Genomic DNA, 54,111 nt, shown 5'->3' with positions numbered 1-54,111 from the left:
CGACTGGTCGGCGCGCGATATTCAGACATGGGAGTATCAGCCGCTCGGCCCGTTCCAGTCGAAAGCCGCCGCCACCACCGTCGGCCCGTGGATCGTCACGGCAGCGGCGCTTGCGCCGTTCCGCTTGGACACACCGGAACGCGAGGTGCCGCTGCTGCCCTATCTCAATGAGCCGGGGCCGATGCTTTATGATATCGACCTGACGGTTTCGCTCACTCCCGAAGGCGGGCCGTCTTGCGTGATTGCGCGGACCAACTACGGCCAGATGTATTACTCCGCCGCGCAACAGCTTGCGCATCACAGCTCTTCGGGCTGTCCGATGAACGTGGGCGATCTGCTTGGGTCGGGCACCGTTTCCGGCCCTGAGCCCGGCACCTTCGGCTCGCTTCTGGAGCTTTCGCAGGGCGGGCAGGCCCCGATCCGGCTCGATGGCGGCGACACCCGTGCGTTTCTCGAGGATGGCGATGGCGTCACCCTTGAAGGGCAGGCCAAGGGCGACGGATACGTGATCGGGTTCGGCACTTGCAGCGGCACGGTGCGGCCCGCCCTTGCCGATCCCTATGCCCGCTGATCGCGTTTCGCGCGGCGCACGGGCCAGACAAAGCGACGCGGCGTCCAAGCCCGGGGTTGGACTGGCCGCGTTGCGCGCCCATATTGGCGGCAACGGAATTTGAAGGAGCCGACCATGCTCGAATTGGGACAAACCAACGGTGCCGCCACGAACGCCGGCGCCCACGTCAAGGACATCTCGGAAGCCACGTTCATGGATGACGTGATCGAGGCCTCCAAGGAGGTGCCGGTCATCGTCGATTTCTGGGCGCCGTGGTGCGGGCCCTGCAAACAGCTTGGCCCGGCGCTGGAAGAGGCGGTGAACGCCCTCGGCGGCAAGGTCAAGATGGTCAAGGTCAACGTCGACGAAAACCAGCAGATTGCGGCGCAACTGCGCATCCAGTCGATCCCGACGGTCTATGCCTTCCACGATGGCCAACCCGCCGACGGTTTTCAGGGCGCGTTGCCGCCCAGCCAGGTCAAGGAGTTCGTCGAAAAGATCGCCGCCCTTGGCGGTGACGGCGGGCTGGCGGACGCCATCGCGGCGGCCGAGGAAATGCTGGAGGCCGGCGCGCTCGACGATGCGGCGCAGACCTTTGCCGCGATCCTCGAGGAAGACCCGAAATCCGCGGCGGCCTTTGCCGGGCTGGCCCGGGTCAAGCTGGCTCAGGACAAGGTCGATGACGCCGAGGCGGTGCTGAACGGCGCCCCGGCCGAGATTTCCCGCGCCGCCGAGATCGAGGCGGTTCACGCCCAGATCGCTCTGGCCCGGCAGGCCGCCGAAGCCGGACCGGTTGCCGACCTGCAGGCCGCGGTCGAGGCCAATCCCGACGACCATCAGGCGCGGTTCGACCTGGCCAAGGCGCTGCATGCCTCGGGCGATGTCCAGGGCGCGGTCGACGCCCTGTTGGAGTTGTTCCGCCGCGACCGCGAATGGAATGACGGCGCCGCCAAGACCCAGCTTTTCACCATCTTCGACGCGCTGCCGCAGAATGACCCGATCGTCACCAGCGGCCGGCGCAAACTGTCGTCGATGATTTTCGTCTGACCGGCACCGAGCCGGACCGGGGGGAACATGATCCCACGCGCCGACCTGCCCGAGACCCTGCCGATCTTCCCGCTTCCGGGCGCGCTGCTGTTGCCGCGCGGCCGGTTGCCGCTGCACGTGTTTGAACCGCGCTACCTCGCGATGATCGAGGACGTGCTGAAAACGCCCGGTCGCCTGATCGGCATGGTGCAGCCGATGGACGACAGCGGCGAACGACTGCACACCATCGGCTCGGCCGGGCGGGTGACCACGTTCACCGAAACCTCGGATCATCGCTACATGATCACCCTGACCGGTGTCAGCCGGTTTCGGATCACCGGCATGATCGAGGGCTTCACACCCTATTTGCGCGCCAATGTCTCATGGGACGGGTTCGAGCGCGACCTTGGCAATGCCGAGCATGACCGTGGCTTTCGGCGCGAGGAGTTTCTTGACCTGTTGGCGCGCTATTTCGACCTGACCGAGTTGCGCACCGACTGGGACAGCCTCAAGGATGCCGACGACGAGTTGCTGATCAACTCGCTCAGCATGCTCTGCCCGTTCTCGCCCGAGGACAAACAGGCCCTGCTGGAGGCGCCGTCACTGACCACGCGGCGTGAAACGCTGGTGACCTTGATGCAGTTCGAGCTGGCCTCGAAACGCGCCGGAACCGAGGACAAGCTGCAATGACCGAACCCACCGCATTCGACCGCAAGATGCTGGAAGCCCTGGTCTGCCCGATGACCCAGACCCGCCTGAGCTATGACGCGGCGCGTCAGGAACTGGTCTCGAAGGCCGCCAACCTGGCCTTCCCGATCCGCGACGGCATCCCGGTCATGCTGATCGACGAGGCGCGCAAGGTCGAAGACTAGCGATTGCGCTTTTCGACCTCGGCGACGATCGAGAACATCGCCGTGTTGAAGCGCACGTCTTCGGTGGTTTCGCCAAGGATCACCGTCGTTTCCGACCCGGTGTCGTCGGTGATGACCCACTGCCGAAGCTCGACCGGATCGGCGGTGAACATCAGACGGATGTTGCCGTATTCCGGGTGCTCCGGGTCTTGCGCGGTGATGATCGTGGCGGTGCCGTCGTAGTCGTGCCCGACCACCATGTTGGCGCGCGACAGATCGACGTTCCTGGCAAGGATCAGGTTCAGGGGCGTGCGGTCCAGCGGGTATTCCTCGGGCCCGGTGTTGGACTTGCCGTCGAACACCGCCAGCTTCTGCCCGCCCGCGATCACCAGCGCCTCGTTCGGCGGATCGTATTCGAACCGGGCCCGCCCGGGGCGGTGGATCATGATCCGGCCGGTCGAGATCGTCTGATCGGCATTGATCTGCGTGATCTCGGCCTGAAGCGTCGTCATGCCGTTCAGATAACGCGAGATATCGTTCAGCGACAGCTTGTCGGCCATCGCGGGCAGCGCGCTCAGCGCCAGCAGCGCGGACGCGAGAAGGGGGCGAAACATTTTCATGGCAACAACCTAGTAAGGGGCGCGGCGAAATCCATCCCGCTGCGCCCCATAACCGCACAAATCCCGGTGATAGGCGATATCACGCCCGCCTGTTGCGCCCGTCTATTGCTCTGGCACGAGGATTTCACGTTTGCCGACATGGTTGGCGGACGACACCAGGCTTTCGTCCTCCATCTGCTCGACCAGCCGCGCGGCCTTGTTGTAGCCGATGCCCAGCTTGCGCTGGATATAAGAGGTCGAGCACTTGCGGTCCTTGATGACGATCGCCACCGCCTGATCGTAAAGCGCATCCTCGCCGGTGGTGTTGCCGCCGGTGTTCAGGCCCAGAACCGCGTCGATGTTGTCGGCCTTGTCGTCATCCGGCCCCTCGACCACGCCGCCGATATAGTCGGGCGGGCCGTAGCTTTTCAGATGGGTGACGATTTCCTCGACTTCCTCGTCGGACACGAAGGGGCCATGCACACGGGTGATGCGCGCGCCGCCGGCCATGTAGAGCATGTCGCCCATGCCCAGAAGCTGCTCGGCCCCCTGCTCGCCCAGAATGGTGCGGCTGTCGATCTTCGACGTGACCTGAAAGCTGATCCGGGTCGGGAAGTTGGCCTTGATCGTGCCGGTGATGACATCGACCGAGGGGCGCTGCGTGGCCATGATCAGGTGAATGCCCGAGGCCCGCGCCATCTGCGCCAGGCGCTGGATGCACGCCTCGATCTCCTTGCCCGCGACCATCATCAGGTCGGCCATCTCGTCGACGATCACCACGATATAGGGCAGCTTGACCGGCTGGATTTCCTCGGTCTCGAAGATCGGATCGCCGGTTTCCTCGTCGAACCCTGTCTGCACGGTGCGCGAGAACATCTCGCCCTTGTCGAGCGCGTCCTTCACCCGGCCGTTATAGCCCTCGATGTTGCGCACGCCCATCTTGGACATCTTCCGGTAGCGTTCCTCCATCTCGCCCACCACCCACTTGAGCGCGACAACCGCCTTTTTCGGGTCGGTCACGACGGGCGAAAGCAGATGCGGAATGCCGTCATAGACGCTGAGTTCCAGCATCTTGGGGTCGATCATGATCAGCCGGCATTCCTCGGGGGTGAGGCGATAGAGCAGCGACAGGATCATCGTGTTGATCGCCACCGACTTGCCCGACCCGGTGGTGCCCGCGATCAGAAGGTGGGGCATCTTCGACAGGTTCGCGACAATCGGATCGCCGCCGATATCCTTGCCCAGCGCCAGCGGCAGTTTCATGTTCGAATCGCCGAAATCGCGGCTGGACAGGATCTCGCGCAGCACCACCTTTTCGCGGTGCGCGTTGGGCAGTTCGATTCCGATCACACTGCGCCCCGGCACGGTCGAAACCCGCGCCGAAAGGGCCGACATGGAACGCGCGATATCGTCGGCCAGCCCGATCACCCGGCTGGCCTTGAGGCCCGGCGCCGGTTCCAGTTCATACATCGTGACCACGGGGCCGGGGCGGACCGAAACGATCTCGCCCTTGACGCCGTAATCGTCCAGCACGCTTTCCAGCATCCGCGCGTTTTCCTCGAGCGCCTCGTCCGAAAGGTGGTGGCGTTCGATATGCACCGGGTTGGTCAGAAGGCTCAGGGGCGGAAGCTCGTAGTCCTCGGCATTGTCCTCGAAACGCAGCGACGGCTGCGCCTCGGCCTGGGCCTTGGTCGACGGCCGCACCGGCTTGACCGGCGGGTGCTGCACCACCTTTTTCGACTCGGGGACCGGCAGGGTGAACCTGGCCGGAAGCTCCGGTTCCGCCTGGCGCGGCGGCGGGGACGGCAGGGTGTAATGCGGCGCATCCGCGTCGACCAGATCGTCCTCGGCCTCGATGAACGGCGCTTCGGCGCGCGCGCTCGGTGCGGTGGCGCGCGGTGTGGTGTCAAGAATCATCGGTGTCGGCCCCTTGCCGCGCACCACCGGCGGCTCGGCGCGCAGCGTGGTGTCGGGTCCAGCGCCTTCGCGGGCGCGCACCCTGGCCTTGGCATTGGCGATCGCGGCGGCCATCGGCGACAAAGGCTCGGTTTCGGGCGCGTGCTGCGGCGCCGGGCCGGGCTGTCCGCTGCGTGAGCGCAGGGCGTTGGCGATCTTGGCGCTGATCCGGTCGGATGACCCCAGCCCATCCGGTATCTCGCCCTGGAACACGCCCGGATCGACCAGTTCAGGTTCCGGCACCGGCTCGGGCGGGCGGCGTTTCAGACCGGACATGCGCGACAAAAGCCCCTGGCGCGGCGCCTCGGCCGGCTGCGCCGGAGCGGCATGGGCGCGATCCATCGGCGGCTCGGCCCGCAGCACGCGGCGCGATTGCAGGGGGGGTGGCGGCGCGAAATCGGTGTCGGGGTCGTCGTCATAGTGCGCCTCGGCATAGGCCCGCGCCTCGCGCCGCTGTTCGCGGCGGCTGCGCAGCGCCTGTGCGCCGCGCGACGCACCGGCCACCGCACCCTGGGCGGCGCCTCGCGCGCCCAGCCCGACCAGCTTGAGCACACCGGCATAGACCATCACCACCGACCCGACCGCGCCGATGGCCAGGAACTTGCCCAGCCGCAGCACTTCGGAAAAGGTGACGCCGATCACGAAAGCCCCCAGCAGCAACAGGCCGAGGCCCGCCGCCGCCGACAGGAACTTGAGGCCGAAGCCGGTGTCGAACGGCAACACGCCCAGGACGGCGCCCAGAACGGTATCGCCAAACAGCCCGCCCAGCCCGAAAGTATGCGTCCAGGCCGGACCCGGCACCAGCGTCGAGGCATAGACCGAGGCCATCGCCATCACGATGGGGGCAAAGATCAGGCGGCTCAGAAGCTGCTCGGTCTGCATGTGCATCAGGAACCGCAGACCCCAGGCCATCAGGATCACCACCAGCGCCCATGTGCCCTTGCCGATGATGATCGCCAGCGGCGAGGCAATCGCCGCCCCGACCCCGCCGAGAAGGTTAGTGGCCGGCCCCTCGGTCACCGACATCCAGCCCGGATCATCCGGCGAATAGGAGCCGATGATCAGGACCACGAGGGTGGCCAGCGCCAGAAGCCCGAGGCCGGCGAGTTCCTTGCCGCGCCGCTCGATCATCTCGCGGGTGCTGGTGTCGAAAATCGGATCGCGGTCCCGTGTCTGATAAGCCATGCCTCACCTCGTCCTTAGTCGTACAGGCAGCGTTTCAGCGCCTTCAGCGCCTGCTGCATCTCGTTCTTGTCCGTCACCAGGGCAACCCTGATATGGCCCTTGCCCGGATTGACCCCGTCAACCTCGCGCGACAGGTAGGCGCCGGGCAGAACCCGCACGCCGGTTTCGGTCCACAGCTTCAGCGCCGCCGCCTCGCCGTCCTCGACCGGCAGCCAAAGGAAAAACCCGGCCTCCGGCCCCCGGTAGCCCGGGACATCGCCCAGGATCGCATCGGCGAGCGCATATTTCTCCTGGTAGAGCGCGCGCGAAGCCGCCACGTGCGCCTCGTCCGCCCAGACCTTTTCGGCCACCCGTTGCAGTGGCAGCGGCAGCGGCGCACCGGCAAAGGCGCGCAACTGCTTGATGCGCGCGATGCTGTCGGCCCCACCGGCGACAAAGCCCGACCGCAGGCCGGGCAGGTTCGACCGCTTGGACAGCGAATGAAAGATCACCACCCGGTCGGGATCGGCCCCGCCCTCATGCGCCACCTCGAGCGCGCCGGGCGGTGGCGTGTCGCGGTAGACCTCGGAATAGCATTCGTCCGCGAATATCTGGAAATCGTGCTTTTCGGCCAGCGCGATCAGCCCGGCCCAGTAATCGCGATCCGCCACCGCGCCCTGTGGGTTCGAGGGCGAGCACAGATAGGCTATCGCGGTGCGGTTCAGGATGTCCCTGGGCAGGGCGGAATAGTCCGGCAGATACCCGGTTTCCTCGGTCGCGGGCACGAACACCGGATCGGCCCCGACCGCAGCAGCGGCAACCGCATAGACCTGGTAGAACGGGTTGGGGATCAGGATCGCCGGGCGTTTTCCATTCACCGTTTCCGGGCACAGCGCGACGGCGGCGTTGAACAGCCCCTCGCGGGTGCCATTGAGCGCCATGACCTGCGTGCCAGGGTCGAGCGCCACGCCATAGCGGCGCATCACCCAATTCGAGATCGCCGCGCACAATTCGGGTGTGCCGTCGTTGGGCGGGTATTGCCCGAATCCGGCGATGTTCTCGGCCAGCACGTCGCCGACGAAATCGGGAAAGGCATGTTTCGGCTCACCGATGGTCATGTGCACGACGTCACCGCCCGGCGCGTGACCGTCGAGCAACCGCCTCAGGCGCGGGAACGCGTATTCTGGCAAGCCGGAAAACCGCTCGGGGAACGTCATGGTATACTGCTACTGCCTCGTGCGCGGGGTCATTTGCGCCCCGATTTTTTTCCAGAATAGCCGGTTCCACCGGCCCGGTCCAGAAAAACGCCGCGAATCCCGGAGTTTGCCGTTTGCGCCTGTGGCTTTTAGGCCAAGGCCCGCTCGGCGGCGGCACCGAGGCGCAACAGTCGCTCGTCGCTCATGGGCGCGCCGAGAAACATGATCCCGGTCGAGGGCATGCCGGTCGGAAGCGTCAGCGCCGCCGATCCCATCAGGTTGCCGATACGGGTGTTGGACAGCGTCAGCAGGTTCTCGGTGACGTAATATTCCTGGTCCGTCATCAGGCGTTCGAGGTTGGGCGGCATGTTGGCGGCGGTCGGCAGCACCACCGCATCGACCCCGGCGGTCAGACGGTGAAACTCTGCCCGGACCACATCCAGACGCTTCCATGCGGCCACGTAGTCGGCCCCGCTGAACTGGCCGCCGGTGCGGAAACGGTCGCGGATCTGCGGATACATCGCGTCCGGGTCGGCCTCGATGGCGTCGCGCCAAATGGCATAGGCTTCGGTGGTGAACAGGATGGCCGACATGCCCAGCGCCTCGTCGACGATATCGAACGCAGCCCGCGATACCTCGACCCCTGCACCCATCAGGCGGCCCAGCGCAAGGTCAAAGCCCGCGCGCGGTTCGTCGCGGGCCTCGGTCAGGCCGTTTTCCAGCACCAGAAGACGCACGCCGCGCAGGCTGGCACCGGTCAGATCGGTCGTGCGCTTTCGCCCCTCCAGCGCCGCCAGCAACAGCGCCGCGTCCTCGACGCTGCGGCACAGCGGCCCGGTGGTATCGAACCGCGCCGCAAGCGGCACCGTCCCGCGCGCCGAAAGCCGCCCCCAGGTGGTCTTGAGCCCGACCAGATCGTTCCAGGCCGCCGGAATGCGCACCGATCCGCCGGTGTCCGACCCGATCGCGGCAGGCGCCAGGCCGAACGCCACCGAGGCCGCGGCCCCCGAGGACGATCCGCCCGACACCGCGCCCTCATCGTTCACGCAAGGCGGCGTGGCGGTGATGGGGTTGAGGCCAAGACCCGAAAAGGCCAGTTCCGACATATGGGTCTTGCCCAGCCCCACCAGCCCTTCGGCAGAGGCCATTTGCACCACCTCGGCATCCATATCCGGCACCCGATCACGCAACAGGGCCGATCCTGCCTCGGTCGCCGTGCCGGCGGTATCGAACAGGTCTTTCCAACTGATCGGCACCCCGTCGAGCGGCCCAAGGCGCTGGCCCAGTTTCGCGCGCCGCGAAGACGCCTTCGCCTCGGCCATCGCGCGGTCTTCGGTCAAACGGGCATAGATGCGGTCGCCATGCGGATGCGCCTTGATGGCGTCGAACAGCGTTCCGGCCAGGTCGACCGGGTCGATCCGGCCCGCCTCGATACCCCGCCCAAGCTCCGCCGCAGTTTGCCAACGCCAGTCGTCCGCCATTGCCGCCTCCCGTCATCCGGGCGACGGTAGCGGGGTGGCCACGCATGGACAATCCCGATTTCCCGCGCCAAAGATGAGCCATGAGTTGCGACACCGATATCCTGATCGTGGGCGGCGGCCTCAACGGCCCGGCGCTGGCCCTGGCGCTGGCCGACACCGGCTTTGACGTGATCGTGATCGACGCGCAACCGCCCGGTGCGCGCGGCGAAGAGGGGTTCGATGGACGCGCCTATGCGCTCACATTGGCCTCGCAGCGCCTGCTTACGGCCATCGGGGTCTGGGACAGCGTCAAGGACCACGCCCAGCCGCTGAGCGAGGTGCGGGTCTCGGACGGCAAGCCCGGCACCGGCGCCGGCCCCTTCGTGGTCGAGTTCGAGCGTGGCGGAATCGACGAGGGGCCGGCCGGCTACATCCTCGAAGACCGGTTCCTGTCGCGCGCCCTGACCGACGCCATCAAGGCGCATCCCAAGGTGACGTTGATCGGCGGCGAAACTGTGGTGGCGCAGGCGGTCGGACCAGCCGATGTGACAATCTCCCTGGCGTCGGGCCGGGAGTTGTCCGGGCGGATGGTGGTGGGTTGCGACGGGCGGCGGTCGGGCACCGCCGCGCGTGCCGGGATCAGGCGCACCGGGCACGACTACGGCCAGTCGGGGCTGGTCTGCGCGCTGGAACACGAAAAGCCCCACGGCGGCATCGCGCATCAGCTTTTCCTACCCCCCGGCCCGCTGGCGATCCTGCCGCTGCCGGGCGATATGTGTTCGATCGTCTGGACCGAAACCACCGCCGAAGCCGCCCGGGTGCATGCGCTGGACGATGCCGCCTACATGGAGCATCTGCGCCCGCGGTTCGGTGATTTCCTGGGCGAGATCAAGCTGGCGGGCAAGCGTTTCACATACCCGCTGAACCTGACGCTGGCCGAAGCCTATGTATCCGACCGGCTGGCGCTGGTGGGCGATGCCGCGCACGGGGTGCATCCGATCGCGGGACAAGGGCTGAACGCGGGACTAAAGGATGTAGGCGCTCTGGCCGAGGTGCTGACACTCGCGCGGCGGCGCGGCGAGGATTTCGGTAGGATCGACGTGCTTGAGCGCTATCAGCGTTGGCGGCGGTTCGACGTGGCCACGATGGTCGCCGCGACCGAAACGGCGAACACGGTGTTTTCAAATGACAATCCGCTGGTCCGCGTTGGGCGCGGTGTCGGGCTGGGCGTGATCAACGCCCTGCCCGGGCTGAAACGCTTTCTGATGCGCGAGGCCGCAGGGCTGACAGGCGACCTGCCGCGCCTGATGCAGGGGCGACAGATCTAGCGTTTGCCGCAGAGCCGAAGCTGGGTGTCATAGACCACCGCCCGCGCGGCAACACTGTCGGCGATGCGCAACAGCCAGGCCTTCTTGTTGTGCGACCCGCGCAGGTAGCCGGCGCGGCCCTCGTGATAGGCCAGGTACTGGCCGCGCGCGTCGTTCAGGTCGATGCCGGTCTCATTGAGCGTGTGGGTCATGTACCAGCCCATGAAATCGGTCGCGTCGTCGATGTCGTGACGTTTCGCACCTCGCCCGCCGCGGTCGCGCTGGTATTCCGCCCAGGTTCCGTCCAGCGCCTGCGCATAACCGTAGGCGGAGCTTTGCCGGCCCATCGGAATCACCCCCAGCACGTATTGCACCGGCGTGCGAATATCGCCGTCGAACTTCGACTCCTGGTAGATGATCGCCATCTGGACCGGCACCGCGACGCCCCAGCGGTCCTCGGTCCGTTTCATCGCCTTCAGGTATTTCGGGCGCTCGCGCACGATGGCGCAAGCGTCGTCGAGGTTCCTCGGCGGCGTGAAGTCGCTACCGGCGCAAGAGCCCAGAAGCACCAACAAGATCAGCGTGCGAAGATGTCTGCTCATCTGCCCCTCGCATCTTTTTGTTTTCATTTTTCGAACATGATAACCGAATTGGCACGGCGTGGGAATGGGGGTGGCAGGAAATCCGGCGAGGTGATTTGGACGGGTAATCGGAAGCGGCGTGATTCGCAGGACGGGCCGGACAGGCGGGCGTCGGCTCCCGCGGCGCTGTCATCGGGGACGGGCGCACGCCCCCTCGGCGGGTATGGGGGCCATCGGCGGACGGTTCACAGTCTGTTTCCCGAAAAACGCACCGCGGTTTGTGGACTCTTACCGGTCAGAGGCACTAATACTTGCACGGGGACTGTTACGACATGCTGAAGACTCGAGCAAAATATCACCTTGGCCAGATCGTGCGCCATCGCAAGCACCCGTTCCGCGGCGTGGTGTTCGACGTCGACGCGATGTTCAACAACTCCGAGGAATGGTACGAGGCGATCCCCGAGGACAGCCGGCCATCGAAGGATCAGCCGTTCTATCACCTGCTCGCCGAAAACGATCAGAGCTATTACGTGGCCTACGTGTCGGAACAGAATCTGATCGCGGATTATTCCGGCGAGCCGGTGACGCATCCCGACGTGCCCGAATTGTTCGGCGATTTCGAGGACGGTCACTATCCGCTCGACTTTCAGCTGAACTGACCCCGCCGCCAAATCTGACCTGAAAGCACCCATGCGCATTGCGCGGCCGACGATTCGCGCCGCGTCAATGTCAGGCGCCGCCAACCTGAGCGTGCCCAAGTCGTCGTTGCCGCAACCTGCGTGTAGACCTCGGTGCCACGCACTGGGTGGGGGCTGTTACGCGCGGCACCGAGGGAAGCCTATGCAGCTACTCCCTCAATGTGCCGTGGCATTCTGGCCGTGGCGCAGCGGCAATCGGGCAATTCCGGGGCAATTCACCCGGACAGCGACCCGATGGCGATCAGTCCGCCCCATCAACCGCCCCTGTGATGTCGAGCCTGAATTTCAACTCGTTGCGGTTGCCGATCCGGCGATAGCTCAGGCCGCGGGTCAACTCATGGATCATCAGCCAGCCGAAACCGCCCTCCGGCAAGCCCTCGAACGGCACCATCAGGTCGGGGGGATGTCCGGTGGGCGGCCCGCCATCCGGCATCGGCAATCCGTCGTCGCGGATGGTGAACGCCAACCCATCGGGCACCGGGCGCACCGCAAGCTCGATCACGCCGCGCCCATGATTCTGGTAGGCGTGTTCGACGATGTTGTTGAGCACTTCGGCCAGCACGATTTCCGCGATGCCGCTGTGCTCCTCGGGGATCGACATGGCGCGAAACACCACCCGGGCGCGGCGCAGCGCACGGCGGACCGACTCGGGGTCGCCGGGAAACACCAGGTTCAGCCCCGGGCCTGTGCGGGCGCCGTCGCGCTGGTGCTGATCGCGGGCGTTGCCCATGAACGCGTATGCCCTAGCCTGCATCGGCGTGACCGTTCAGGGCGGCGTCGGCAGACACATGAATCACGAATACCGTGTCCATCCGGGTCAGCCGGAAGACCTTGGCGACCATCTTCGTCAGCCCCGCAAGCTCGACCCGCCGATCCGGCGCCGCCATTTTCATCACCGCGACCAGGGCGCCCAGCCCGGAGCTGTCGAGAAACCCGACCTTGGACAGGTCCAGGATGATTCGTTCCGGCGCATCCTCCGTCACCTCGCGCATCCTGTCCTTGAACCGGATCGCGACCGAAGCATCGATTCGCCCCTCGGCGACCGAGATCAGCCGGACATTGCCGATATCCTGGCGCGAAAGTTCCATTGCATGCTCCTTCGTCGCAACGTCGTTTCGAACTAGGCTAGACCCCGATCCTTACCATTCGGTAAGCGAGGGGCACCGAGACGGGAGAGAATCGACATGAAAGACGTTGTCATAGCCGGTGCCGCGCGCACGCCGATGGGCGGGTTCCAGGGCGATTTCAGCACAGTCACCGCCGCCGAGCTTGGCGGCGTGGCGATCCGGGCGGCACTGGCGGAGGCCGGAAACGGGACGGTTGACGAGGTCTTGATGGGCAACGTCCTGCCCGCGGGCCAGGGCCAGGCCCCCGCCAGGCAGGCCGCATTCGCCGGCGGGCTTGGCGAAGAGGTGCCGGCGACCACGCTGAACAAGATGTGCGGCTCCGGCATGAAGGCGGCGATGATCGCGCACGACCAGATCGCGCTGGGCGACCGCTCGGTGATGATCGCGGGCGGGATGGAGAGCATGAGCAACGCGCCCTACCTGCTGCCGAAAATGCGCGGCGGAGCGCGGCTGGGACACAGCGAAGTGCTGGACCACATGTTCTTTGACGGGCTCGAGGATGCCTATGACAAGGGCCGCCTGATGGGCACCTTTGCCGAGGATTGCGCCGAGGCCTTTCAGTTCACCCGGGAGGCGCAGGACGAATACGCCATCGCCTCGCTCACCCGCGCGCTGGAAGCGCAGAAATCGGGCGGGTTCGACGGCGAGATCGTGCCGGTGACGGTCAGGACGCGGGCGGGCGAGGCGGTGGTTTCCGCCGACGAACAGCCCGCCAAGGCCCGGCCCGAGAAGATCCCGCATCTCAAGCCGGCGTTTCGCAAGGACGGCACGGTGACGCCCGCCAATTCCTCGTCGATCTCGGACGGGGCGGCGGCGCTGGTGCTCGCCTCGGGCGACGCGGCGGAGCGGGAGGGGCTGAAGGTGCGCGCGCGCATCCTTGGCCATGCCAGCCACGCGCAGGCGCCGGGGCTGTTTCCGACCGCACCGATCCCGGCGGCGCAGAAACTTCTGGACAAGATCGGCTGGTCGGTGGGCGATGTGGACCTGTGGGAGGTCAACGAAGCCTTCGCCGTGGTGCCGATGGCGTTCATGCGTGAAATGGGCTTGCCGCATGACATCGTGAACGTGAACGGCGGCGCCTGCGCGCTAGGGCACCCGATCGGGGCATCCGGCACGCGGATCATGGTCACGCTGCTCAATGCACTGGAAAAACGCGGGCTGAAATGCGGCGTCGCGGCGATCTGCATCGGGGGCGGCGAGGGCACGGCGATCGCGATCGAGCGGGCCTGATGGACTACACCGAGCTGGAAGACAGGATCGCCGCGATCTGTGCCGGCGAAACGGATGTGATCGCGCTGATGGCGACGGTGGCCTGCGAGGTGCATCATTTCGATGACCGCTTCGACTGGACGGGGTTCTATCGCGTGACCGGGCCGGAGCACCTCAAGATCGGGCCGTATCAGGGCGGGCATGGCTGCCTCGATATTCCGTTTTCGCGCGGCGTCTGCGGCGCTGCGGCGCGCACCGGCGAGGTGCAGTTGGTGCCGGATGTGAACGCCTTTCCCGGCCACATCGCCTGCGCCAGTTCGACCCGGTCGGAACTGGTCCTGCCGGTGTGGGACAAGTTCGGCGAATTGATCGGGGTGTTCGACATCGACAGCGACCAGGCGGATGCCTTCACCGAGGAAGACGCGGATCGGCTGGCGCGCATCCTGGCCCGCGTTTTTGCCGCATGACGAACGACTATGCCCCGCCCCAAGGCCCGCTGGAGATCATCCACGACGACGATGCGCTGTTGATCGTGAACAAGCCGGCGGGGCTGCTCAGTGTGCCGGGGAAGGGCGAGCATCTGGCCGATTGCCTCATCACGCGGGTGCAGGCGGACTATCCCGAAGCGCTGCTCGTGCATCGGCTTGACCGCGATACATCCGGGGTGATGACGTTCGCGCGGTCCCGGCTGGCCCAGCGCCACCTTGGCCAGCAATTCGAGAAACGGCGGCTGAAAAAGGCTTATGTCGCAAGGGTTTGCGGACGGATCGCGGACAAGACCGGCAGCGTCGATCTGCCCTTGATCGTGGATTGGCCGAACCGGCCGCTGCAGCATGTTAACCATGAGACCGGCAAGCCCGCGCTGACCGACTGGCGGGTGATGAAGCACGAAGGCGACACGACCCGGGTGCGGCTGTTTCCGCATACCGGACGCAGCCACCAGCTTCGCGTGCACATGAAGGAAATCGGCCACCCGATCCTGGGCGATCCGTTCTATGCCGAGGGTGACGCGCGGAACTTTCCGCGCATGATGCTGCATGCGGAAAGCCTGAAACTGCGCCACCCGCTTGGCGGCGAGTGGTTCACCTTCCGCGCCAAGGTGCCGTTCTGAGCGCGCTGGCGGCGTTGACACCGCCAGCGCAATTGCTCAGGCCTCGCTGGCCCAGCCGCCGATGGCCTTGACCTCGAGGAAATCCTCGATGCCCCAGACCCCGGCCTCGCGGCCATTGCCCGACTGCTTCATGCCGCCGAAGGGTGCGCCCGCGCTGCGCGACTTGCCGTTCATCTCGACCATGCCCGAACGCAGTTGCAGCGCCACGCGGTTGGCCTTGGTGCCGTCCTGGGTCTGGACATAGTTGGTCAGGCCATAGACCGTGTCATTGGCAATCGTGACCGCCTCTTCCTCGGTGTCGAACGGGATGATCGACAGGACCGGGCCGAAGATCTCCTCGCGCGCGATGGTCATGTCGTTGGTCACGTCGGCAAATACCGTGGGCTTGACGAAGTAGCCTCGGTTCAGGCCATCGGGCCGCCCCAGACCCCCGGCCACCAGCCGCGCACCCTCGTCAATGCCCTTCTGGATCAGGCCCTGGATCTTGTTCCACTGCGCCTCGTTCACCACCGGGCCGATATGGCGGCCCTCTTCGTGGGCGTTGCCAACGGCGATGGAATCCGCGACCTGGGCGGCGGTTTCGACGGCGGCGTCGTAGATGTCGCGCTGCACCAGCATCCGCGACGGCGCGTTGCACGACTGGCCGGTGTTGTTCATCATGTGGGTGACGCCGCGTTTGACGGCCTTGTCATCGGCATCGGCAAAGATGATGTTCGCCCCTTTGCCGCCCAACTCCAGATGCACCCGCTTGAGCGTGTCGGCGGCGTTCTTCGAGATCGCGATGCCGGCACGGGTCGAGCCGGTGAAGCTGACCATGTCCACATCCTTGTGCCCCGACAGCGCCGTGCCGACCCCCGGCCCGTCGCCGTTCACCAGGTTGAAGACGCCTTTGGGAAACCCTGCCTCATCCATGAACTCGGCAAAGAGCATCGCGTCGATCGGGCTTTCCTCGGACGGCTTCAGAACCATCGTGCACCCGGCAATGGCGGCGGCCACGACCTTCAGCGTGATCTGGTTCATCGGCCAGTTCCACGGCGTGATCAGCGCAGTGACGCCGACCGGCTCATACACGATCCGGTCGTTCGGCGCATGATCGCCCAGCGGACGGATGAACTGAAATTCCTTGGCCGCCTTGATGAAGTTCTGGATGTGGAAGGTGCCGGCACCGACCTGTTGGGTGCGGCTCCACTCGATCGGGGCGCCCATCGTGAGGGTCATCGCCTGTGCCAGCTCCTCGGAGCGTGCCAGGTAGACCTCGAGCAGTTTTTCGACCAGCGCGATGCGCTCGGCGGGCGGGGTCGCCATCCACGCCGGGAACGCGGCGCGCGCGGCGGCAACGGCGGCGTCGACATCGGCCTGGCTGCCCAGAGAAATGATTGCCCCCGGCTCTTCGGTCGAGGGGTCGATCACCTTGTGGTCGTTCGGCACTGACGGGGCCACCCAGGCGCCGTCTATATAGAAGTCGCGTTTTTCGATCATGTCACACTCCTGTTCGAATTTGGCGCCAATCTGTCATTGCACACCGGGAAGAACAAGGCGGGACAGTTGACCTGTGCAATGGCCGGATCGGGGAGGTTATTCTGTCGCAGAGGGCTGGAAATCGACAGATTGGAGCGTATCTAGATTGGGAATGCAACGCACAAACAGGAGGCCGTTATGGGACTTCGCATCAACGAAACCGTGCCCAATTTCCACGCCAAGACCGATCAGGGCGAGATTGATTTTCATGACTTCATCGGGGACAGCTACACCATCCTGTTCTCCCACCCCAAGGATTTCACCCCGGTCTGCACCACCGAATTCGGCGCCGTCGCACAACTCGCCGACGAGTGGGAGAAGCGCGGCGTCAAAGTGATCGGCCTGTCGGTCGACACCGCCGAAGAGCATGTGGAATGGAAGAAGGACATCGAGAAGTTCGCAGGCGCGAAGGCCAACTTCCCGATCATCGCCGACGACGATCTGGCGGTGTCCAAGGCGCTCGACATGCTGCCGGCCGAGGCCTATCTGCCCGACGGACGCACGGCGGCTGATTCCGCCAGCGTGCGGGTCGTGTTCATCTTCGGCCCGGACAAGAAGCTGCGCCTGTCGATGACCTATCCGATGTCGGTCGGCCGCAACTTCGCCGAGGTGCTGCGCGCGCTGGACGGCGTGATGAAGACCGATGGCGCACCGATCGCGACGCCGGCCAACTGGGTGCCGGGCGAGGACGTGATCGTGGCGACCAGCCTGTCGACCGAACATGCCAAGGCCAAGTTCGGCGCGGTGAAAGAAGTCTTCCCCTACCTGCGCACCACCGCCGATCCCGGCTGAGTGCGACAGGAGCGAACCTAACGAAACCCCGCCTTCGGGCGGGGTTTTTCGTGTCTCTTTACTTCTGTGGGAAGTAATCCTATGTTGCTTTCAGGAGAAAGAAAAATGCCGCAGAATGCTCATATCGAGATACAAGACACCAGCCACGCACCCGGCCGGGTCGTGGCCAAGGCGGTCGTCAACGCCGCGCGTGAGCTTGGCCTTTCGCAGCGCGAGCTTGCGGGCATCCTCGGGGTCAGTGAATCGACCGTGTCGCGGATGAACGGCGGCGGCCATGACCTTGCGGGCAAGCCGCTGGACCTGGCGCTTTACCTGATCCGTGTTTTCCGCTCGCTCGACGCGGTGGCGGGGGGCGAGGCGGCGACGGTGCGGGGCTGGATCAAGGCCGCCAATGCCGACCTGCACGGCGTGCCGAAGGACCTGATGCGCACGCCCGCCGGGCTGGTCGACGTGATGAACTACCTCGATGCCGCCCGTGCTCCGACCTGAGGCGCATTTCCAGCCTTATCGGCGCAATGTCTGGCGGGTGATCGAAGGGCAGTCACGATCCTCGACCGTCCGGCTGGTCGACACCTTCGCCGAGCACGACACGCTGGAGGCTTTGCTGGAAGACAGCAAGCCGCCGGTGCCCGAGGATTGCCGGCATCTCGATTTTCAGTTCTGGTCGCCGTTCCGCTATGGCCGCTACCCCAAATCCTCGCGCTTTCGCCGGGCGGGACGCACGCCGGGGGTCTGGTACGGGGCCGAGGAGCCGCTGACCGCGATCAGTGAAACCGTGTGGAAGACGCTGGCGTTCTATCGGGCTTCCGAGGGCACACCCCTGCCGCGCCGCCCGATCGAGCACACGGCGGTGATGGCCGATATCCGCACCGACCGCGCGCTGGACCTGACCGCACCGGAGCTTGCCGGGGCGGGGAACTGGACCGACCCCGAGGACTACGCGGAGTGCCTGGCCCTCTCGGACGCGATGCGCGCCGTGGACGGAGAGGCGATCCGCTATGCTTCGGTGCGCCACCCGGAACCGGCGGCGAATGTCGCGGTGCTGTGCTGCGGCGCCTTCGCCCAGCCGCGCCCGATCCAGCACCAGACCTGGCAGGTCACCCTGTCATGGTCTCTGGTGCGCGTGTCTTGCGAGACGCTCAACCAACGCTTCATGTTCGCGCCGGGGGAAACGGCGCTTCGGTTCTCGGACGGAACCGGCCCGGTCTAGCGCGGGCGGGCGGCGACCCGCAGCGCCTCGGCCAGCACGTCGCGGTCACCGATGTGGTTGGCCAGCGTCAGGATCAGCCGGGCGTTCAGCGCGTCGCTGTCCGGTTTTGTCAGCCCATCGTGCACCGCCAACAGCTCGGCCAGGAAATCGTCGCCGTCTTCGATATTCGGGGTCAGGGTCAGTTTGGCCATGTCCTCATTCCTTTCCGGTGGCCCGGCGCAGGGCAAAGCGGATCTGATCCTCGTCGAAATCCGCGAACCGCGCCGCCACGTGCTGGTCGGGGCGGATCAGGTAGACCGCCGACGGCTCATCCCCCAGGTAGCGCGCGGCAAGCGCCCCACTGGGATCGTCGCGGGCCGAAACCGCCAGCCGCGTCGCCACGATCCCGCCATCCTCGAAGGTTTCGGGGGCCTCGGTGTCGATGGCCAGAAGCACGAAGCCGCCACCCAGCCGCGACAGAAGGAAACCGTCACCGATCGGCGCATCCGGGCAGGGCGCGCCCGGACGGCTGCGCGCCGGTGCGCTTTCCAGTGCGTCGGGGGTGTTGATCGGCGAACCGTCATAGATCGCCGGCTGCGACAGCCGGCCGGAATTCACCAGCGGGCGGGCAAACTCGTGCCGTTCCGCCAGATCCAGCACGGCATCGCGAAACAGCCGCGACGCCTCGGACTTCGGCGTGACGAATTCGGTCGCGCGGGTCGAGTGCCGCATGTTCTCCTCGGCCCCCATGATGCGCTCGACGTCATAGCTGTCGAGCAACGCCGCCGGAGCCTGACCCTTGGCCACCAGCGCCAGTTTCCAGCCGAGGTTGTCGGCATCCTGCAGCCCCGCGTTCGCCCCGCGCGCGCCGAACGGCGGCACCTGGTGGGCAGCGTCACCGGCGAACACCACGCGGTTCTTGTGAAACTGCTCCATCCGGCGGCTCTGGAAGGTATAGACCGACGCCGATTCCAGTTCGTAGGTCATTTCCTTGCCCAGCATCGCACGCAGACGCCGGTCGATGGCCTCGGGCGCAAGCTCGGCCTCGCGGTCGATGTCGTGGCCGATCTGGAACTCGATCCGCCACAGGTCGTCAGGTTGCTTGTGCAACAGCGCCGACTGGCCCGGGTTGAACGGCGGGTCGAACCAGAACCGGCGCTCGGCGGGAAATCCGGTCTTGGCCTTCACGTCGACAACCAGGAAATGATCCTCGAAATCGACACCGGCAAACTCGATCCCCATCATCCGGCGGATCGGAGACCCGGCCCCGTCGCAGGCGACCAGCCAGTCGGCCTCGATGTTGTAGGACGCCTCGGGCGTGTCGATCTCGAGCGTCACGTGATCCTCGTGGCTGGCGATGGCCGAGACCTTGTTGCCGCCGCGCAGGTCGATCTTCCTGCCCTCGGCCTGCAGCGCGCGCAGCCGGGCGACCAGGGCCTCCTCCAGCGCGTATTGCTGCAGGTTCACGAAGGCCGGATGGGCGTGGCCGTCCTCGGGCAGCAGGTCGAACTCATGGATCAGCTGGTCACCGACGAAAAGCTTGCTGATGCTCCAGGCCACGCCCCGGTCAAGCACCGGCCCGGCACAACCGAGCCGGTCGAGAATCTCGAGCGGGCGCTTGGCATAGCTGACCGCGCGCGACCCGGCCGAGACCTTCTCGTTGTCGTCCAGCACCACCACCGGCACGTCCTGCTGGGCCAGGTCGATGGCCACGACCAGCCCGACCGGCCCGGCGCCGACAACCACGACCGGATGACGCACGATCTGGATCGCGTCCTGGTCGGGATGGCGTTCGTAAGGATAGAGCGGAATGTCGAAAATCCTGGTCATGCGGGGTCCCTCCGGGGCTGTCGGGCGCAGGATAGCGGTTTCGGGCGGCACCAAAACGACACAGATCAAATTGGCGGTGTTCGGCGGCGCATCGCCGCGCGTCGCGGAACTGGACAGGGGCGCGGCGCTGTGCACCATTCGCGGAATGGTCAGTCGCGCCTCCCTGCCCTATTGGGCCACATTCCTTATCACGCTGGCAAGCGGGCTGATCCTGTTTGCCATGGACCGCACGCTGATCAGCGGCAGCGGCAATGTCTGGCTGTGGTATGGCGGCCTTGGCACGGCCGAGAGCAACATGCACCTGACCGACTGGTATACGCCCAGCCACCTGATCCACGGATTCGCCTTTTACGGGGCGCTCTGGCTGGTGGCGCGGCGGATCGGGATCGGCTGGCGGCTGGTCATCGCGACGCTGGTCGAGGTCGGCTGGGAGGTTCTGGAAAACACCGATGCGGTGATCGAGCGGTATCGCAACACCACGTTCTCGACCGACTACATCGGCGACAGCGTGCTCAATTCCTCCGCCGACGTGGTGGCGATGCTGATCGGCTTCTGGCTGGCCCGCGTGCTGCCGGTGTGGGTGAGCGTGGCGATCTGCGTCGGCTTCGAGGTTCTGACGACCGTTCTGATTCGCGACGGGCTGATCCTGAACGTCGTGATGCTGCTCTGGCCGTCCGAAGCCATCCTGCAATGGCAGGCGGGCGGCTGATCGGACCTAGAGATCGAACCGGGCGAACACCGGGGCGTGATCCGAAGGCTGCTCCCACCCGCGCACGTCGCGCAGGATCCGGCTGTCATGCCCGGCCGCGGCGATATCGGGCGTTGCCCAGATATGATCGAGCCGCCGGCCCTTGTCGGCCTTGTCCCATTCGGGCGAGCGATAGGACCACCAGGAATAGAGATTGCCCTCGGGAATGTCCTTGCGGGTGATGTCCACGAAACGGCCGGCGTCCTGCATCTCGGCCAGATGCTCGACCTCGATCGGCGTATGGCTGACGATGCGCAAAAGCTGCTTGTGGTTCCAGACGTCATCCTCGCGCGGGGCAATGTTGAGATCACCGACCAAGATCGCCTTTTCAGGGCGCGTGCCGTGGAACCAGTCGCGCATTTCGGTGAGGTAGTCGAGCTTCTGCCCGAATTTCTCGTTCACCGCGCGGTCGGGCTTGTCGCCCCCGGCGGGGACGTAGAAATTGTGGATGACCACCCCGTTTTCCAGCCGCGCCGCGACATGACGGGCATGGCCAAGCGAGGCGAAATCCATGTCGCCCACATCTTCCAGCGGCAGTTTTGACAAGATCGCCACGCCGTTGTAGCCCTTTTGCCCACGCGCGACCATGTGGCCATAGCCAAGCGCGCGAAATCCCTCGAGCGGGATCTTGTCGACCGGGCTCTTGCACTCCTGAAGACACAGGATGTCCGGCGCTTCCTCCTGCATCAGGCGGCGGACCAGCCCCTCGCGCAGACGCACCGAGTTGATGTTCCAGGTGGCAAGCGTGAACGACATGGGAAAGCTCCGGCTGAGGGTTTCGCCGACCCTAACGGTGACATGCGCCGAGTTCCAGCGGTGCGCGTCCGGGTTCGGGAACAATCGCGCCGTGCGGACGTCGTTCCGACATATCCGCCACAGGCGGTCGAAACTCAGAAATGAATCGTCAAGAGAGGATCGAACGATGAATATTACGACGAAAATCGCCAGGATCGAGACCGGTGACGCCTACCCTACCCGTCTTCCCGGCGCCGAACGGACGATAGAACGGCAGGATCCGGTGCTGTGGTCGGACTGGACCCCGGCGGCCCCGCTGTCGCAGGAGGCGGCGGCGCAGTATCGGGACAAGGGTTATCTGGTCGCGAAAGACCTGTTCAGCAAATCGGAAATCCGCCGCCTGATCGAGGCCGGCGCGGCCCTGCGCCGCAACGGCGCCGAGATACGCGGCGAAGACCTTGTCACGGAACCGGGTTCGGACGAGGTGCGCACTGTCTTTCGGCTGGACGAGCATTCCGAACTGTTCCGCCGCCTGGCGCATGACCGCCGGCTGGCCGGCATCGCAGAGTTCCTTCTCAACGACCGGGTTTATCTGCACCAGTCGCGGCTGAACTACAAACCCGGCTTCACCGGCAAGGAATTCTACTGGCATTCGGATTTCGAGACCTGGCACGCCGAGGACGGGATGCCGCGGATGCGCGCGGTGTCGGCCTCGATCCTGCTGACCGACAATTCCGAATTGAACGGGCCGCTGATGCTGGTTCCCGGCTCTCACAAGAGCTTCGTGGCCTGTGCGGGCGAAACGCCGGCGCGCAACCACGAAAGCTCGCTCAAGAAACAGGTGATCGGCGTGCCGCAGCCTGAGACCATCGCGCGCATGGTCGAGCAACTTGGGTTGGATGTGGCCACCGGGCCAGCCGGCACCGTGGTGTTTTTCGAGTGCAATACGTTGCACGGCTCAAACGGCAACATCACGCCCTTCCCGCGCTCCAACGCGTTTTTCGTCTACAATGCGCTGTCGAACCGCCTCGTCGCGCCATTTGCCGCCAAGGCGCCGCGCCCGGCGTTCCTGGCCAATCGGGAACAACCCGAGGCGATCGAGCCGGTTGAGGGCGAAATCACGCTGTAGTGCGTTTGCCCCAAAAAAGGCCCGGGCAAAGCCCGGGCCAGTCCAACAGGGAGGATTCCGCGTCATTGCCCCGACGCGGACAGGGGTTCCGTTTAGACCGTCTGGCGAAACAATCGCCGTGTTCTTTCAGGATAGCTATGAATCGAGGCGACAATAAGGCGCGATTTTCACCCTGTGGCTGTCATGCAACAAGGCGATAGCCGCCGCTTTCGGTCACCAGCAGCCGCGCGTTCGAGGGGTCGGGCTCGATTTTCTGGCGCAGGCGGTAGATGTGGGTCTCGAGCGTATGCGTCGTGACCCCGGCGTTGTAGCCCCAGACCTCGTGCAGCAGCACGTCGCGCGCCACCACGCCTTCCTGCGCGCGGTAGAGGAACTTGAGGATGTTGGTCTCCTTCTCGGTCAACCGGATCTTGCGGTCGTCCTCGGTGATCAGCATCTTCATCGACGGCTTGAAAGTATAGGGGCCAAGCTGGAACACCGCGTCTTCGCTTTGCTCGTGCTGGCGCAGCTGGGCGCGGATACGGGCCAGCAGAACCGGGAACTTGAACGGTTTGGTCACATAGTCGTTGGCCCCGGCATCGAGGCCGAGGATGGTGTCGGCGTCGCTGTCATGGCCCGTCAGCATCACGATCGGGCATTTCACACCCTGCTTGCGCAGCAGTTTGCACAGTTCGCGCCCGTCGGTATCGGGCAGGCCGACATCGAGGATCACCAGGTCATAGATCGCTTCTTTCGCCTTCTGCATGGCGTCGGCACCGTTGCCGGCCTCGAAGACATCGAAATCCTCGGTCATCACAAGTTGCTCGGCCAGCGCCTCGCGCAGGTCTTCGTCGTCATCGACCAGAAGGATGTTTTTCTGCGTTGCCATTGCCGGGTCTCCGTGTTGCTTCACCCGGATGTGAGCATGGGGCACGGCAACGGCAACAAATGCTGCAAACGCCTCACGCGGACGTGTCGAAATCGCGGTAATTGTTTCACATTTCCGCAAACGGGCCTATTCAGGGCGGCGACTGCGAGGAACCGATGACGCTACTGCCCGATCTCAGCGAACTTGCCGCGCGCGCCCGTGCCGATCTGCGCATGGGGCTGCCGGTGGCGATTTCCTTTGCCGGACAGGCGGCCCTTGTTGCCGCCGCCGAGACGCTGGACGACACCCGCCTGTCGGCTTTGCGCGCCCTGGGGCCGGTCATGCTGGCGATCACGCCGCGACGGGCCGACACGCTCAAGGCGCGGGCCTATTCCGACCACGTGGCGCGGGTGCGGGTGCCGGGCGATGCCGGGGTTGAGTGGATTCACAACGTCGCGGACCCGGCGGGCGATCTGGCGATGCCGATGAAAGGCCCGCTGACGACCGAGCGCGGCGGTGACGAGGGCATCGCGCGCGCCGGCGTGATGCTGGCCAAGGCCGCACACCTGCTGCCCGCGGCGGTGCTGGTCGCGGTGGACGATGCCGGGGCGGTGGCGGCGGAGAACCGGCTGACGTGGCTGTCGCTGGACAAGCTCGATGACCTGGTGCCGACCGGGCCGCTGGACGAGGTGGTTGCCGCCCGGGTGCCGCTGGCGGTCAGCGAGGCCGGGCGGGTGCACGTCTTTCGCCCGCGCGACGGCGGCGAAGAACACTATGCCGTCGAGATCGGGAAGCCGGAGCGGTCGAAACCCGTGCTGGCGCGGCTGCATTCGGCCTGTTTCACCGGCGATCTGATGGGCAGCCTGAAATGCGATTGCGGCCCACAACTGCGCGCGGCGCTGGCGGCGATGGGCGAGGCGGGCGCGGGGGTGCTGCTCTACCTCAACCAGGAGGGCCGCGGCATTGGCCTTGCCAACAAGATGCGCGCCTACTCGTTGCAGGATCAGGGCTTTGACACGGTCGAGGCGAATCACCGGCTGGGGTTCGAGGATGATGAGCGCGATTTCAGGATCGGCAGCCAGATTCTCAGCGCGCTGGGCTTCTCATCCGTCCGCCTGATGACCAACAACCCCGCCAAGGTGGCGATGATGCAGGCCAATGGCATCGAGGTGGTCGAGCGGGTGCCGCTCAAGGCCGGGCACAGCACGCACAATGCCGCCTACCTGGCGACCAAGGCGAAGAAATCCGGGCATCTGCTGTGACGCCCGACGATCTGGTCGTCACACGCTGGGGCGCGCGATTTCACGGGCGGCGATTTCCGTGCGCGGCGGGGCGCGGCGGCATTACCCGGGACAAGCGCGAGGGCGACGGGGCGACTCCGGCGGGCATCTGGCGGCTGGCCTATGGCGGCTACCGCGCCGACCGGATCACGCCGCCGAAAACCGTGCTGCCGCTGGTGCCGATTGGCCCCGCCGACATCTGGTCGGACGATTCCGACGATCCGGCCTATAACCACTGGCTGCACGCCCGCAATCACCCGTTCGGGCATGAGCGGCTCTGCCGCGCCGATCCGCTTTATGACCTTGTGCTGGTCAGCGATTGGAACTGGCCCGATGCCCGGCCCGGGGCGGGGTCTGCGATCTTTGTTCACGCCTGGCGGCGGCCACGCTATCCCACGGCGGGCTGCATCGCGTTTCGCCCGGATCATCTGCGCTGGATCACCGCGCACTGGACGCTGCGGTCGCAGGTCGTGGTCTATCCGTAGTCGCGTTCACCGAAGATTGCCGAGCCGACGCGCACATGGGTTGCGCCTTGGGCGATGGCGCGCTCGAAATCGCCCGACATGCCCATCGACAGCCCCTCGATACCGTTGCGCGCGGCGATCTTGGCCAGAAGCGCGAAATGCAGCGAGGGCTCCTCGTCGGCGGGCGGGATGCACATCAGCCCTTCGATTTCCAATCCAAGATCGCGGCACTCCGCGATGAAGGCGTCGGCCTCGGCGGGCATCACGCCGGCCTTCTGGTCTTCCTCGCCGGTGTTGACCTGCACGAACAGGCGCGGGCACTGGCCCATCTCGTCCTTCAGCCGCGCGAGGGTGCGGGCGAGCTTGGGGCGGTCGAGGGTTTCGATCACGTCAAACAGCTCCATCGCTTGGCGCGCCTTGTTGGTCTGGAGCGGGCCGACGAGGTGCAACTCGACCCCCGGAAAGCGGTCGCTCAGGTCCGGCCATTTGCCGGCGGCCTCCTGCACCTTGTTTTCGCCAAAAACGCGGTGGCCCTCGGCCAGCACCGCGATCACGCGGTCGATGGGCTGCACCTTGGACACCGCGACCAGGGTGGTGGAGCCGGGCGCGCGGCCGGTGCGGGTTTCTTCGGCGCGAATGCGGTCGAGGATGTCGGACAGCGGCATGGCGGCTCCGGTCTGGGGTGAACTCATACCGTTCTAGGCCGGGACCACCCCAAAAGAAAAGAGCGGGCACAAGGCCCGCTCTTCCCGATCCAGATCCCTGAGTGGGATCAGAACTTCATGCTCACGCCGACAGCGAAGATCGAACCGGTGGTGTCCGCATCCCACTTGTATTCGGCGTCGAGCGACACGCCGCCGCCGAGGTCGTAGCCGACGTTCGCGCCGTAATCCATCTGGTCGTCCACGCCGTCGTCTTCAACGAAGGCGCCAACCGAGTAGGGGCCGGTCGCGTACTTGACGGAGGCTTTCCAGTCCCAGTCGGTGGTGGCGTTTTCGTAGTCCAGGTCAACCGCACCGGTGAAGCCGCTCATCGTGGCCGAGGCGCCGAAGCCGATCTTGTAGTCGGTGACCGAGGCATCCCACTCCGGCTCGACGTAGAAGGTGTAGTCGGCCATGCTGTAGGACAGCTTCACACCCATGTCGCCGTTGGTCATCGTGCCCGACGGATCGTAGGTGTAGTAGGCTGCGACGGTGAAGTCACCCCAGGTGTTGGAGTACTTGAAGTTCACGTCGTAGGTGGTCGCGCTGGCGCCGTCGGCGTCGTAGACCACTTCGAACTTGCCGAAGTCACCCGACAGGTAGACCGAGGCGTCCGAGATGGTGCCTTCCGGCGGCACGGTGGTGCCGTTGGCGGTCACGGTGCCGAAGCCGCCGTCGGTGTGGTCCTTGTTCATGGACACGCCCATGGCCTTGATCTTGATCTTGGCACCGGCTTCCAGGCCACCGTCGGTGGTCGTCGCCATGCCGGCGGTGAACGAAGCGGTCACTTCCGGAGCGAAGCCCGAGGTCGTCGACCAGGCCACACCGGCGTAGGCTTCGCCCGACCAGGTGAAGTTGTTGTTGTCAGCAGCGGCAAAACCGGCGGTACCCACCAGGATCGTCGAAGCAAGGAGAATCTTTTTCATTTCGTTTCCCTCGTTTTCTAAAAGGTGCACCTCAACTCAGGGGAATCCGAATTGAGTATGCTGTTTCCTCTCTCTTTCCCCGCTCCAATGCAAGCGATCCAGACTGCGGGTGGTGATTGTGGGCCGGTATGGTGCAGCTATGCCACAGTCGGCCCGGACAGCCGGAAATACCTGAGCCGATTCATCTTTATACGGGCACATCTGGTAGAGAAACCGGCAAATCCCCCCAAGGCTGCCGCGGGAAATCGCTTGCCCGGGCAATTGCCCTTGGTTACTTAGGGACTGAACTTGGACGAGCGGGGCATTCCTATGGGCATCGGGCAGACCACGACCAGTGCGGTCATCATCGCCGGGCTTCTGGCGCTTCCGGGCTGCAGCGGCGGTTTTGGCAACCTTTTCGGTGAAACCACCACAACGGCACCGGCCAACGCCGAACGCCCGCAACGTGAGCGGGCCAAGCCGGAGCGGGAAACGATCTGGGATCTGTTCTCGGACCGGGACGATCCGAACACCACGGTCGAGGTCAACAAGTACCTGTGGAACGCGGCGCTCGACGTATTGAACTTCCTGCCGCTTCAGGCCGCCGACCCGTTCACCGGCGTCATGGCCTTCGGCTACGGCACACCCCCGGGCGGCGGACGCGCCTACAAGGCCACCGTCTTCGTGCGCGACCCGGCGCTGGACGCGCGCTCGATCGAGGTGGCGCTGCAGACGCAGGGCGGCGGCGCGGTCTCGGCCGAAACCGCCCACGCGGTCGAAGACGCGATCCTCGCCCGCGCGCGGCAACTTCGCATCCAGGACCGCAGCCTCTGACACTGGACCCTTCGGTTTCATCGGATTACACCAACGCCGGGCCAACGCCCGGCGTTTTCATTTTCCAAGGATCGACCACATGTCCCGTTACGACGCCCGCAGTATTGAGCCGAAATGGCAGAAGGCCTGGGACGAGGCCGGGACCTTCAAGGCGGTCCGCGACCCGGCCAAGCCGAAATACTATGTGCTCGAGATGTTTCCCTACCCGTCCGGGCGCATCCACATCGGCCATGTGCGCAACTACACGATGGGCGACGTGATCGCGCGCTACAAGCTGGCGACCGGCCACAACGTGCTGCACCCGATGGGATTCGACGCCTTCGGGATGCCGGCGGAAAACGCCGCGATGGCGTCAGGCGGGCATCCGAAAGACTGGACCTATGGCAACATCGACACGATGGTCGCGCAGATGAAGCCGCTGGGCTTCGGGCTGGACTGGAGCCGGATGTTCGCGACGTGCGACCCGGAATACTACGGTCAGCAGCAGTCGATGTTCATCGACTTCATGGAAAAGGGGCTGGTCTATCGCAAGAACGCGGTGGTGAACTGGGACCCGGTCGACATGACCGTGCTGGCCAACGAACAGGTGATCGACGGCAAGGGCTGGCGATCCGGTGCCGAGGTCGAACGGCGCGAGCTGACGCAGTGGTTCTTCAAGATCTCGGATTTCTCCGAGGAACTGCTCGACGCGCTGGACGGGCTGGAAAACTGGCCCGACAAGGTGCGGCTGATGCAGGCCAACTGGATCGGCAAGTCGCGCGGCCTGCGATTCGGTTTCGACCGGGTCGATGGCGGTGAGGCCATCGAGGTCTTTACCACCCGCCCCGACACGCTGATGGGGGCAAGCTTCATCGGCATATCGCCCGACCACCCGATTGCCAAAGAACTTGAGGCGGCGAATCCTGAAATTGCCGCGTTCAACGCCCGTTGCCGCAAGGGCGGCACCACCGCCGAGGCCATCGAGACGGCGGAAAAGCTGGGGATGGACACCGGCCTGAAGGTGAAGCACCCGCTCGATCCGTCATGGGAACTGCCGGTCTGGATCGCCAACTTCATCCTGATGGACTACGGCACCGGCGCGATCTTCGGCTGCCCGGCGCATGACCAGCGCGACCTGGATTTCTGCCGCAAATACGATCTGCCGGTGATCGACACCTTCAGTTCTTTGGGCGTAGAGCGGAAATCTGACAAACACGGACTACCGGTGTCGCTGGACAGCTCACCGGAGCTTGGAAGTGCTGACGCCTACGTTCCTCCGAAAACAGAACGCGTTGTCTACACAAAGCCGGTTTTTGGCGCACCACGCGAAATGACGGGCGAGCAAGCAGTCGAGGAAACAATCAATATCGCCGAGAAGCAGGGCTGGGGAGTTGGTCTGACTCAATACCGCCTGCGCGACTGGGGGCTGTCGCGCCAACGCTACTGGGGCTGCCCGATTCCCGTGGTGCATTGCGAGGCCTGCGGCGTGGTGCCGGAGAAGAAGGAAAACCTGCCGGTCCGCCTGCCCGACGATGTCAGCTTCGACCAGCCCGGCAACCCGCTCGACCGGCATCCGAGCTGGGCCGCGACCGACTGCCCGAAATGCGGCAAGCCGGCCCGGCGCGAGACCGACACGATGGACACCTTCGTCGATTCGTCGTGGTATTTCGCCCGCTTCACCGCGCCCCATGCCGACACGCCCACGGTGGCCGAGGATGTCGACTACTGGATGAACGTCGACCAGTATATCGGCGGTATCGAGCACGCGATCCTGCACCTGCTCTATTCGCGCTTTTTCGCCCGCGCGATGCATATCTGCGGACACCTTCCGAAAAAGGCGATCGAGCCGTTCAACGCGCTGTTTACCCAAGGCATGGTAACGCACGCGATCTATGTCACCCGCGACGACAACGACCGTCCGGTCTATCACTTCCCCGAAGATGTCGAAGTCACCGAATCGGGCGCGCGGCTGGGTGCGACCGGCGAGGCGGTCGAGGTGATCCCCTCGGCCAAGATGTCGAAGTCGAAAAAGAACGTGGTCGACCCCGAGGACATCATCCGCGACTACGGCGCCGATACCGCGCGCTGGTTCGTGATGTCCGATTCGCCGCCCGAGCGTGACGTGGAATGGACAGCCGCGGGGGCCGAGGCCGCCGCCAAGCACCTGTCGCGGGTCTGGCGCATGGCCGACGAGATCGCCGGTATGGCCGGCGCGGGCGAAGGCGACGACGACTTGCTGCGCGCCACCCACAAGGCGATTGCCGAGGTAACGGCGGGGATCGAGGGCTTTCAGTTCAACTCGTCGATTGCCAAGCTCTACGCCTTTGCCAACACGATCCAGAAATCCAAGGCCGGGGCCGAGGCGAAACAGGCCGCGATGCGCGTCATGGCGCAGCTCATGTCACCGATGACGCCGCATCTGGCCGAAGAGATGTGGGCGCGGCTGGGCGGCGCGGGGCTGGTTGCCAACGCGGACTGGCCCAAGGCCGATCCGGCGATGCTGGTCGACGATAGCGTGACCCTGCCGATCCAGGTCAACGGCAAGCGGCGCGACGAGATCACGGTGCCGAAAGACATGCCCAAGGACGAGGTCGAGGCGCTGGCGATGGCCACCGCCGGGGTTCAGCGCGCATTGGACGGCAAACCACCGAAAAAGGTCATCGTGGTGCCCGGCCGGATCGTCAACGTGGTGGCCTGAGGATGAAACTCAGCCCCCGCGACGCGCCGCGTTTCTTTGCGAAACCCGAGACCGGGCGCACCGGGGTGCTGATTTTCGGAAACGATGCGATGCGGGTGGCGCTGAAGCGGCAGGAGCTGATCGCCAATCTGGTCGGCCCTTCGGGCGAAGAGGAAATGCGCCTGACGCGCATCCCGGCCAGCGATCTGCGCAAGGACCCGGCGCTTTTGTCGGATGCCGTCAAGGCGCAGGGCTTCTTTCCCGGCCCGCGCGTCGCCTTCGTGGACGAGGCGACCGACACGCTGGCCAAGACCATCACCGCCGCGCTTGACGATTGGCGCGAGGGTGACGCCACGGTGATCGTGACCGCCGGCAGCCTCACGCCGCGTTCCGCGCTGCGCAAGTATTTCGAGGGGCACAAGAACGCCTTTGCCGTCGCGATCTACGACGACCCGCCGACCAAAGCCGAGATCGAGGCCGAACTGGCCAAGGCCGGGCTTGACCGGATCGACCCCGAGGCGATGACCGATATCGCCGGGTTGTCGCGTGCGCTCGACCCCGGCGATTTCCGCCAGACCATCGAGAAACTGTCGCTCTACATGCTGGGCGAGGCCGGGCCGGTGACGCCCGCCGATGTGCTCGCCGTCGCCCCCGCCTCGACCGAGGCCGACACCGACGAGGTGCTGCACGCCGCCGCCGAGGGCCGGGCGGGCGAGCTTGGCCCGCTGCTCACGCGGCTCGAGGCGCAGGGGGTGCAGCCGGTGGCACTGTGCATCGCCGCCACCCGGCATTTCCGCACGCTCTTTGCCGCCGCCTCGGACCCCGGCGGTGCTGCGCAGGGCATTTCCCGGGTGCGCCCGCCGGTGCATTTCAAGTCGCGCGACCGGATGGTGCGGCAGGCACAGACCTGGGGGGCGGCCCGGTTGGAAACGGCGCTGCAACTGATCGTGGAGACCGACCTCACGCTACGCTCCAGCGCGCGGGCGCCGCAGATGGCGCTGGTCGAACGCGCGCTGATCCGGCTGGCGCACATGCCCCGGACCTGACGTTTCGGTTGCCCGCCACCCCGCGCTCTGCTCCACTCGGCGCAAACGGAGGCTTTCATGTATACACTGATCGGACCAATCGACACGCGCGCCTTCCGGGTGCTCTGGATGCTCGAGGAACTCGGCCTGCCCTATGAGCATGTCAAATCCAAGCCCCGCACCGCCGAAACGCTGAAACACAACCCGGCGGGCAAGGTGCCGGTGCTGCTGGAAGGTGACGTGGCGCTGACCGATTCGGTGGCGATCATGCAGTATCTCGCCGACAAGCACGGCGCCTTCACCTATCCCTGCGGCACGATCGAGCGCGCAAGGCAGGACGGGTTCACCCAGTTCGTGAACGACGAGCTTGACGGCACGCTCTGGACCGCCGCCCGCCACAGCTTCATCCTGCCCGAGGACAAGCGGGTGCCGGCGGTGAAGGACTCGTTGAAATGGGAGTTCGGGCGCAGCGTGGATGAGTTGATGCGGCGCATGGGCAACGGGCCGTTCCTGATGGGCGAAAAGATGACGGTGCCCGATATTCTGACGGCGCATTGTGGCTCCTGGGCCATCGCGGCGAAATTCCCCTTGGAAAACGAGGCGTTCAACGCCTACCTCAAACGGATGCGCGGGCGGCCGGCGTTCGGACGGGTGCGCGCGCTGGGCTGACGGCGTCAGCCCTGGCGCTGCGCCCAGCCGATGGCCTGACGCGCCGCCGCGCGCCCCGTGGCCAGGCAGCCGGTGATCAGGTAGCCGCCGGTCGGCGCCTCCCAATCCAGCATCTCGCCCGCCGCGAACACCCCGGGACAAGCCGTGAGCATGTAGCCGTCCAGCGCCGACGCGGCGATGCCCCCGGCGGTCGAAATCGCCTCGTCCAGCGGGCGCGGTCCCTGGTGGCGGATCGGCAGCGCCTTGATCAGCCGGGCCAGCGCATCGCCTTCGGGCAGCGGACGGCCGAACTCCATCAGCAGCGCCAGCCGCGCCGGATCGAGCCGCAGCGCCTTGCGCAGATGCGCGGCGACCGTGGCCTTGCCGCGCGGACGGGCGAGGCGGGCGGCGACTTCGGCTTCGTCCCAATCCGGGCACAGGTCCAGCGTGAGCGTCGCGCCATCGCGCAGGGGTTTGGTGACAGAATAGATCGCGCTGCCCTCAAGCCCGCGCGCCGAGATCACGAATTCGCCGCGCAGGGTCACGTCGCCCGCACTCAGCCGCGCAGCCTTGACCGGTGCTCCGAAATGCCGGGTCATGTGCGGCGACCATGTGACCGCAAGCCCTGCATTCGCGGGCTGAAACGGCGCAAGCTCGACGCCTTTTTTCGCCAGGATCGCGGCCCATGTGCCGTCCGACCCCAGCCGCGCCCAACTTGCACCCCCCAGCGCCAGCACCGTGACATCGGGCGACAGGTTATCCCGCCCCTCGGGCGTGTCGAAAACCATGCCATCGCCATCGAACCCGGCCCAGCGCCAGCGGGTGCGAATCTCGACCCCCTGCGCGGCAAGCCCGGCCAGCCAGGCGCGGAGCAGCGGTGAGGCCTTCATCGCCCGTGGAAACACCCGCCCCGATGACCCCGTGAACACCTCTTGCCCCATGCCGCGCGCCCAGTCGGCCACCTCGACCGGGCCGAACTCGGCAACCGCGGCGCGCAGGAGCGCCGCGGTGCTGCCGGTGAAGGCCGACTGAAACACCGAAAGCGGTTCGTCCTTGGTCAGGTTCAGCCCGGATTTCCCGGCCATCAACAGCTTGCGCCCGACCGTCGGCTTGGCCTCGGCGATGGTCACGGCGAAACCGGCCCCTGCCAGTTCACCCGCCGCCATCAGCCCGGCTGGCCCCGCCCCGATCACCAGCGCCGTTGTTGTCATTGTTGCCTCGCCCGGAAATCCGTTTCACCCTGCTCGCATGGAACCCCGCCCCGAGACAAGCGATCCGACCTGCCCGCTTTGCGGTCGGCCGATCCCGCCGGGCGTGCCGCAAAGCCGGCATCACCTGATCCCGCGCCTGAAGGGCGGCAAGGGTGGCCAGACGGTTCTGCTGCACCAGATCTGCCACAAGGAGATCCACGCCAGCCTGACCGAGGCGGAACTGGCGCGCGATTTCAACACGCCCGAAGCCTTGCGGCAGCATCCGCGTCTGGCCGGCTTCATCCGCTGGGTCGCCAAACGCCCGCCCGAATTCACCTCGCGCAGTCAGGGCAACCGGCGCGGGCGTTAGCGAATCAGCGCCTTGATCCCGGCCACATGATCGGCGCTCGCGCCCAGCGCATCGGCGCTGAGGTCGGCAACCGTGTCCTCCAGCGCCTCGCGCGGCACGATCCGGTCGATCAGACCCCAGGACAGCGCCTCGTCGGCCCCGACCTTCTGGCCCGCCATCAGGATCATCTTGGCCCGCGCCGGTCCGATCAGCGCCGCCATGCGCAGGGGGTCCGAGGGCTGTGGCAGAAAGCCCAGCTTCATAACCGGATAAAAGAACTTCGCTTCGGGCACCGCGATGCGCAGGTCGCAGGCCAGCGCCATGCCGAACGCCCCGCCCGCCAGCGTTCCGTTCAGCGCGGCGATGGTCAGGCAGGGGGCGTTGGCGATGGCGCCTGACAACCGCTCCCAGACCGGATCGGTGGCCAGCCCGGCGCGCGCCTCGTCCAGGTCGGCCCCGGCAGAGAACACCTTGCCCCTGCCGGTCAGGACCAGGGCGCGCGCCTCTGCCGCCGCGCCCTCGGCGAATTCGGCCAGGCCGGTCAGCATCGCCCTTGTCAGCGAATTGGCCTTGTCCGGGCGGTTGATGGTGGCGGTCCAAAGCCCGCCGGTCTTGTCGAAGTCGATCATGCGTCCGCCTCCCCGGAACTGCCGTTGGCGCCATGGCTAACCCGGCGCGCCGCCGGGTTCCAGCCCGCGCTCCCTTGCGACAACCGGCCCGGGCGGCTACCTGACAGGGATCAAAACGAGGACCACCATGCCCGAAAACCTGCAATCCCTGACCGACCGCCTGCTGAGCGCCGCCAAGCGGGCCGGGGCCGACACCGCCGATGCGCTGGCGGTTCACGGCACCTCGCTGTCAATCGACGTTCTGAAAGGCAAGCTGGAACATGCCGAGCGGTCCGAGGGGGTCGATATCGGGCTGCGCGTGCTGATCGGCAAGCGTCAGGCGGTCGTGTCGGCCTCCGACACGTCGGAGGAGACCATCGAGACGATGGCCGAACGCGCCGTGGCAATGGCCCGCGAAGCGCCCGAGGACGCCACGGTGGGGCTGGCCGACCCCGATCAGTTCGCCCGCGACTGGGATGTTGAGGCGTTGCAACTGTCCGACCCGTCGCCAGAGCCGGAGCCTTCCGCGCTCGAAGCCGATGCCCAGCTTGCCGAAGCGGCGGCGCTTGCGGTTCCCGGCGTGAGCCAGGTGCAGGGCACATCGGCGGGATACGGTCGGCAGGCGATCCACTTCGCCACCTCGAACGGCTTTTCCGGCGGCTATGGCCGCACCAACCGGGCGCTGTCGCTGGCGGCGATCTCGGGCACGGGGGCCGATATGGAGCGGGATTTCAACGGCGAATCCCGCATCTTTCAGGCCGATCTGCCCGGCGCCGAGGAAATCGGGCGGATCGCCGGCGAACGCGCCGCGGCCCGGGCGGGTGCGCGCAAACCGCCGACCGGGGCATTCCCGGTGGTGTTCGACGAGCGCGTCGCGACCTCGATTATCGGGCATCTGCTGATGGCGGTGAACGGGTCGTCCATCGTGCGCGGCGCGTCGTTCCTGCGCGACAAGCTGGGCGAGGTGATCCTGCCCGAAAACCTGTCGCTGATCGAAGACCCGCACCGGCCGCGCATTTCCGGCTCGCGCCCCTTCGATGGCGAAGGGCTGCCCACCGCGCGCCGGGTGATCATCGAGAATGGGGTGTTGACCGGCTGGACCCTCGACCTGGCGACCGGGCGCAAGCTCGACATGCCATCGACCGCCAGCGCGGCGCGCGGCACCTCGTCGCCGCCGTCGCCGACGGTCTCCAACGTGGCGCTGACCCAGGGGACGAAAAGCCGCGACGACCTGCTGCGCGACATCGGCACCGGCCTGCTGGTCACCTCGCTGATCGGCTCGACCGTGAACCCCAACACCGGCGACTATTCACGCGGCGCGGCGGGGTTCTGGATCGAGAACGGCGAGATCGCCTTTCCGGTCAACGAATGCACCGTAGCCGGCAACCTGATCGACATGTTCCGCACCCTGATCCCGGCCAATGACGCCGAGGCGCACAAGTCCCGCATGGTGCCGTCGCTTCTGGTCGAGGGGCTGACGCTTGCGGGAAGTTGACGACCTGAGCCTGCTGGTCGGCGCCGCGCACGAGGCCGGCGACATCGCGCGCCGCTACTTTCGCCGCGACCCCAAGGTCTGGGACAAACCCGGCAGCGCGGGGCCGGTCAGCGAGGCCGACCTTGAGGTCGACGCGATGCTGCATGACCGGCTGATCGGGGCGCGGCCCGACTATGGCTGGCTGTCGGAGGAAACGCCGGACAGCCAGGCCCGGCTGGGCACCGACCGGCTGTTCATCGTCGACCCGATCGACGGCACCCGCGCCTTCATCGAGGGCGACCCCTCGTGGTCGCATTCGCTGGCGGTGGTGCGGGGCGGCGAAGTCAGCGCAGCGGTGGTCTATATCCCGGTCTCGGGCAAGCTCTATGCGGCGGCCCGCGGACAGGGGGCGACACTGAACGACGCCCCGGTCGCGGTGTCGGGGCAGACCGAGCTGACCGGGGCGGCGGTGCTGGGAACGCGGGCGAATTTCGAGCCGTGGCACTGGGCCGAGGCGGATGTGCCCGAGGTCAGGCGCAAGTTCCGCTCGTCGCTGGCCTACCGGATGAGCCTGGTGGCCGAGGGGCGCTATGACGCCATGCTGTCCCTTCGCGCGACCTGGGAGTGGGACGTGGCCGCGGGCGCGCTGATCGTGACCGAGGCCGGCGGGCGGGTCAGTGACCGGCGTGGCGCGGCGCTCCGGTTCAACAACGCCATGCCGCAGGTCAACGGCGTGGTCGCCGCCGGGCCGGTGTTGCACGAAGAGCTTGGCCGGCGGCTGGTGTGACACATGCGGCGCGGCGCGTATTCCGCTTGGCCCGGGCGGCCGATTGGCGCTAACATCAAGTGATAGCTCGCAAAGGACAGCGCCCGTGACCGATCAGAGCAATTCATCCCCGAAACGCCCGCTGACACTGCGCGATGTGTCCGAGGCGTCCGGCGTGTCGGAAATGACCGTCAGCCGCGTGCTGCGCAACCGTGGCGACGTCAGCGCCGGCACCCGCGCGCGGGTGCTGGAGGCGGCCAAGGAGCTGGGCTATGTGCCCAACAAGATCGCGGGCGCGCTGGCATCGCAGCGGGTGAATCTGGTGGCGGTGATCATCCCGTCGCTGTCGAACATGGTGTTCCCCGAGGTCATGACGGCGATTTCCGAGGTGCTGGACGACACGCCGCTGCAACCGGTGGTGGGCGTGACCAACTACAAGCCCGAGCGCGAGGAAAAGGTGCTCTACGAGATGCTGTCCTGGCGTCCCTCGGGGGTGATCATCGCGGGGCTGGAGCATTCCGATGCGGCCAAGGCGATGATGGCCTCGGCCGGGATTCCGGTGGTCGAGATCATGGACACCGATGGCGATCCGATCGACTCGGTCGTGGGCATTTCACACCGCCGCGCCGGCCGGATGATGGCCGAGACGATCATCAAGGCGGGGTATCGCAAGATCGGGTTTCTCGGCACCAAGATGCCGCTCGACCACCGCGCGCGCAAACGCTTCGAGGGGTTTACCCAGGCGCTGGCCAAGGCCGGGCTGGAGATCGTCGACAAGGAGTTCTACGCCGGCGGCTCGGCGCTGGCCAAGGGTCGCGAGATGACGGCAGCGATGCTGGCGCGGAACCCCGGCCTGGATTTCCTGTATTTTTCCAATGACATGATCGGGGCGGGCGGATTGCTCTATTGTCTCGAGAAAGGCATCGACGTGCCCGGACAGATCGGGCTGGCCGGGTTCAACAACATCGAACTGCTGGACGGGCTGCCGAAACGGCTGGCGACGATGGACGCCTGCCGCGCCGAGATCGGGCGAAAGGCCGCCGGGATCATCGCCGACCGCGCCGCGCAAGGCGACGACGGCGGCTCCGGCGGCAAGCGGATCGAACTCAGCCCGACGATCAACCCCGGCGACACATTGCGACTGCGTCCGTCACAGGGCGCCTACCCGGAAGACTGAGCCGGGAGCGGTGGACAAACGCCGCGCAAGATCGCATTAAGTCGCGCGTGGCCCTGTGGCTCAACTGGATAGAGCAGCCCCCTCCTAAGGGGCAGGTTGCAGGTTCGAATCCTGCCAGGGTCACCATTCCATGAACATCACCGAACCGGCCCGCAGCGCCCGTGTGTCGCGCGCGCAAAGCCGGTCGCGATGGGTTTCGCGCAGCGGGTCGCAGGAAGGTCCGTGTCGCTGCCGCACCTGTCTTTGATCTGGATCATGTCGCCGGTAAAATTTTTGCGTGACGGTCGGCGGAAGCGGCCTGCGTTCTGGGAGACCGGCCATTTCGCCCTTATCTTTTTTCGGGGCGCATCAACCTAGAATTAATCTAGGTATTCGGTTTTCCCACTGCAAGGGTGTGCGACATATTTTATCGACCCGTCTGGTTCCAGTTCCAAGGACTGTTCGGCGGGCCTACACCTGTCTCATGGAAGGGGAAAAGAATGGCAGACAAAGACAAGACCGAGCAGGAATCACCGCCGGAATCGACTGAGCCGATCCCGGCAATGCAGCAGATTCTGGACAACCCGTTCCTGCTGCTGTTCCTCGGCGTCACCATCCCGACGGTTCTCTATATTATCTGGGGTGTCATGGAAGTTGCCTCCATCCCGGTCGCCAGCTGATAACAACCAAGCCCGAAAGGTCGCACCATGGCCCTCAATCCTCCGAGTAACCGCCTTTGGTGGAAGGAACCGATCCACGGCATCGAACTCGCCTGGATCATCATTGCCTTCCTCTGGGGGCTTTTCATGTTTTTTTTCATGATCGCCTGGCATTTCATCGGCGATCAGAACCTCTCGACCGAGACATACCGGCTCCAGCCCGAAGCTTTCGTTGAGAAAGTCGAGGCATTTGCCGAAGAATACCAGCTCATGGACGAGAACGGCGAGCCCGTCGAGATCGACGGCGTGCCGGTGATCAGCCCGCCCGCCGGTGGCGACGTCTACATGCTCGGACGCCTGTGGGAATGGTGGCCGATCCTGGAACTGAAGAAGGACCAGTCCTACCGGTTCCACCTGTCGTCGGCAGACTGGCAGCACGGCTTCTCGCTCCAGCCCGTCAACATCAACCTTTCGGTGCACCCGGGCCTCGAGCACGTTCTGACGCTGACCCCGACCGAGACCGGGGACTACGGCATTGTCTGCAACGAATACTGCGGGATCGGCCATCACAACATGAGCGGCCTGATCCGCGTCATCGAATGATCGGGAGAACAGGGATATGACAACAATTGACCACGGGGCAATTTCAGCACCCGTCGCGGCAGTGCAATACCGCACCTGTCCTTTCACCGGCCGCCGGATCGAGCGCAGCGCGGAGCTTCTGATCCGCGTCAACGCCGTCGCGGCTGTTCTTTTCCTTGCACTCGGCGGGCTGTTCGGCCTGCTGGTCGCGCTGACGCGCTGGCCGGCGGTGCAGCTTCTGCCGGCGGACTGGTTCTACCTGGTCCTGACCGGGCACGGCGCCAACGTGCTGCTGTTCTGGATCATCTTCTTCGAGATCGCGGTGCTCTACTTCGCTTCGGCGGTGGTGCTCGGCTCACGCCTCGCGGCGCCGAAATGGGCCTGGCTGGGCTTCGTGCTGATGGTCGTCGGTGCGGTGATGGCGAACTATGCCGTGCTGCATGGCGACTCGACGGTGATGTTCACCTCGTATCCACCGATGATGGCGGAACACTGGTTCTACCTGTCGCTGATCGTCTTCGCGGTCGGGGCGTTGATCGGTGTGTTCGTGTTCTTCGGCACGCTGGTCGTGGCCAAGAACGAGAACACCTACAACGGGTCGGTGCCACTGGTCACCTTCGGCGCCATCACCGCGGCGATCATCGCGGTCTTCACGCTGGCGGCAGGGGCGATCATCCTGATCCCGACCTGGCTGTGGTCGCTCGGGTTCATCTCGGGCATCGACACGCTGATGTACAAGCTCGTCTGGTGGGGCATGGGGCACTCGTCGCAGCAGATCAACGTCTCTGCGCACGTGTCGATCTGGTATGCGATCGCCGCGATGGTGGTGGGCGCCAAGCCGCTGTCCGAAAAGGTCAGCCGCTTCGCCTTCCTGATGTACATCCTGTTCCTGCAACTCGCCTCGGCACACCACCTGCTGGCCGAGCCGGGACTGAGCTCGACCTGGAAGATCGTGAACACGTCCTACATGATGTATCTCGCGGTCATGGGGTCGATGATCCACGGCCTGACCGTTCCGGGTGCGATCGAGGCGGCACAGCGCCGCAACGGCTATACCCGTGGCATGTTCGAATGGCTGACCAAGGCACCATGGGGCAACCCGGCGTTCTCGGGTATGTTCATGAGCCTTGTCATGTTCGGTTTCCTCGGCGGTATCACCGGCGTGATCCTGGGCACGGAACAGCTCAACGTCCTGATGCACAACACGATCTACGTTCCGGGCCACTTCCACGGCACCGTGGTTGCGGGCACGACGCTGGCGTTCATGGCGATGACCTTCCTGGTCGTGCCGCTGATCTTCCAGCGTGACATCGTGTTGCCGACCTTGGCCAAGTGGCAGCCCTACCTGTTCGGTCTGGGTGCCGGTGGCATCTCGCTGTTCATGATGGGTGCCGGCACGCTCGGGGTTCCGCGGCGTCACTGGGACCTGGCTATGACCGACGCCGGCATTCCCTACGAGTTCGCGCCCGGTGCCTACCTGATGATGGGGCTGAACGGCATGTCCGCGATCCTCGCGGCGACCGGTGGGCTGTTGTTCATCGTGCTGGTTGTGGCCTCGATCTTCTGGGGTCCGAAACTGGACAAGCCGGGCGCCAAGCTGCGCTTCCCGCTGCACGATGACGGCGCCAAGGCGGTGTCGGAATACGGCAGCGAAGGCACCTTCAAACTGCCGGGTACGATCATGCTGGTGACGATCTTCTTCGTCTCCTTCGTGCTCTACTACTTCATCAACTGGAAGTATCTCTCGGACCTGTGGCTGTTCAATTGACGAAGAACGGAGTGCCGCGATGCTCGCTGCTCTGAACATGACCGTGTCGATCCTGAAACTCAGGATCGGCACATTCATCGCGCTGGCCGCGCTGGTCGGAATCCTGACCAGCCAGGGCACGCTGGGTGTGGTCGAGTCGCTGGTCTTCACCCTGGCCGTTCTCGGCGCTTCGGGCGCGGCCGGGGGTTTCAACCAATACTACGAACGCGATAGCGATCGGCTGATGGCGCGCACGCGCAATCGGCCGTTCGCCAACGGAACGCTCAAGGAGGGCGCGGTCTGGCCGATCTCTCTGGCCGCGCTTCTGACCGGGTCGCTTCTGATGGCCTGGTCGGTGGGCGGCACGCTGGCCACCTTCCTGGTGTTCCTTGGGGCCGTGACCTATGGCGGCATCTATACCGTCTGGCTGAAGCGCCGCACGGTCTGGAATATCGTGATCGGCGGCGCGGCGGGCAGTTTTGCCGTGCTGGCGGGCGCAGCCGCGGCGGCCCCGCAATTCGGCCCGGTGATCGGGCCTGTGCCGGTTATCCTGGCACTGGTGATGTTTCTCTGGACCCCGCCGCATTTCTGGAGCCTCGCCGTCGTGCGCGGCGAAGACTATGCGCGCGCTGGCGTCCCTATGCTTCCGGCAGTTGCCGGCCCCGATGTCTGGGGCCCGGCGATCTTCAGCCATGTCGTGACCCTTTTCATTCTCTCGCTCGCGCCGCTCATGTTCGGCATGGGCTGGGTCTATGGTCTGTTTGCCCTTGTCGGAGGCGTTCCGTTCCTGCAAACATCCTGGAACCTGATGCGCAAACCGTCCCGGGATGCGGCGAAACGCACGTTCCGCGCGTCACTCGCCCAGTTCGCCCTGCTGTCGGCGGGGGTCGTGCTGGATGAGGCTGTTCGATGGGTATTCTGACACGCACGATCTCGATCCTCTGGGTGGCGGCGCTTGGATCGCAGGCGCACGCCCAGACCGTGCCGGCCCAGGTCGCGCTGGACGCCGAACAGGTCTATGAAATCAGCCAGGATGCGATTGGCGGCCAGGTCGGCGACTATATCCTGCGCGATCAGAACGGCGATCCACTGGCCCTGACCGAGTTGCGCGGGCGCCCGCTGGTGGTGTCGCTGATCTATACAAGCTGCGCCTCGATCTGCCCGGTGATGACCGATCACCTGGCCGACGCCGTTACGGAAGCCCGCAAGGTGCTTGGCCCGAACAGCTTTGCGGTGCTCACCTTCGGTTTCGATGCCAGCGGCGACAAGCCGGCGCGGCTTCGTGCCTTTTCCAACCTTCACGGTCTGGACGGACTGGGCGAGTGGTATGTCGCCAGCGCCGAGGCGGAGACGACCGAAGCGTTCCTTGCCGACCTGGGGTTCAGCTGGCGCGAGGCGGCTGGCAGCTTCGATCACCCCAGCCAGACCACGATTCTCGACGCCGAGGGCAAGGTCTATCGCCAGCTCTATGGCGAGGAATTCCCACTCCCGGTCTTCATGGTGCCGCTCAAGGAGTTGGTCCTCGGCCGCACCACGAATTCGGTTGCGCCCGCCGACCTGTGGAATAGGCTCACGTTCCTATGCACGGTCTACAATCCACTGACCCGGGCCTACAGGTTTGACTATGGCATCTTTTTCGGCATCTTTTTCGGGGCGCTTTCGCTTATCGCGACCGGAGCGGTCATCTTCCGGCTCTGGCTCGAACGGCGGCGTGCGCGCCGCAAGGCTCCATCGGGCCATCCATCCGGCGTTGCCGAGCGCGGCTGAAGAGAAGGCCCAGCCATGAGTATTCGTTCAGCGTTCAAGCGCGGTTTCGACCGCTTGGAGCGTCCGCTCGACGCCGCGTTCGGGCCGGACTGGAACCCGCTTGCCAACCTCGGCCCGCTCGGCTGGTTCATGTTCTGGATCGTGACCGCCACCGGCATCTACCTGTTCATCTTTTTCGACACCGGGGTGGTCAATGCCTATGAATCGGTGGAATGGCTGACCAACGATCACTGGTATCACGCCGGGGTGACACGGACGTTTCACCGCTATGCCTCGGACCTTCTGGTCGTCGTGATGCTGATCCACCTGGTGCGCGAATGGGCATTTGACCGCTATCGCGGCAAACGGTGGTTTTCCTGGGTCACCGGCGTGCCGGTCATCTGGTTCGTCTACATGTCGGGCATCACCGGCTATTGGCTGGTCTGGGACAAACTGGCGCAATATGTCGCCCTGACCACGACGGAGTTGCTGGACGCGCTGCCGTTCTTTGCCGAGCCGATCGCGCGAAACTTCCTTACGCCCGAATCGCTGTCGAGCCGGTTCTTCACGCTTATGGTGTTCCTGCACGTTGCGATCCCGCTGCTTTTGCTCCTGCTGATGTGGATTCACATCCAGCGCATCGCCGCGGCCCGCACCAACCCGCCGCGCGGGCTGGCCATGCTGACGGTCGGCGCTCTGCTGATTGTGTCGTTGGTGATCCCGGCGGTCTCGCAGGAACCCGCCGACCTCGCCACCGTTCCGGCCGAAGTCGGGATCGACTGGTTCATCCTCGGGCTTTACCCGGTGATCGACATGGTGCCGCCCTCGGTGATCTGGACCGGCGCAATGCTGATTACCCTGCTTCTGATCGGCCTGCCCTGGCTTCCGCCCCGCCGCGAGGCCGAGGCGGCCGAGGTCTTTCTCGATTTCTGCAACGGCTGTTCGCGCTGCGTCGAGGATTGCCCCTATTCCGCCATCACCCTGGTCCCGCGCAGCGACGGCGCCGCGTTCCCGCATGAAGTGGTCGTCGACCCGGCCCGCTGCGTGGCCTGCGGCATCTGCATGGGCGCCTGCCCGTCGTCGTCGCCGTTCCGCCGTTCGGGCCCGCTGATCACCGGCATCGACCTGCCCGGCCGCTCGCTGGAACAGGTGCGCGCCGAGGTCATCGCGGCTGCCGCCGATCTGACCGGACCGGGCCGGATCATGACCATCGCCTGCGAACATGGCGCCGCCGGCACGCCCGAGAAAGGCCGCGTCGTCCTGCCCTGCGTCGCCATGGCGCCGCCGTCGCTGTTCGACTTCATCCTCAGCCGCGACCTGGCCGATGGCGTCTGCATCGCCGGCTGTGCCGAGCGCGATTGCCAGAACCGCAAGGGCACCGAATGGACCAAGGCGCGGATCGCGCGCGAGCGTGACCCGATGTTGCGCCAGCGCGTCCCGCGTGAACGTCTGCTGACGATCTGGAAAGGGCCGAGCGAGAGCGGCAAGATCGCCGGTGAGGTCGCGGAATTCTCGAAAAGCGTCGCGGCGCTGGGGCCGGTCGACAATGCCCGCCCGCTGAACCCCGACGATCTCGAGGCGGTTGGCCCGTCGGCAAAGAAAACCGAGGACGGCGAATCATGACCGGGCGTCTGCATCATCTGGTTATCGGCGGTCTGATCTCGACGGCCCTGTTCTTCGGCGTCGCCTGGCTGTCCTACGCGCCGTCGTGGCGCAGCGTTCCCGAGGGGATGGCCCTGGTGCGCCTGAGCTTCACCCACAGCGGCGACCGCAGCGCAACCTGCCGCGACCGGACGCCCGAAGAACTGGCGAAACTGCCGCCCAACATGCGCGCGACCCAGATTTGCGACCGCAGGCGGCCGCCGATCTACGTCGAGCTTCTGGTCGACGGTGATCTCGTCTATGCCGAGGAACGCGCGCCCTCCGGGTTGGCCGGCAGCGGACCGTCCCGGCTGTACGAACGTGTGCTTCTGCCCGCGGGCACGCATACCCTGCTGGTGCGGATGCGCGACAACCCGGCATCCGAAGGGTTCGACTTCCAAGCGGAGCGGCGGGTCGAGCTTGCGCCCGAGCAGAGCTTCGTTATTGATTTCCGCAAGGAAGAAGGATTCGTCTTTCAGTGACCAACGGAGGCAACGACGATGGCACCTATTGAATGGAAACCGGAATTTTCCGTTGGGAATCCGGCGATTGACCACGAACATCAGGAGCTGATCGACCTGGTCAACCAGACGGCCGCGTCGATCCTCGACCGGCGCCCGGATGCCGATGTCCAACGCGACTTCGGCGACCTCCTGCGCGCGATCTCGTCGCATTTCGCGCTCGAGGAACAGCAGATGAAGGCGCACCGCTACGACCAGCGCGACGAGCACAAGCACGACCACGAGCGGCTTCTGGACGAGTTGCGCGACATCATGGACGGCAATCTTGATGCGCCGGACGAGGCCGCGGACCGGTTGGCCAAGACGCTGGAAGCCTGGTTCTCCAACCATTTCAAGACCCATGATTCCCGTCTGCACGACCGCCTGGGGCCGCACGAGCACTAGGACGGCAGGGTCGACAGCTTCCTTTTCCCGGGCTTTCAATCCGGGGAATCCCTGGGGCGACGCCCAGCCTTGCCTCCCGGGAGCGGTTTGAAGGAGCGATTCCCGAAGTCAGAGCCGCTACATATCTTGCCGAAGCGAATCAGGATCGGGCGGGTCGCCATTCCGCAACGCCAACGCACGACCCGCAGTGTCCCCGCTTCGCGCCGGATGAGCCGGTAGCTCAGATCATCCGAATCACGTCCTTGTCGATCGACAGCATGTAGCCGCGCCGGGCGATGGTGCGCACCAGAAGCTCCGACATCATCTGGTTGCCCAGCGCGTCACGAAGCCGCTTGATCCGGGTCGCCCCGGCTGCCTCGTCGCATTCGGAGGCATCGCGGCCGGAGATCACCGCCTCGATCTCGGCCCCGGTCAGCACGTCCTCATCCATCCGGGCCTCGGCCAGCACCGCAAGGGTTTCGATGGCCGCTTCGGTCAGGGTGAATTCCATGTTGTTGAGATACACCGCCCGATCCGCCCGGCTGATGATCAGGGAATTGACCTGGATGCCGGCGCGCTCGATCTCGGACATCCGGCGGCTCAGCGTGATGATGGTGATCAGAAACACCAGTGCGGCGACCAGAAGGCCGGTGGCGAACACCATCAGCACGAAGATCACCACCCGGTAGCTGCTGAGCGTGTCGGAAAAGGCGGTGCCCGACTGGGCGAGAATTTCCAGAAGCTTGATCTCGGCCCCCGAGGTCAGATCGTCGTTCTCGACGAACAGTTGCTCCACCCGGGCGTTGAAGGCGTTGGCATCCGGCAGGTTCATGAACAGAAGAACCGCCGCGACCCCGAGGATCGCGACGATCGCGGCGATGCCAAGAATGACGACGCGGTTGCCTGTCAGGCGCGTGTCAGTAGCGAAGGAAGAACTCTCCCGCACTCGTTTTCCTCTTCTCCGTCAACCCGTCGGCGCCAAACAGCGACACCACATTCAACAGCGTCCAGCCGTCTGGCGCAATCCGCTGGGCGATCACGGGCCGGGCCGCGTCCACCGACGCGCAGGCGCTGTCGGGCAGTTGGACAACACCATAATGCAGCTTCAGCGGGTTGTCGCGCTTGGCCTTGTAGTCGGCATAGCAATCCGCCGCCACCGGGTTGGAAGCGAGCGTGAGGGCGGCGCCAAGCGCCAGGGAGATGAGTGCGTTTTTCATGCTTTGGAATCTGCGCCGGGCGGCACTGCTATTCAATATCAAAGCCCCGAAAGCACGCTGATATCCCATAACCGCCGGCCGATATTGTCTAGCCGTGCTGTCCCGGCCCACCCTTGTCTCATCGCTTTCGCGGCGTCCGCTCACCCGGTCCCGCCTACCGAATTGAGATGATGAAAGGACACGCAATGAAACTCGGATTTGCCAAGACATTCACCCGCACCGCCCTGGCCTCGATGCTGGCGGCCTCGCTGGCGCTGACGCCGATGACCGCACAACCGGCCCGCGCCGACGACAGGGCCAACGCGATCGCGGCGGTTACCATCTTTACCCTGCTCCTGGGCGGCATGGCCGCTGCGGCCAGCCGGGATCGTGACCGTGATCGTGACCACGGCGACTGGGGCGGCCACCACGGCAACCGCGCCAAGGTTCTGCCCTCGCAATGCGCGATGGTCGTGCTCAAGGGTCAGAACCGCGCGCGGTATTACCGCGCCGGATGCCTGCGCAACAATTTCGCCGGCTGGCGGCAATTGCCCGAGCGCTGCTTTGAGCGGCTGGACGTGCGCAATGGCCGTGACATCCGCGCCTACAAGGGCCGCTGCCTGGCCCGGTTCGGCTACCGCGACGAACGGCGCGCTGATCTCTGGGACTGATCCCGACAGGTTGTCCCCGGATGCGCGTCCCGTCCCCGACGCGCATCGAAGGCGGGCGGGCCATCGGCCCCCCGCTTTTTCGCTTGCCTCGGGCCGCACCCTGCGCAAGTCAGGCACATGGCCAGACCCGTGCCCGATTTCAGCCATGAGGCCGACCTGATCGCCGCCGGCGCACGCTGCGTTGCCGGGGTCGACGAGGTCGGGCGCGGGCCGCTGGCCGGGCCGGTCACGGCAGCCGCCGTGGTGCTCGACCCCGACCGCATCCCGGCGGGGCTGAACGATTCCAAGGCACTGACCGCGAAACGCCGCGAGGCGCTGTTCGCCGAGATCATGGCCGTGGCGCAGGTGTCCGTCGCCCATGCCAGCGTTGACGAGATCGACCGGCTGAACATCCTCTATGCCAGCCATCTGGCGATGGAGCGCGCGGTCGCGGGGCTGGCCCCGTCCCCCGACCGGCTGTTGATCGACGGCAATCTCGTTCCCGCCGGGCTGACGGTCGAGGCCCGCGCCGTCGTCAAGGGCGATGCCCGGTGCCTGTCGATCGCCGCCGCCTCGATCATCGCGAAAGTGACCCGCGACCGGATCATGGTGGGATTGGCGCAACAGCATCCCGGCTATGGCTGGGAGACAAACGCCGGATATCCATCAAAACGCCACATTTCGGCGCTGCAAGATATTGGGGTCACCCCCCATCATAGGCGTTCGTTCCGGCCCGTGCACAATATCTTGTATCAAGACAAATCGTAAGTGCCTGATTCAAAAAAGAAATTGACGCCGAATCACCGATGACTCATCTTTGTCTGCAAAGAACGAGCGCTGAAAGCGCCGGGACAGAGGCAGACAGAATGACGAAGAAATCCGCGTCGGATGCGGCTGAGTTGCCGCTCAATCGGATCATTGATGGCGATTGCATCGAGGTGATGAACGGGCTTCCCGAAGCGTCGGTCGACCTGGTGTTCGCAGACCCCCCCTACAACCTGCAACTGCGCGGCGATCTGCACCGGCCCGACAATTCCAAGGTCGATGCGGTGGACGATCACTGGGACCAGTTCGCCTCCTTCAAGGTCTATGACGACTTCACCCGCGCCTGGCTGGCCGCCGCGCGGCGCATCCTCAAGCCCAACGGCGCGATCTGGGTAATCGGGTCGTATCACAACGTGTTTCGCATGGGCGCGGAGTTGCAGAACCAGGGCTTCTGGATTCTCAACGACGTGGTCTGGCGCAAATCGAACCCGATGCCGAATTTTCGCGGCAAGCGCCTGACAAACGCGCATGAAACGCTGATCTGGGCGTCGCGGTCGGAAGAGGCGAAATATACCTTCAACTACGAGGCGCTCAAGGCGCTGAACGAAGGCATCCAGATGCGGTCCGACTGGGTCTTGCCGATCTGCACCGGGCATGAGCGGCTGAAGGACGAAAACGGCGACAAGGCGCATCCGACGCAAAAGCCCGAAAGCCTGCTGCACCGCGTGATCCTCGGCACCACCAACCCCGGCGAGGTCGTTCTCGACCCGTTCTTCGGCACCGGCACCACCGGCGCCGTGGCCAAGATGCTGGGCCGCGACTTCATCGGCATCGAACGCGAGGCGGCTTATCGCGAGGTGGCGGAAAAGCGGCTGGCGAAGGTGCGCAAGTTCGACAAGGAGGCGCTGATCGTCTCGACCTCGAAACGGGCCGAACCGCGTGTGCCCTTCGGCCAACTGGTCGAACGCGGCATGTTGCGCCCCGGCGAAATGCTGGTCAGCCCGCGCGGAAAACGCGCCAAGGTGCGCGCCGATGGCACCCTGATCGCGGATGACGTGAAGGGCTCGATCCACCAGGTCGGCGCGGCACTGGAAAGCGCGCCCTCGTGCAACGGCTGGACCTACTGGCACTTCAAGCGCGAAGGCAAGACCATCCCCATCGACATTCTCAGACAGCAGATCCGCTCGGAACTGGGCTGATCGCAACGGCGTACCGCCTGTGCCGGAGGCCCATGCCCCGGCACACCAACTGACCCCGCCCTCGTGGCGGGGTTTTTTTCGCCTCAGCGCACCAGCGGCACCGGGTGTTCGCCGCGCTTGTATGGCCCCCAGTCGGTGATCTCCGGGTAGTGCAACTTGCGCCACTGGCGGACCTTCGGGTTCATCACCCGCCGCCAGACCGGCGGCACCATCGCCGCCAGCCCCATCAGCGGATAGCCCAGCGGCAGTTGCGGCGCCTCGTTGTCGGGATAGGTCTGGAGCAGCGGATAGCGGCGCGACGGCTTGTAGTGGTGGTCGGAATGGCGTTGCAGGTTGATGAATTGCCAGTTGGTCGCCTTGTGATCGGCGTTCCAGCTATGGTGCGGGCGCACCGGCTCATAGCGGCCATCGCCAAGGTATTTGCGCGTCAGCCCGTAGTGCTCGACGTAATTGGTCAGTTCAAGCTGCCAGATCGCCACGATGGCCTGCACCAGGAACAGTCCCAGCCCCTCCCAGCCGCCAAGCAGCAGCGCGGCGACCAGCGCCAGCGCCTGCATCGCCCAATAGCGCCAGAACGGGTTGGCCCCGTCCAGCACCGACAGACCCCGGCGCGCCAGCATCGCCTTTTCGGCATTCCAGGCCGAGCGCGGCGCCTGCACCAGCACGCGCAGGAAATAGCGGTGGAACCCCTCGTTATACCGTGCCGTGACCGCATCGCGGCGGGTGCCGACCCAGGGGTGATGCACCAGCAGATGTTCGGTGCGGAAATGGCTGTAGAGCACGGTGGCCAGCATCATGTCGGCCAGCCGACGCTCGAACCGGTCGGGCTGGTGCATCAGTTCATGGGCATAGACGATGCCGACCGAGCCCGACAGGATGCCGACGCCGACGAAGACCCCCAGCTTTTCCCAGCCGGCCAGGTGCGTGCTCTGGGTGACATAGACGATGGTGCCGTAGATCATCACCAACTGGATCGGCAGCCAGATCCAGGTGACGAGCTTGTACCAGAACAGGCTGGCCGACGGCGTTTCGGGGTCGGGATTGTCGGTATTGCGGCCCAACAGCGCATCCAGCCCGGAATAAAGCCACCACGCCCCCGCCGGCGGCAACAATAGCGCCCAGCCGCCATAATGCGCGGCCAGCGCCACCAGCGGCAATAACGCAAGCGACGCCCAGAACGGCAGCGCGTGGCTGAACCGGGCCACCATCGGTGCTGGAACCATTGTCACGGCCTCTCCTTCATCCCCAAGGCGGAGTGTAGGGGGTGGGCCGGGTGCGCTCAACCGCTGGCGTCCGCGTCCAGCGCGGCCTTGGCCAGATCATGGGCCTTGCGCATCACCGTGGGCAGGTCGCCGGGGTGCAGCGTGACGAACTCGCCGGTTTTCGGCTGGATGTCTTGCGGCAGGGTCGCGATTCGCAGACCGAGGCGCAGGTGGAAATGCGTGAAGGTATGACGCACCTCGACGCCGGGATCGCGCCAGTCTGCATTCACGGGGGGCACCTCTTGTGGCATCTCGCCCCAATCGCCACCGGGCCAGCCCAGCATCCCGCCCAGAAGGCCGCGTTCAGGCCGTCGCTCGACCAGCCAGGCACCGTCCTCGCGCCGCCCCAGGTAGGCGATGCCGTGACGCACCGGCTTGGGCTTTTTCGGCGCGCGCGCGGGCAGGTCGGACTGAACCCCGGCGGCAAGGGCGGCACAGGAACCGCGCCAGGGGCAAAGGCCGCAGGCAGGCGATTTCGGCGTGCAGATCGTCGCCCCCAGATCCATCACCGCCTGGGCATGATCGCCGGGGCGCGCGCGCGGGGTCAACGCTTCGGCGCGGGACCGTATCTCGGGCTTGGCGGCGGGCAGCGGCGTTTCGATGCGAAATAGCCGCGCCATCACCCGCTCGACATTGCCGTCGACCACGCATTCCGGCCGGTCGAAGGCGATCGCGGCAATTGCGGCGGCGGTATAGGGGCCGATCCCCGGCAGCGCGCGCAATCCATCGAGCGTGTCGGGAAACACCCCGCCCAGATCGTCCGCCACCACCCGCGCGCATTTCAGAAGGTTGCGCGCCCGCGCGTAATAACCCAGGCCCGCCCATTCCCCCATCACCGCGCCATCCTCGGCCCGGGCCAGCGCCGTGACATCGGGCCAGCGCGCCAGGAACCGGTGGAAATAGCCCTTTACCGCCGCCACCGTCGTCTGTTGCAGCATGATCTCGGACAGCCAGACCGCATAGGGGTCCGGCATGACGCCCCGGCGGCGGGCATCGGGCGGCACCCGCCAGGGCAGGTCGCGGGCGTGGCGGTCGTACCAGTCCAGCAAATTGGCGCTCAACCGCCCGTCACGCATGATTTATTCCGCTCTCGTCAAATGCTGTGGCACCAACCGGCCCGGCCCCGTAGTATCGCGGCTGAACGAGAGGAGCGCCAGTGGCGAGAACCGACGAGACCGAAAGCCGCCGGATGCGCGGGTTCGAGCGCACCTCGAGCCTGTTGCAGCCGCGCATCCGCAAGGTCGGCGAAAGCCGGGGCTTTGCCGTGTCGCGCCTTCTGACCCATTGGGAAGAAATCGTCGGCCCCGACACCGCCCGCATCGCACGCCCGGTCGAGGTAAGCTATGGCCGAAGCGGTGCATTTGGCGCAACGCTGGTGCTGCTGACCACCGGCGCCAATGCCCCGATGCTCGAAATGCAAAAGGAGGGACTGCGCGAAAAGGTGAACGCCACCTACGGCTATGCCGCGATCTCGCGCATCCGCATCACCCAGACCGCGCCGACCGGTTTTTCCGACGGCCAGGTCGCCTTTGACCCGGCGCCGAAACCGCGTGACACCACGCCCGATCCGCAGATCGTGGCCGAAGCGCGCAGGACCGCCGCCGGCGTGCAGAACCAGGAACTCCGCGAAGCGCTTGAAGCTCTCGCCACAAACGTTCTATCCCGTCGGCAACGTCCGGCAGACTGAAAGGTGCCTTCATGACCCGAGTAATCTCCATCATCGTTGCCGTGCTCGCGATCGCACTGGGCGGATACTATTTCCTGACCCAGTCCCGCGACGATACGCCGGACCCGACGCCCGCCGCCGAACAACCGGCCACCGATACCCCTGCCGCCGACGATGCGCCCGCGGCGGAAGAGGAAGCGATGGCCGATGAACCGGTCGCGGACGACCCCGCCGCCGGCGAAGAAACGGCGCCGGAAGATGACACTGCGGCCGCGGATACGCCCGCCGACAACGGCACGCCCGCAGATGACACCGCGGACGCCCCCGAAGGCGAAGACGTCGCGACCGCAGACACCCCGGCGGCAACCGAAGACGCGCCCTCCGACGATGCGGCCGTGGCCGCAGAGGACACGCCCGACGCGGATGCGCCCGATGCGGTCGATACCGATCCGGTTTTCGACGCCGACGCGCTGGCCGCCGACATCGTGCAGGGCGAAGCCGATGCGCCGATCACGGTGATCGAATACGGCTCGTTCACCTGCCCGCACTGCGCGGACTTCTACGAAAACGTGCATGGCAAGCTGAAGGCCAACTATATCGACACCGGCAAGGTCCGATTCATTCACCGCGAGGTCTATTTCGACCGCTTCGGCCTCTGGGCCGGCATGGTCGCGCGCTGCGGCGGTCCGCAGCGCTATTACGGTATCGTCGAGATGATCTACGACACCCAGCGCGAGTGGATCGGCAGCGGCGAGAATGCCGAGGTGATCGACAACCTCAAGAAGCTGGGACGCACTGCCGGTCTGGGCAACGACCAGATTGACGACTGCCTCAAGAGCGAACCGCTGGCCGAAGCGTTGGTGGCGGCGTATCAGACCAATGCCGAGGCCGACGAGGTCACCGGAACGCCGTCCTTCGTCATCAACGGCGAGAAGCACCCGAACATGAGCTATGCCTCGTTCACCGAGATCCTCGACGGTCTTCTGGCCGAATGATCACGGCAGGCGCTCGTCCAGCGTGCGCCAGTCCTCAAGTTCAAGACGCACCGGCAGGCTGACAACCGCCTGCCGGTGTTGTCGCGGCAACCGCACCGCGTCTTTCTCGGTCGTCACCAGTTGCGCGCCGCGCGCCTTGGCCTCGGCGAGCAGCCGGGTCAGCAAGGTCGGCGTCAGCTCCTGATGATCGCTCAGCGCCTGCGTGCGCACGAGGTTGGCGCCAAGCCCGTGCAAGGTCGCGAAAAACCGCTCCGGCGCGCCGATCCCGGCAAAGGCGACCACGTCCAGCCCTTCCCACTTCATCCCGGTGGGCAGCGGCGCCAGCCGGGCGCGGGCAACCGGGCAGGACAGGGCCCTGCCCCAGCGGTCGGAAAACGCGTCCTGCGACTTGGCCGGGCCGATCGCGATCACCAGGTCAACGCCGCGCAGCCCGCGCCCGAGGGGGCGTTTCAACGGCCCCAGCGGCCAGGCGATACCATTGCCGAAACCGCGCACCGCATCCTCGGCCAGCACGGTGAGATCGGCGGCAACCACGGCGTCGGGATAGCCGCCGTCGAGCACCACCACCTCGGCCCCCTCGGCCACCGCCGCGCGCGCGCCCTCGGCCAGATCACGCGCCACCCAGGTCGGCGCGAAGGCGGCGATCAGAAGCGGCTCATCCCCCACGTCCCCGGCATCATGGCCGCGCTCATCGACGCGAAACGGCATGCCCTCGCCCACCGTCACCACATGCACGGCGCGGCCCTTGGCCGCCAGACGTTGGGCAATGGCGATCACCGTCGGGGTCTTGCCGGTGCCGCCCAGCGACAGGCTGCCCACCGCCACGACCGGCACGGGCAGGCGCGCAGGGGTAACGCGCCGGCGCGGGCGGCCCGGGGCAAATGGCGCGAGCAGTCCGAGAAGCGCGCCCGGCGGGCGATACCAGAACCGGGGGGCCACGGTCAGAGCCCCCGCTTGTCAAGCGCCTCGACCGCCAGCGCGACGATCCTGTCGGTGGCCTCGGCGCCGCTTGTGGTGACTTCCCACGCGGCGGCGGCCATCTCGGCCACCTTGTCGGGGGCCAGCAGGTATTCGACCGCGCGCGCCAGGCTTTCGGTGTCGCTGACCGTCCGCGCCGCGCCGCTGTCGCGAAGACGCTCATAGCTTTCGCGCCACAGCCCCATGTCGGGGCCATAGAGGACCGCCGACCCCAGCGCCGCCGCCTCGTAAGGGTTGCGCGCGCCCGGGCCGTTGCCGGCCAGCGACCCGCCCATCAGCGCCACCGGCGAAAGCCGATACCAAAGGCCGTATTCGTCGGGCAGATCGGCGATGAAGATCTCGACCGCCGGTTCCGGCTCATCATCCTTGGATCGCAGCCCGACGACCCAACCCGCGGCCTCGAGCTCGGCGGCGATCGCCGGTCCGTCGTCGCATTGCGCTGGCAGAATGACCAACAACAAC

At 65.8% G+C, this 54,111-nt stretch carries 59 protein-coding genes and 1 tRNA gene (2 of these 60 only partly in view); 38 read left to right on the top strand and 22 right to left on the bottom strand.

Annotation, left to right across the window (positions count from 1 at the left end):
- The 4 genes from fahA to FVF75_RS16655 all read left to right on the top strand — a co-directional run.
- A protein-coding gene (gene fahA, locus FVF75_RS16670; RefSeq protein WP_148379914.1) for a fumarylacetoacetase crosses the window boundary here: on the top strand, positions 1-571 show its 3' end. Its footprint begins 695 nt before the window's first position; the window shows 571 of its 1,266 coding nt (coding positions 696-1,266); the start codon falls outside the window, past its left edge; the stop codon is at positions 569-571.
- Positions 572-685: 114 nt separating this feature from the next.
- On the top strand, positions 686-1,597 hold the full coding sequence (trxA, locus tag FVF75_RS16665; protein ID WP_148379913.1) for a thioredoxin: 912 nt from the start codon (positions 686-688) through the stop codon (positions 1,595-1,597).
- A 27-nt stretch (positions 1,598-1,624) separates the two neighbouring features.
- Positions 1,625-2,266 carry an LON peptidase substrate-binding domain-containing protein gene (locus FVF75_RS16660; RefSeq protein ID WP_148379912.1) on the top strand — a complete coding sequence of 214 codons (642 nt, stop codon included), beginning with the start codon at positions 1,625-1,627 and terminating at the stop codon, positions 2,264-2,266.
- Positions 2,263-2,448: a Trm112 family protein gene (locus FVF75_RS16655; protein WP_148379911.1), complete on the top strand. Its 186-nt coding sequence runs from the start codon at positions 2,263-2,265 to the stop codon at positions 2,446-2,448. Before FVF75_RS16660 ends, FVF75_RS16655 begins: the two co-directional genes overlap by 4 nt.
- On the opposite strand, the gene FVF75_RS16650 is transcribed toward FVF75_RS16655, so the two are convergent.
- The 4 genes from FVF75_RS16650 to FVF75_RS16635 all read right to left on the bottom strand — a co-directional run bounded on the left by FVF75_RS16650 (position 2,445) and on the right by FVF75_RS16635 (position 8,823).
- The gene (locus FVF75_RS16650; protein WP_166128520.1) at positions 2,445-3,047 is read right to left on the bottom strand and encodes a LolA family protein; all 603 of its coding nucleotides are present in this window, start codon (positions 3,045-3,047) and stop codon (positions 2,445-2,447) included. The genes FVF75_RS16655 and FVF75_RS16650 overlap by 4 nt on opposite strands.
- Positions 3,048-3,149: 102 nt before the next feature.
- A complete protein-coding gene (locus tag FVF75_RS16645) occupies positions 3,150-6,167 on the bottom strand; it encodes a DNA translocase FtsK (RefSeq protein ID WP_148379909.1) in 3,018 nt (1,005 codons plus the stop codon).
- A gap of 14 nt (positions 6,168-6,181) precedes the next feature.
- The gene (locus tag FVF75_RS16640; RefSeq protein ID WP_148379908.1) at positions 6,182-7,363 is read right to left on the bottom strand and encodes an aminotransferase class I/II-fold pyridoxal phosphate-dependent enzyme; all 1,182 of its coding nucleotides are present in this window, start codon (positions 7,361-7,363) and stop codon (positions 6,182-6,184) included.
- Between the two features lie 128 nt (positions 7,364-7,491).
- Positions 7,492-8,823: an amidase gene (locus tag FVF75_RS16635; protein WP_148379907.1), complete on the bottom strand. Its 1,332-nt coding sequence runs from the start codon at positions 8,821-8,823 to the stop codon at positions 7,492-7,494.
- A gap of 80 nt (positions 8,824-8,903) precedes the next feature.
- Between FVF75_RS16635 and FVF75_RS16630 the strand changes: the two genes are divergently transcribed.
- On the top strand, positions 8,904-10,130 hold the full coding sequence (locus FVF75_RS16630; RefSeq protein ID WP_148379906.1) for a UbiH/UbiF/VisC/COQ6 family ubiquinone biosynthesis hydroxylase: 1,227 nt from the start codon (positions 8,904-8,906) through the stop codon (positions 10,128-10,130).
- On the opposite strand, the gene FVF75_RS16625 is transcribed toward FVF75_RS16630, so the two are convergent.
- The gene (locus FVF75_RS16625) at positions 10,127-10,711 is read right to left on the bottom strand and encodes a transglycosylase SLT domain-containing protein (RefSeq protein WP_148379905.1); all 585 of its coding nucleotides are present in this window, start codon (positions 10,709-10,711) and stop codon (positions 10,127-10,129) included. The two genes, FVF75_RS16630 and FVF75_RS16625, sit on opposite strands and share 4 nt — an antisense overlap.
- Positions 10,712-11,022: 311 nt before the next feature.
- Here FVF75_RS16625 and hspQ point away from each other — a divergent pair, with 311 nt between their 5' ends.
- A complete protein-coding gene (hspQ, locus tag FVF75_RS16620) occupies positions 11,023-11,349 on the top strand; it encodes a heat shock protein HspQ (protein ID WP_148379904.1) in 327 nt (108 codons plus the stop codon).
- A gap of 280 nt (positions 11,350-11,629) precedes the next feature.
- Here hspQ and FVF75_RS16615 read toward each other — a convergent pair whose 3' ends face one another.
- Positions 11,630-12,142, bottom strand: a complete 513-nt coding sequence (locus FVF75_RS16615) for an ATP-binding protein (RefSeq protein WP_148379903.1) — start codon at positions 12,140-12,142, stop codon at positions 11,630-11,632.
- The gene (locus FVF75_RS16610; protein WP_148379902.1) at positions 12,132-12,476 is read right to left on the bottom strand and encodes an STAS domain-containing protein; all 345 of its coding nucleotides are present in this window, start codon (positions 12,474-12,476) and stop codon (positions 12,132-12,134) included. Before FVF75_RS16610 ends, FVF75_RS16615 begins: the two co-directional genes overlap by 11 nt.
- A gap of 96 nt (positions 12,477-12,572) precedes the next feature.
- On the opposite strand from FVF75_RS16610, the gene FVF75_RS16605 reads away from it, so the two are divergent.
- Genes FVF75_RS16605 through FVF75_RS16595 form a run of 3 tightly spaced genes read left to right on the top strand, consistent with a single transcriptional unit; the run spans position 12,573 to position 14,835 of the window.
- Positions 12,573-13,745 carry a thiolase family protein gene (locus FVF75_RS16605; RefSeq protein WP_148379901.1) on the top strand — a complete coding sequence of 391 codons (1,173 nt, stop codon included), beginning with the start codon at positions 12,573-12,575 and terminating at the stop codon, positions 13,743-13,745.
- Positions 13,745-14,191, top strand: coding sequence for a GAF domain-containing protein (locus FVF75_RS16600; RefSeq protein WP_148379900.1), 447 nt, complete (start codon positions 13,745-13,747; stop codon positions 14,189-14,191). The genes FVF75_RS16605 and FVF75_RS16600 overlap by 1 nt, the downstream gene beginning before the upstream one ends.
- On the top strand, positions 14,188-14,835 hold the full coding sequence (locus tag FVF75_RS16595) for an RluA family pseudouridine synthase (RefSeq protein ID WP_148379899.1): 648 nt from the start codon (positions 14,188-14,190) through the stop codon (positions 14,833-14,835). Before FVF75_RS16600 ends, FVF75_RS16595 begins: the two co-directional genes overlap by 4 nt.
- 36 nt (positions 14,836-14,871) lie before the next feature.
- Here FVF75_RS16595 and FVF75_RS16590 read toward each other — a convergent pair whose 3' ends face one another.
- Positions 14,872-16,314: an aldehyde dehydrogenase family protein gene (locus FVF75_RS16590; RefSeq protein ID WP_148379898.1), complete on the bottom strand. Its 1,443-nt coding sequence runs from the start codon at positions 16,312-16,314 to the stop codon at positions 14,872-14,874.
- A 177-nt stretch (positions 16,315-16,491) separates the two neighbouring features.
- Between FVF75_RS16590 and FVF75_RS16585 the strand changes: the two genes are divergently transcribed.
- From FVF75_RS16585 to FVF75_RS16575, 3 genes are all read left to right on the top strand, one after another.
- Positions 16,492-17,145 (top strand): peroxiredoxin, encoded by a 654-nt coding sequence (locus FVF75_RS16585; protein ID WP_148379897.1) that lies wholly within the window; start codon positions 16,492-16,494, stop codon positions 17,143-17,145.
- 105 nt (positions 17,146-17,250) lie between these two features.
- Positions 17,251-17,634, top strand: a complete 384-nt coding sequence (locus tag FVF75_RS16580) for an MbcA/ParS/Xre antitoxin family protein (RefSeq protein ID WP_148379896.1) — start codon at positions 17,251-17,253, stop codon at positions 17,632-17,634.
- The gene (locus FVF75_RS16575) at positions 17,621-18,355 is read left to right on the top strand and encodes an RES family NAD+ phosphorylase (protein WP_187393104.1); all 735 of its coding nucleotides are present in this window, start codon (positions 17,621-17,623) and stop codon (positions 18,353-18,355) included. The genes FVF75_RS16580 and FVF75_RS16575 overlap by 14 nt, the downstream gene beginning before the upstream one ends.
- Here FVF75_RS16575 and FVF75_RS16570 read toward each other — a convergent pair.
- On the bottom strand, positions 18,352-18,546 hold the full coding sequence (locus FVF75_RS16570; RefSeq protein WP_148379894.1) for a DUF2783 domain-containing protein: 195 nt from the start codon (positions 18,544-18,546) through the stop codon (positions 18,352-18,354). The genes FVF75_RS16575 and FVF75_RS16570 overlap by 4 nt on opposite strands.
- A 4-nt stretch (positions 18,547-18,550) precedes the next feature.
- On the bottom strand, positions 18,551-20,164 hold the full coding sequence (locus FVF75_RS16565) for an FAD-dependent oxidoreductase (RefSeq protein WP_148379893.1): 1,614 nt from the start codon (positions 20,162-20,164) through the stop codon (positions 18,551-18,553).
- A gap of 145 nt (positions 20,165-20,309) precedes the next feature.
- Here FVF75_RS16565 and FVF75_RS16560 point away from each other — a divergent pair, with 145 nt between their 5' ends.
- Entirely contained in the window at positions 20,310-20,873 is a 564-nt protein-coding gene (locus FVF75_RS16560; RefSeq protein ID WP_148379892.1) for a DUF2585 family protein, read from the top strand.
- 6 nt (positions 20,874-20,879) lie between these two features.
- On the opposite strand, the gene FVF75_RS16555 is transcribed toward FVF75_RS16560, so the two are convergent.
- Positions 20,880-21,668, bottom strand: a complete 789-nt coding sequence (locus tag FVF75_RS16555; RefSeq protein WP_148379891.1) for an exodeoxyribonuclease III — start codon at positions 21,666-21,668, stop codon at positions 20,880-20,882.
- A 166-nt stretch (positions 21,669-21,834) separates the two neighbouring features.
- Here FVF75_RS16555 and thpD point away from each other — a divergent pair, with 166 nt between their 5' ends.
- Positions 21,835-22,776 (top strand): ectoine hydroxylase, encoded by a 942-nt coding sequence (thpD, locus tag FVF75_RS16550; RefSeq protein ID WP_148379890.1) that lies wholly within the window; start codon positions 21,835-21,837, stop codon positions 22,774-22,776.
- 181 nt (positions 22,777-22,957) lie between these two features.
- Here the strand turns inward: thpD and FVF75_RS16545 are convergent, their stop codons facing one another.
- Positions 22,958-23,644 carry a response regulator transcription factor gene (locus tag FVF75_RS16545; protein WP_148379889.1) on the bottom strand — a complete coding sequence of 229 codons (687 nt, stop codon included), beginning with the start codon at positions 23,642-23,644 and terminating at the stop codon, positions 22,958-22,960.
- A 155-nt stretch (positions 23,645-23,799) separates the two neighbouring features.
- Here FVF75_RS16545 and ribA point away from each other — a divergent pair, with 155 nt between their 5' ends.
- Together ribA and FVF75_RS16535 are read left to right on the top strand one after the other, a co-directional pair.
- Entirely contained in the window at positions 23,800-24,885 is a 1,086-nt protein-coding gene (ribA, locus tag FVF75_RS16540) for a GTP cyclohydrolase II (protein ID WP_148379888.1), read from the top strand.
- The gene (locus FVF75_RS16535; RefSeq protein WP_148379887.1) at positions 24,882-25,388 is read left to right on the top strand and encodes a L,D-transpeptidase family protein; all 507 of its coding nucleotides are present in this window, start codon (positions 24,882-24,884) and stop codon (positions 25,386-25,388) included. The genes ribA and FVF75_RS16535 overlap by 4 nt, the downstream gene beginning before the upstream one ends.
- Here FVF75_RS16535 and FVF75_RS16530 read toward each other — a convergent pair.
- Together FVF75_RS16530 and FVF75_RS16525 are read right to left on the bottom strand one after the other, a co-directional pair.
- Positions 25,379-26,032: a YggS family pyridoxal phosphate-dependent enzyme gene (locus FVF75_RS16530; RefSeq protein WP_148379982.1), complete on the bottom strand. Its 654-nt coding sequence runs from the start codon at positions 26,030-26,032 to the stop codon at positions 25,379-25,381. The two genes, FVF75_RS16535 and FVF75_RS16530, sit on opposite strands and share 10 nt — an antisense overlap.
- Before the next feature lie 107 nt (positions 26,033-26,139).
- Positions 26,140-26,994: a porin gene (locus tag FVF75_RS16525; RefSeq protein WP_148379886.1), complete on the bottom strand. Its 855-nt coding sequence runs from the start codon at positions 26,992-26,994 to the stop codon at positions 26,140-26,142.
- Between the two features lie 309 nt (positions 26,995-27,303).
- On the opposite strand from FVF75_RS16525, the gene FVF75_RS16520 reads away from it, so the two are divergent.
- The 4 genes from FVF75_RS16520 to FVF75_RS16505 all read left to right on the top strand — a co-directional run bounded on the left by FVF75_RS16520 (position 27,304) and on the right by FVF75_RS16505 (position 32,157).
- Positions 27,304-27,807 (top strand): DUF3576 domain-containing protein, encoded by a 504-nt coding sequence (locus FVF75_RS16520; protein ID WP_148379885.1) that lies wholly within the window; start codon positions 27,304-27,306, stop codon positions 27,805-27,807.
- A 79-nt stretch (positions 27,808-27,886) separates the two neighbouring features.
- Positions 27,887-30,484, top strand: coding sequence for a leucine--tRNA ligase (gene leuS / locus FVF75_RS16515; protein WP_148379884.1), 2,598 nt, complete (start codon positions 27,887-27,889; stop codon positions 30,482-30,484).
- Between the two features lie 2 nt (positions 30,485-30,486).
- Positions 30,487-31,509, top strand: coding sequence for a DNA polymerase III subunit delta (holA, locus tag FVF75_RS16510; protein WP_148379883.1), 1,023 nt, complete (start codon positions 30,487-30,489; stop codon positions 31,507-31,509).
- Positions 31,510-31,566: 57 nt separating this feature from the next.
- A complete protein-coding gene (locus FVF75_RS16505) occupies positions 31,567-32,157 on the top strand; it encodes a glutathione S-transferase family protein (RefSeq protein WP_148379882.1) in 591 nt (196 codons plus the stop codon).
- A 5-nt stretch (positions 32,158-32,162) separates the two neighbouring features.
- Here FVF75_RS16505 and FVF75_RS16500 read toward each other — a convergent pair whose 3' ends face one another.
- Complete coding sequence (locus FVF75_RS16500) at positions 32,163-33,347, bottom strand: TIGR03862 family flavoprotein (protein WP_148379881.1); 1,185 nt, start codon at positions 33,345-33,347, stop codon at positions 32,163-32,165.
- A gap of 37 nt (positions 33,348-33,384) precedes the next feature.
- Between FVF75_RS16500 and FVF75_RS16495 the strand changes: the two genes are divergently transcribed.
- A complete protein-coding gene (locus FVF75_RS16495; protein WP_148379880.1) occupies positions 33,385-33,696 on the top strand; it encodes an HNH endonuclease family protein in 312 nt (103 codons plus the stop codon).
- Here FVF75_RS16495 and FVF75_RS16490 read toward each other — a convergent pair.
- Positions 33,693-34,304, bottom strand: coding sequence for an enoyl-CoA hydratase/isomerase family protein (locus FVF75_RS16490; protein ID WP_148379879.1), 612 nt, complete (start codon positions 34,302-34,304; stop codon positions 33,693-33,695). The genes FVF75_RS16495 and FVF75_RS16490 overlap by 4 nt on opposite strands.
- Positions 34,305-34,431: 127 nt before the next feature.
- Between FVF75_RS16490 and FVF75_RS16485 the strand changes: the two genes are divergently transcribed.
- The 12 genes from FVF75_RS16485 (at position 34,432) to FVF75_RS16430 (ending at position 44,959) form a co-directional block, all read left to right on the top strand.
- On the top strand, positions 34,432-35,778 hold the full coding sequence (locus FVF75_RS16485) for a TldD/PmbA family protein (RefSeq protein ID WP_148379878.1): 1,347 nt from the start codon (positions 34,432-34,434) through the stop codon (positions 35,776-35,778).
- Positions 35,765-36,544 (top strand): inositol monophosphatase family protein, encoded by a 780-nt coding sequence (locus tag FVF75_RS16480; RefSeq protein WP_148379877.1) that lies wholly within the window; start codon positions 35,765-35,767, stop codon positions 36,542-36,544. Before FVF75_RS16485 ends, FVF75_RS16480 begins: the two co-directional genes overlap by 14 nt.
- Positions 36,545-36,629: 85 nt before the next feature.
- Positions 36,630-37,700, top strand: a complete 1,071-nt coding sequence (locus FVF75_RS16475) for a LacI family DNA-binding transcriptional regulator (protein ID WP_187393103.1) — start codon at positions 36,630-36,632, stop codon at positions 37,698-37,700.
- Between the two features lie 49 nt (positions 37,701-37,749).
- Positions 37,750-37,826: transfer RNA gene (locus FVF75_RS16470), tRNA-Arg, on the top strand.
- Positions 37,827-38,179: 353 nt separating this feature from the next.
- Complete coding sequence (locus tag FVF75_RS16465; protein ID WP_148379875.1) at positions 38,180-38,359, top strand: hypothetical protein; 180 nt, start codon at positions 38,180-38,182, stop codon at positions 38,357-38,359.
- A 27-nt stretch (positions 38,360-38,386) separates the two neighbouring features.
- Positions 38,387-38,941 (top strand): cupredoxin domain-containing protein, encoded by a 555-nt coding sequence (locus tag FVF75_RS16460; protein WP_148379874.1) that lies wholly within the window; start codon positions 38,387-38,389, stop codon positions 38,939-38,941.
- A 16-nt stretch (positions 38,942-38,957) separates the two neighbouring features.
- The gene (locus FVF75_RS16455) at positions 38,958-40,688 is read left to right on the top strand and encodes a cbb3-type cytochrome c oxidase subunit I (protein ID WP_148379873.1); all 1,731 of its coding nucleotides are present in this window, start codon (positions 38,958-38,960) and stop codon (positions 40,686-40,688) included.
- Positions 40,689-40,707: 19 nt separating this feature from the next.
- Positions 40,708-41,589 (top strand): heme o synthase, encoded by an 882-nt coding sequence (gene cyoE, locus FVF75_RS16450; protein ID WP_148379872.1) that lies wholly within the window; start codon positions 40,708-40,710, stop codon positions 41,587-41,589.
- Positions 41,577-42,434, top strand: coding sequence for an SCO family protein (locus FVF75_RS16445; RefSeq protein WP_148379871.1), 858 nt, complete (start codon positions 41,577-41,579; stop codon positions 42,432-42,434). Before cyoE ends, FVF75_RS16445 begins: the two co-directional genes overlap by 13 nt.
- A gap of 15 nt (positions 42,435-42,449) precedes the next feature.
- Complete coding sequence (locus FVF75_RS16440; RefSeq protein ID WP_148379870.1) at positions 42,450-44,036, top strand: cytochrome b N-terminal domain-containing protein; 1,587 nt, start codon at positions 42,450-42,452, stop codon at positions 44,034-44,036.
- A complete protein-coding gene (locus FVF75_RS16435; protein ID WP_148379869.1) occupies positions 44,033-44,536 on the top strand; it encodes a hypothetical protein in 504 nt (167 codons plus the stop codon). Before FVF75_RS16440 ends, FVF75_RS16435 begins: the two co-directional genes overlap by 4 nt.
- Before the next feature lie 18 nt (positions 44,537-44,554).
- Complete coding sequence (locus tag FVF75_RS16430; protein ID WP_148379868.1) at positions 44,555-44,959, top strand: bacteriohemerythrin; 405 nt, start codon at positions 44,555-44,557, stop codon at positions 44,957-44,959.
- 220 nt (positions 44,960-45,179) lie between these two features.
- Here FVF75_RS16430 and FVF75_RS16425 read toward each other — a convergent pair whose 3' ends face one another.
- The gene (locus tag FVF75_RS16425; RefSeq protein WP_148379867.1) at positions 45,180-45,884 is read right to left on the bottom strand and encodes a winged helix-turn-helix domain-containing protein; all 705 of its coding nucleotides are present in this window, start codon (positions 45,882-45,884) and stop codon (positions 45,180-45,182) included.
- Positions 45,856-46,155: a hypothetical protein gene (locus FVF75_RS16420; RefSeq protein ID WP_148379866.1), complete on the bottom strand. Its 300-nt coding sequence runs from the start codon at positions 46,153-46,155 to the stop codon at positions 45,856-45,858. Before FVF75_RS16420 ends, FVF75_RS16425 begins: the two co-directional genes overlap by 29 nt.
- A 185-nt stretch (positions 46,156-46,340) precedes the next feature.
- Between FVF75_RS16420 and FVF75_RS16415 the strand changes: the two genes are divergently transcribed.
- The 3 genes from FVF75_RS16415 to FVF75_RS16405 all read left to right on the top strand — a co-directional run bounded on the left by FVF75_RS16415 (position 46,341) and on the right by FVF75_RS16405 (position 48,748).
- The gene (locus FVF75_RS16415) at positions 46,341-46,805 is read left to right on the top strand and encodes a hypothetical protein (protein ID WP_148379865.1); all 465 of its coding nucleotides are present in this window, start codon (positions 46,341-46,343) and stop codon (positions 46,803-46,805) included.
- A 117-nt stretch (positions 46,806-46,922) separates the two neighbouring features.
- Positions 46,923-47,552: a ribonuclease HII gene (locus FVF75_RS16410; protein ID WP_148379864.1), complete on the top strand. Its 630-nt coding sequence runs from the start codon at positions 46,923-46,925 to the stop codon at positions 47,550-47,552.
- A 98-nt stretch (positions 47,553-47,650) separates the two neighbouring features.
- A complete protein-coding gene (locus FVF75_RS16405) occupies positions 47,651-48,748 on the top strand; it encodes a site-specific DNA-methyltransferase (protein WP_148379863.1) in 1,098 nt (365 codons plus the stop codon).
- Between the two features lie 83 nt (positions 48,749-48,831).
- Here the strand turns inward: FVF75_RS16405 and FVF75_RS16400 are convergent, their stop codons facing one another.
- Positions 48,832-49,971, bottom strand: coding sequence for an alkane 1-monooxygenase (locus tag FVF75_RS16400; protein ID WP_148379862.1), 1,140 nt, complete (start codon positions 49,969-49,971; stop codon positions 48,832-48,834).
- Positions 49,972-50,027: 56 nt separating this feature from the next.
- Complete coding sequence (gene mutY / locus FVF75_RS16395) at positions 50,028-51,086, bottom strand: A/G-specific adenine glycosylase (protein WP_148379861.1); 1,059 nt, start codon at positions 51,084-51,086, stop codon at positions 50,028-50,030.
- 113 nt (positions 51,087-51,199) lie between these two features.
- Between mutY and FVF75_RS16390 the strand changes: the two genes are divergently transcribed.
- Together FVF75_RS16390 and FVF75_RS16385 are read left to right on the top strand one after the other, a co-directional pair.
- The gene (locus tag FVF75_RS16390) at positions 51,200-51,697 is read left to right on the top strand and encodes a DUF721 domain-containing protein (RefSeq protein ID WP_148379981.1); all 498 of its coding nucleotides are present in this window, start codon (positions 51,200-51,202) and stop codon (positions 51,695-51,697) included.
- 11 nt (positions 51,698-51,708) lie between these two features.
- Complete coding sequence (locus tag FVF75_RS16385) at positions 51,709-52,671, top strand: DsbA family protein (RefSeq protein ID WP_246138118.1); 963 nt, start codon at positions 51,709-51,711, stop codon at positions 52,669-52,671.
- Here FVF75_RS16385 and lpxK read toward each other — a convergent pair whose 3' ends face one another.
- Complete coding sequence (lpxK, locus tag FVF75_RS16380; RefSeq protein ID WP_246138117.1) at positions 52,672-53,610, bottom strand: tetraacyldisaccharide 4'-kinase; 939 nt, start codon at positions 53,608-53,610, stop codon at positions 52,672-52,674.
- A gap of 2 nt (positions 53,611-53,612) precedes the next feature.
- Positions 53,613-54,111, bottom strand: the final stretch of a protein-coding gene (locus tag FVF75_RS16375) for a 3-deoxy-D-manno-octulosonic acid transferase (RefSeq protein WP_187393102.1). The gene runs 797 nt beyond the window's last position; only the last 499 of its 1,296 coding nucleotides appear in the window; the start codon falls outside the window, past its right edge — the gene reads right to left on this strand; it ends in the stop codon at positions 53,613-53,615.

The organism is Maritimibacter fusiformis (assembly GCF_008086115.1).
Classification (GTDB): Bacteria; Pseudomonadota; Alphaproteobacteria; order Rhodobacterales; family Rhodobacteraceae; genus Muriiphilus; species Muriiphilus fusiformis.
The sequence above is the reverse complement of the archived record's forward strand: the minus strand, read 5'-3'. Positions and strand labels throughout refer to the sequence as shown.

Excerpts from the sequence above, each read along its gene's own strand:
- trxA (WP_148379913.1), top strand. The coding sequence starts at position 686 with ATGCTCGAATTGGGACAAACCAACGGTGCCGCCACGAACGCCGGCGCC.
- FVF75_RS16660 (WP_148379912.1), top strand. The coding sequence starts at position 1,625 with ATGATCCCACGCGCCGACCTGCCCGAGACCCTGCCGATCTTCCCGCTT.
- FVF75_RS16655 (WP_148379911.1), top strand. The coding sequence starts at position 2,263 with ATGACCGAACCCACCGCATTCGACCGCAAGATGCTGGAAGCCCTGGTC.
- FVF75_RS16650 (WP_166128520.1), bottom strand. The coding sequence starts at position 3,047 with ATGAAAATGTTTCGCCCCCTTCTCGCGTCCGCGCTGCTGGCGCTGAGC.
- FVF75_RS16645 (WP_148379909.1), bottom strand. The coding sequence starts at position 6,167 with ATGGCTTATCAGACACGGGACCGCGATCCGATTTTCGACACCAGCACC.
- FVF75_RS16640 (WP_148379908.1), bottom strand. The coding sequence starts at position 7,363 with ATGACGTTCCCCGAGCGGTTTTCCGGCTTGCCAGAATACGCGTTCCCG.
- FVF75_RS16635 (WP_148379907.1), bottom strand. The coding sequence starts at position 8,823 with ATGGCGGACGACTGGCGTTGGCAAACTGCGGCGGAGCTTGGGCGGGGT.
- FVF75_RS16630 (WP_148379906.1), top strand. The coding sequence starts at position 8,904 with ATGAGTTGCGACACCGATATCCTGATCGTGGGCGGCGGCCTCAACGGC.
- FVF75_RS16625 (WP_148379905.1), bottom strand. The coding sequence starts at position 10,711 with ATGAGCAGACATCTTCGCACGCTGATCTTGTTGGTGCTTCTGGGCTCT.
- hspQ (WP_148379904.1), top strand. The coding sequence starts at position 11,023 with ATGCTGAAGACTCGAGCAAAATATCACCTTGGCCAGATCGTGCGCCAT.
- FVF75_RS16615 (WP_148379903.1), bottom strand. The coding sequence starts at position 12,142 with ATGCAGGCTAGGGCATACGCGTTCATGGGCAACGCCCGCGATCAGCAC.
- FVF75_RS16610 (WP_148379902.1), bottom strand. The coding sequence starts at position 12,476 with ATGGAACTTTCGCGCCAGGATATCGGCAATGTCCGGCTGATCTCGGTC.
- FVF75_RS16605 (WP_148379901.1), top strand. The coding sequence starts at position 12,573 with ATGAAAGACGTTGTCATAGCCGGTGCCGCGCGCACGCCGATGGGCGGG.
- FVF75_RS16600 (WP_148379900.1), top strand. The coding sequence starts at position 13,745 with ATGGACTACACCGAGCTGGAAGACAGGATCGCCGCGATCTGTGCCGGC.
- FVF75_RS16595 (WP_148379899.1), top strand. The coding sequence starts at position 14,188 with ATGACGAACGACTATGCCCCGCCCCAAGGCCCGCTGGAGATCATCCAC.
- FVF75_RS16590 (WP_148379898.1), bottom strand. The coding sequence starts at position 16,314 with ATGATCGAAAAACGCGACTTCTATATAGACGGCGCCTGGGTGGCCCCG.
- FVF75_RS16585 (WP_148379897.1), top strand. The coding sequence starts at position 16,492 with ATGGGACTTCGCATCAACGAAACCGTGCCCAATTTCCACGCCAAGACC.
- FVF75_RS16580 (WP_148379896.1), top strand. The coding sequence starts at position 17,251 with ATGCCGCAGAATGCTCATATCGAGATACAAGACACCAGCCACGCACCC.
- FVF75_RS16570 (WP_148379894.1), bottom strand. The coding sequence starts at position 18,546 with ATGGCCAAACTGACCCTGACCCCGAATATCGAAGACGGCGACGATTTC.
- FVF75_RS16565 (WP_148379893.1), bottom strand. The coding sequence starts at position 20,164 with ATGACCAGGATTTTCGACATTCCGCTCTATCCTTACGAACGCCATCCC.
- FVF75_RS16560 (WP_148379892.1), top strand. The coding sequence starts at position 20,310 with ATGGTCAGTCGCGCCTCCCTGCCCTATTGGGCCACATTCCTTATCACG.
- FVF75_RS16555 (WP_148379891.1), bottom strand. The coding sequence starts at position 21,668 with ATGTCGTTCACGCTTGCCACCTGGAACATCAACTCGGTGCGTCTGCGC.
- thpD (WP_148379890.1), top strand. The coding sequence starts at position 21,835 with ATGAATATTACGACGAAAATCGCCAGGATCGAGACCGGTGACGCCTAC.
- FVF75_RS16545 (WP_148379889.1), bottom strand. The coding sequence starts at position 23,644 with ATGGCAACGCAGAAAAACATCCTTCTGGTCGATGACGACGAAGACCTG.
- ribA (WP_148379888.1), top strand. The coding sequence starts at position 23,800 with ATGACGCTACTGCCCGATCTCAGCGAACTTGCCGCGCGCGCCCGTGCC.
- FVF75_RS16530 (WP_148379982.1), bottom strand. The coding sequence starts at position 26,032 with ATGCCGCTGTCCGACATCCTCGACCGCATTCGCGCCGAAGAAACCCGC.
- FVF75_RS16525 (WP_148379886.1), bottom strand. The coding sequence starts at position 26,994 with ATGAAAAAGATTCTCCTTGCTTCGACGATCCTGGTGGGTACCGCCGGT.
- FVF75_RS16520 (WP_148379885.1), top strand. The coding sequence starts at position 27,304 with ATGGGCATCGGGCAGACCACGACCAGTGCGGTCATCATCGCCGGGCTT.
- leuS (WP_148379884.1), top strand. The coding sequence starts at position 27,887 with ATGTCCCGTTACGACGCCCGCAGTATTGAGCCGAAATGGCAGAAGGCC.
- holA (WP_148379883.1), top strand. The coding sequence starts at position 30,487 with ATGAAACTCAGCCCCCGCGACGCGCCGCGTTTCTTTGCGAAACCCGAG.
- FVF75_RS16505 (WP_148379882.1), top strand. The coding sequence starts at position 31,567 with ATGTATACACTGATCGGACCAATCGACACGCGCGCCTTCCGGGTGCTC.
- FVF75_RS16500 (WP_148379881.1), bottom strand. The coding sequence starts at position 33,347 with ATGACAACAACGGCGCTGGTGATCGGGGCGGGGCCAGCCGGGCTGATG.
- FVF75_RS16495 (WP_148379880.1), top strand. The coding sequence starts at position 33,385 with ATGGAACCCCGCCCCGAGACAAGCGATCCGACCTGCCCGCTTTGCGGT.
- FVF75_RS16490 (WP_148379879.1), bottom strand. The coding sequence starts at position 34,304 with ATGATCGACTTCGACAAGACCGGCGGGCTTTGGACCGCCACCATCAAC.
- FVF75_RS16485 (WP_148379878.1), top strand. The coding sequence starts at position 34,432 with ATGCCCGAAAACCTGCAATCCCTGACCGACCGCCTGCTGAGCGCCGCC.
- FVF75_RS16465 (WP_148379875.1), top strand. The coding sequence starts at position 38,180 with ATGGCAGACAAAGACAAGACCGAGCAGGAATCACCGCCGGAATCGACT.
- FVF75_RS16460 (WP_148379874.1), top strand. The coding sequence starts at position 38,387 with ATGGCCCTCAATCCTCCGAGTAACCGCCTTTGGTGGAAGGAACCGATC.
- FVF75_RS16455 (WP_148379873.1), top strand. The coding sequence starts at position 38,958 with ATGACAACAATTGACCACGGGGCAATTTCAGCACCCGTCGCGGCAGTG.
- cyoE (WP_148379872.1), top strand. The coding sequence starts at position 40,708 with ATGCTCGCTGCTCTGAACATGACCGTGTCGATCCTGAAACTCAGGATC.
- FVF75_RS16445 (WP_148379871.1), top strand. The coding sequence starts at position 41,577 with ATGGGTATTCTGACACGCACGATCTCGATCCTCTGGGTGGCGGCGCTT.
- FVF75_RS16440 (WP_148379870.1), top strand. The coding sequence starts at position 42,450 with ATGAGTATTCGTTCAGCGTTCAAGCGCGGTTTCGACCGCTTGGAGCGT.
- FVF75_RS16435 (WP_148379869.1), top strand. The coding sequence starts at position 44,033 with ATGACCGGGCGTCTGCATCATCTGGTTATCGGCGGTCTGATCTCGACG.
- FVF75_RS16430 (WP_148379868.1), top strand. The coding sequence starts at position 44,555 with ATGGCACCTATTGAATGGAAACCGGAATTTTCCGTTGGGAATCCGGCG.
- FVF75_RS16420 (WP_148379866.1), bottom strand. The coding sequence starts at position 46,155 with ATGAAAAACGCACTCATCTCCCTGGCGCTTGGCGCCGCCCTCACGCTC.
- FVF75_RS16415 (WP_148379865.1), top strand. The coding sequence starts at position 46,341 with ATGAAACTCGGATTTGCCAAGACATTCACCCGCACCGCCCTGGCCTCG.
- FVF75_RS16410 (WP_148379864.1), top strand. The coding sequence starts at position 46,923 with ATGGCCAGACCCGTGCCCGATTTCAGCCATGAGGCCGACCTGATCGCC.
- FVF75_RS16405 (WP_148379863.1), top strand. The coding sequence starts at position 47,651 with ATGACGAAGAAATCCGCGTCGGATGCGGCTGAGTTGCCGCTCAATCGG.
- FVF75_RS16400 (WP_148379862.1), bottom strand. The coding sequence starts at position 49,971 with ATGGTTCCAGCACCGATGGTGGCCCGGTTCAGCCACGCGCTGCCGTTC.
- mutY (WP_148379861.1), bottom strand. The coding sequence starts at position 51,086 with ATGCGTGACGGGCGGTTGAGCGCCAATTTGCTGGACTGGTACGACCGC.
- FVF75_RS16390 (WP_148379981.1), top strand. The coding sequence starts at position 51,200 with ATGCGCGGGTTCGAGCGCACCTCGAGCCTGTTGCAGCCGCGCATCCGC.
- FVF75_RS16385 (WP_246138118.1), top strand. The coding sequence starts at position 51,709 with ATGACCCGAGTAATCTCCATCATCGTTGCCGTGCTCGCGATCGCACTG.